The organism is Amycolatopsis sp. NPDC051758 (assembly GCF_044453095.1).
GTDB lineage: Bacteria > Actinomycetota > Actinomycetes > Mycobacteriales > Pseudonocardiaceae > Amycolatopsis.
Map to the genome: position 1 here is coordinate 55,128 of NZ_JBITCJ010000006.1, position 55,074 is coordinate 110,201.

The 55,074-nt window shown below is 71.1% G+C and carries 54 protein-coding genes (2 of these 54 running past the window's edge); 24 read left to right on the forward strand and 30 right to left on the reverse strand.

Features of this window, described 5'->3' with window-relative positions; genetic code table 11:
• The 3 genes in view from ACIA5G_RS27530 to ACIA5G_RS27540 are tightly spaced (at most 9 nt apart) and all read right to left on the reverse strand, a layout consistent with a single transcriptional unit that may run on beyond the window.
• Positions 1-1,824, reverse strand: the 5' portion of a protein-coding gene (locus ACIA5G_RS27530) for a [protein-PII] uridylyltransferase (protein ID WP_395928153.1). 492 nt of this gene lie to the left of the window's left edge; the window shows 1,824 of its 2,316 coding nt (coding positions 1-1,824); its start codon is at positions 1,822-1,824; its stop codon lies off the left edge, out of view.
• A 9-nt stretch (positions 1,825-1,833) separates the two neighbouring features.
• Positions 1,834-2,172 carry a P-II family nitrogen regulator gene (locus ACIA5G_RS27535; protein WP_395928155.1) on the reverse strand — a complete coding sequence of 113 codons (339 nt, stop codon included), beginning with the start codon at positions 2,170-2,172 and terminating at the stop codon, positions 1,834-1,836.
• Positions 2,169-3,557 carry an ammonium transporter gene (locus ACIA5G_RS27540; RefSeq protein WP_395928157.1) on the reverse strand — a complete coding sequence of 463 codons (1,389 nt, stop codon included), beginning with the start codon at positions 3,555-3,557 and terminating at the stop codon, positions 2,169-2,171. The genes ACIA5G_RS27535 and ACIA5G_RS27540 overlap by 4 nt, the downstream gene beginning before the upstream one ends.
• A gap of 173 nt (positions 3,558-3,730) precedes the next feature.
• Between ACIA5G_RS27540 and ACIA5G_RS27545 the strand changes: the two genes are divergently transcribed.
• On the forward strand, positions 3,731-4,582 hold the full coding sequence (locus tag ACIA5G_RS27545) for a putative RNA methyltransferase (RefSeq protein ID WP_395928159.1): 852 nt from the start codon (positions 3,731-3,733) through the stop codon (positions 4,580-4,582).
• Between the two features lie 34 nt (positions 4,583-4,616).
• Positions 4,617-5,408, forward strand: coding sequence for a (2Fe-2S)-binding protein (locus ACIA5G_RS27550; RefSeq protein ID WP_395928161.1), 792 nt, complete (start codon positions 4,617-4,619; stop codon positions 5,406-5,408).
• Positions 5,409-5,413: 5 nt separating this feature from the next.
• Here the strand turns inward: ACIA5G_RS27550 and ACIA5G_RS27555 are convergent, their stop codons facing one another.
• Entirely contained in the window at positions 5,414-6,271 is an 858-nt protein-coding gene (locus ACIA5G_RS27555; RefSeq protein ID WP_395928163.1) for a sigma-70 family RNA polymerase sigma factor, read from the reverse strand.
• 87 nt (positions 6,272-6,358) lie between these two features.
• The gene (locus ACIA5G_RS27560; protein WP_395928165.1) at positions 6,359-7,288 is read right to left on the reverse strand and encodes a LysR family transcriptional regulator; all 930 of its coding nucleotides are present in this window, start codon (positions 7,286-7,288) and stop codon (positions 6,359-6,361) included.
• A 70-nt stretch (positions 7,289-7,358) separates the two neighbouring features.
• Between ACIA5G_RS27560 and ACIA5G_RS27565 the strand changes: the two genes are divergently transcribed.
• Positions 7,359-8,219, forward strand: coding sequence for an SDR family NAD(P)-dependent oxidoreductase (locus tag ACIA5G_RS27565; protein ID WP_395928167.1), 861 nt, complete (start codon positions 7,359-7,361; stop codon positions 8,217-8,219).
• Here the strand turns inward: ACIA5G_RS27565 and ACIA5G_RS27570 are convergent.
• From ACIA5G_RS27570 to ACIA5G_RS27585, 4 genes are all read right to left on the reverse strand, one after another.
• Positions 8,216-8,629, reverse strand: coding sequence for a PPOX class F420-dependent oxidoreductase (locus ACIA5G_RS27570; RefSeq protein ID WP_395928169.1), 414 nt, complete (start codon positions 8,627-8,629; stop codon positions 8,216-8,218). The genes ACIA5G_RS27565 and ACIA5G_RS27570 overlap by 4 nt on opposite strands.
• Positions 8,630-8,696: 67 nt before the next feature.
• Positions 8,697-9,134 (reverse strand): VOC family protein, encoded by a 438-nt coding sequence (locus ACIA5G_RS27575; RefSeq protein WP_395928171.1) that lies wholly within the window; start codon positions 9,132-9,134, stop codon positions 8,697-8,699.
• Positions 9,131-10,429 (reverse strand): serine hydrolase, encoded by a 1,299-nt coding sequence (locus ACIA5G_RS27580; RefSeq protein ID WP_395928173.1) that lies wholly within the window; start codon positions 10,427-10,429, stop codon positions 9,131-9,133. The genes ACIA5G_RS27575 and ACIA5G_RS27580 overlap by 4 nt, the downstream gene beginning before the upstream one ends.
• A gap of 43 nt (positions 10,430-10,472) precedes the next feature.
• The gene (locus ACIA5G_RS27585) at positions 10,473-11,003 is read right to left on the reverse strand and encodes a DUF3887 domain-containing protein (protein ID WP_395928175.1); all 531 of its coding nucleotides are present in this window, start codon (positions 11,001-11,003) and stop codon (positions 10,473-10,475) included.
• A gap of 278 nt (positions 11,004-11,281) precedes the next feature.
• Here ACIA5G_RS27585 and ACIA5G_RS27590 point away from each other — a divergent pair, with 278 nt between their 5' ends.
• Genes ACIA5G_RS27590 through ACIA5G_RS27605 form a run of 4 tightly spaced genes read left to right on the forward strand, consistent with a single transcriptional unit; the run spans position 11,282 to position 14,031 of the window.
• Positions 11,282-12,568: an O-acetylhomoserine aminocarboxypropyltransferase/cysteine synthase family protein gene (locus ACIA5G_RS27590; protein WP_395928177.1), complete on the forward strand. Its 1,287-nt coding sequence runs from the start codon at positions 11,282-11,284 to the stop codon at positions 12,566-12,568.
• Positions 12,565-13,041 carry a CoA-binding protein gene (locus ACIA5G_RS27595; RefSeq protein WP_395928179.1) on the forward strand — a complete coding sequence of 159 codons (477 nt, stop codon included), beginning with the start codon at positions 12,565-12,567 and terminating at the stop codon, positions 13,039-13,041. The genes ACIA5G_RS27590 and ACIA5G_RS27595 overlap by 4 nt, the downstream gene beginning before the upstream one ends.
• A 35-nt stretch (positions 13,042-13,076) precedes the next feature.
• A complete protein-coding gene (locus ACIA5G_RS27600) occupies positions 13,077-13,832 on the forward strand; it encodes an MBL fold metallo-hydrolase (RefSeq protein WP_395928181.1) in 756 nt (251 codons plus the stop codon).
• A 25-nt stretch (positions 13,833-13,857) separates the two neighbouring features.
• A complete protein-coding gene (locus ACIA5G_RS27605) occupies positions 13,858-14,031 on the forward strand; it encodes a hypothetical protein (protein WP_020644432.1) in 174 nt (57 codons plus the stop codon).
• Between the two features lie 48 nt (positions 14,032-14,079).
• Here the strand turns inward: ACIA5G_RS27605 and alc are convergent, their stop codons facing one another.
• Both alc and allB read right to left on the reverse strand, forming a co-directional pair.
• Complete coding sequence (gene alc / locus ACIA5G_RS27610; RefSeq protein WP_395928183.1) at positions 14,080-15,093, reverse strand: allantoicase; 1,014 nt, start codon at positions 15,091-15,093, stop codon at positions 14,080-14,082.
• A gap of 1 nt (position 15,094) precedes the next feature.
• Entirely contained in the window at positions 15,095-16,423 is a 1,329-nt protein-coding gene (gene allB, locus ACIA5G_RS27615) for an allantoinase AllB (protein ID WP_395928185.1), read from the reverse strand.
• A 131-nt stretch (positions 16,424-16,554) separates the two neighbouring features.
• Here allB and ACIA5G_RS27620 point away from each other — a divergent pair, with 131 nt between their 5' ends.
• The 6 genes from ACIA5G_RS27620 to ACIA5G_RS27645 all read left to right on the forward strand — a co-directional run bounded on the left by ACIA5G_RS27620 (position 16,555) and on the right by ACIA5G_RS27645 (position 21,324).
• Complete coding sequence (locus tag ACIA5G_RS27620) at positions 16,555-17,076, forward strand: helix-turn-helix domain-containing protein (RefSeq protein ID WP_395928187.1); 522 nt, start codon at positions 16,555-16,557, stop codon at positions 17,074-17,076.
• 79 nt (positions 17,077-17,155) lie between these two features.
• The gene (gene uraD / locus ACIA5G_RS27625; RefSeq protein WP_395928189.1) at positions 17,156-17,635 is read left to right on the forward strand and encodes a 2-oxo-4-hydroxy-4-carboxy-5-ureidoimidazoline decarboxylase; all 480 of its coding nucleotides are present in this window, start codon (positions 17,156-17,158) and stop codon (positions 17,633-17,635) included.
• A complete protein-coding gene (gene uraH / locus ACIA5G_RS27630; RefSeq protein WP_395928191.1) occupies positions 17,632-17,949 on the forward strand; it encodes a hydroxyisourate hydrolase in 318 nt (105 codons plus the stop codon). The genes uraD and uraH overlap by 4 nt, the downstream gene beginning before the upstream one ends.
• Positions 17,950-17,952: 3 nt before the next feature.
• Positions 17,953-18,834 (forward strand): factor-independent urate hydroxylase, encoded by an 882-nt coding sequence (gene pucL, locus ACIA5G_RS27635; protein WP_395928193.1) that lies wholly within the window; start codon positions 17,953-17,955, stop codon positions 18,832-18,834.
• Positions 18,835-19,082: 248 nt separating this feature from the next.
• Positions 19,083-19,637 (forward strand): TetR/AcrR family transcriptional regulator, encoded by a 555-nt coding sequence (locus ACIA5G_RS27640; protein ID WP_395929243.1) that lies wholly within the window; start codon positions 19,083-19,085, stop codon positions 19,635-19,637.
• Between the two features lie 112 nt (positions 19,638-19,749).
• Entirely contained in the window at positions 19,750-21,324 is a 1,575-nt protein-coding gene (locus tag ACIA5G_RS27645; protein ID WP_395928195.1) for a glycoside hydrolase family 27 protein, read from the forward strand.
• Here the strand turns inward: ACIA5G_RS27645 and pucD are convergent.
• From pucD to ACIA5G_RS27665, 4 genes are read right to left on the reverse strand one after another with little or no spacing between them, the layout of a single operon-like run.
• Positions 21,317-23,572: a xanthine dehydrogenase subunit D gene (pucD, locus tag ACIA5G_RS27650; protein WP_395928197.1), complete on the reverse strand. Its 2,256-nt coding sequence runs from the start codon at positions 23,570-23,572 to the stop codon at positions 21,317-21,319. The two genes, ACIA5G_RS27645 and pucD, sit on opposite strands and share 8 nt — an antisense overlap.
• Positions 23,569-24,909 carry an 8-oxoguanine deaminase gene (locus ACIA5G_RS27655; RefSeq protein WP_395928199.1) on the reverse strand — a complete coding sequence of 447 codons (1,341 nt, stop codon included), beginning with the start codon at positions 24,907-24,909 and terminating at the stop codon, positions 23,569-23,571. Before ACIA5G_RS27655 ends, pucD begins: the two co-directional genes overlap by 4 nt.
• Complete coding sequence (locus tag ACIA5G_RS27660) at positions 24,906-25,373, reverse strand: (2Fe-2S)-binding protein (protein WP_395928201.1); 468 nt, start codon at positions 25,371-25,373, stop codon at positions 24,906-24,908. The genes ACIA5G_RS27655 and ACIA5G_RS27660 overlap by 4 nt, the downstream gene beginning before the upstream one ends.
• Complete coding sequence (locus ACIA5G_RS27665) at positions 25,364-26,227, reverse strand: FAD binding domain-containing protein (protein WP_395928203.1); 864 nt, start codon at positions 26,225-26,227, stop codon at positions 25,364-25,366. Before ACIA5G_RS27665 ends, ACIA5G_RS27660 begins: the two co-directional genes overlap by 10 nt.
• A 121-nt stretch (positions 26,228-26,348) precedes the next feature.
• Between ACIA5G_RS27665 and ACIA5G_RS27670 the strand changes: the two genes are divergently transcribed.
• Entirely contained in the window at positions 26,349-27,686 is a 1,338-nt protein-coding gene (locus tag ACIA5G_RS27670) for a PucR family transcriptional regulator (RefSeq protein WP_395928205.1), read from the forward strand.
• A gap of 63 nt (positions 27,687-27,749) precedes the next feature.
• Here the strand turns inward: ACIA5G_RS27670 and ACIA5G_RS27675 are convergent, their stop codons facing one another.
• Positions 27,750-28,076 (reverse strand): DoxX family protein, encoded by a 327-nt coding sequence (locus ACIA5G_RS27675; RefSeq protein ID WP_395928207.1) that lies wholly within the window; start codon positions 28,074-28,076, stop codon positions 27,750-27,752.
• Between the two features lie 56 nt (positions 28,077-28,132).
• On the opposite strand from ACIA5G_RS27675, the gene ACIA5G_RS27680 reads away from it, so the two are divergent.
• Complete coding sequence (locus tag ACIA5G_RS27680; RefSeq protein WP_395928209.1) at positions 28,133-29,299, forward strand: DUF2786 domain-containing protein; 1,167 nt, start codon at positions 28,133-28,135, stop codon at positions 29,297-29,299.
• 3 nt (positions 29,300-29,302) lie between these two features.
• On the opposite strand, the gene ACIA5G_RS27685 is transcribed toward ACIA5G_RS27680, so the two are convergent.
• On the reverse strand, positions 29,303-30,490 hold the full coding sequence (locus tag ACIA5G_RS27685; protein WP_395928211.1) for a DUF6986 family protein: 1,188 nt from the start codon (positions 30,488-30,490) through the stop codon (positions 29,303-29,305).
• Positions 30,490-32,067, reverse strand: coding sequence for a malate synthase A (gene aceB / locus ACIA5G_RS27690; RefSeq protein ID WP_395928213.1), 1,578 nt, complete (start codon positions 32,065-32,067; stop codon positions 30,490-30,492). Before aceB ends, ACIA5G_RS27685 begins: the two co-directional genes overlap by 1 nt.
• A 112-nt stretch (positions 32,068-32,179) precedes the next feature.
• On the opposite strand from aceB, the gene ACIA5G_RS27695 reads away from it, so the two are divergent.
• Positions 32,180-32,956 carry an IclR family transcriptional regulator gene (locus tag ACIA5G_RS27695; RefSeq protein WP_395928215.1) on the forward strand — a complete coding sequence of 259 codons (777 nt, stop codon included), beginning with the start codon at positions 32,180-32,182 and terminating at the stop codon, positions 32,954-32,956.
• On the opposite strand, the gene ACIA5G_RS27700 is transcribed toward ACIA5G_RS27695, so the two are convergent.
• Positions 32,953-33,453, reverse strand: a complete 501-nt coding sequence (locus ACIA5G_RS27700; RefSeq protein ID WP_395928218.1) for a GNAT family N-acetyltransferase — start codon at positions 33,451-33,453, stop codon at positions 32,953-32,955. The two genes, ACIA5G_RS27695 and ACIA5G_RS27700, sit on opposite strands and share 4 nt — an antisense overlap.
• A gap of 144 nt (positions 33,454-33,597) precedes the next feature.
• On the opposite strand from ACIA5G_RS27700, the gene ACIA5G_RS27705 reads away from it, so the two are divergent.
• Both ACIA5G_RS27705 and ACIA5G_RS27710 read left to right on the forward strand, forming a co-directional pair.
• Positions 33,598-34,104: a hypothetical protein gene (locus ACIA5G_RS27705; protein ID WP_395928220.1), complete on the forward strand. Its 507-nt coding sequence runs from the start codon at positions 33,598-33,600 to the stop codon at positions 34,102-34,104.
• 54 nt (positions 34,105-34,158) lie between these two features.
• Positions 34,159-34,857 (forward strand): hypothetical protein, encoded by a 699-nt coding sequence (locus tag ACIA5G_RS27710; RefSeq protein WP_395928222.1) that lies wholly within the window; start codon positions 34,159-34,161, stop codon positions 34,855-34,857.
• Position 34,858: 1 nt separating this feature from the next.
• Here ACIA5G_RS27710 and ftsY read toward each other — a convergent pair whose 3' ends face one another.
• On the reverse strand, positions 34,859-36,139 hold the full coding sequence (ftsY, locus tag ACIA5G_RS27715) for a signal recognition particle-docking protein FtsY (protein WP_395928224.1): 1,281 nt from the start codon (positions 36,137-36,139) through the stop codon (positions 34,859-34,861).
• 139 nt (positions 36,140-36,278) lie between these two features.
• Between ftsY and ACIA5G_RS27720 the strand changes: the two genes are divergently transcribed.
• The 3 genes from ACIA5G_RS27720 to ACIA5G_RS27730 all read left to right on the forward strand — a co-directional run bounded on the left by ACIA5G_RS27720 (position 36,279) and on the right by ACIA5G_RS27730 (position 39,660).
• Complete coding sequence (locus tag ACIA5G_RS27720) at positions 36,279-37,487, forward strand: anhydro-N-acetylmuramic acid kinase (RefSeq protein ID WP_395928226.1); 1,209 nt, start codon at positions 36,279-36,281, stop codon at positions 37,485-37,487.
• A gap of 20 nt (positions 37,488-37,507) precedes the next feature.
• Complete coding sequence (locus ACIA5G_RS27725) at positions 37,508-39,073, forward strand: sodium:solute symporter (protein WP_395928228.1); 1,566 nt, start codon at positions 37,508-37,510, stop codon at positions 39,071-39,073.
• Between the two features lie 86 nt (positions 39,074-39,159).
• On the forward strand, positions 39,160-39,660 hold the full coding sequence (locus ACIA5G_RS27730) for a DUF3455 domain-containing protein (protein WP_395928230.1): 501 nt from the start codon (positions 39,160-39,162) through the stop codon (positions 39,658-39,660).
• Between the two features lie 93 nt (positions 39,661-39,753).
• Here ACIA5G_RS27730 and smc read toward each other — a convergent pair whose 3' ends face one another.
• Together smc and ACIA5G_RS27740 are read right to left on the reverse strand one after the other, a co-directional pair.
• Complete coding sequence (gene smc / locus ACIA5G_RS27735) at positions 39,754-43,356, reverse strand: chromosome segregation protein SMC (protein WP_395928232.1); 3,603 nt, start codon at positions 43,354-43,356, stop codon at positions 39,754-39,756.
• Between the two features lie 170 nt (positions 43,357-43,526).
• Positions 43,527-43,814 carry an acylphosphatase gene (locus tag ACIA5G_RS27740; RefSeq protein WP_395928234.1) on the reverse strand — a complete coding sequence of 96 codons (288 nt, stop codon included), beginning with the start codon at positions 43,812-43,814 and terminating at the stop codon, positions 43,527-43,529.
• 175 nt (positions 43,815-43,989) lie between these two features.
• On the opposite strand from ACIA5G_RS27740, the gene ACIA5G_RS27745 reads away from it, so the two are divergent.
• Entirely contained in the window at positions 43,990-44,598 is a 609-nt protein-coding gene (locus tag ACIA5G_RS27745) for a hypothetical protein (protein WP_395928236.1), read from the forward strand.
• A gap of 89 nt (positions 44,599-44,687) precedes the next feature.
• On the opposite strand, the gene ACIA5G_RS27750 is transcribed toward ACIA5G_RS27745, so the two are convergent.
• From ACIA5G_RS27750 to ACIA5G_RS27785, 8 genes are read right to left on the reverse strand one after another with little or no spacing between them, the layout of a single operon-like run.
• Entirely contained in the window at positions 44,688-44,909 is a 222-nt protein-coding gene (locus ACIA5G_RS27750; protein WP_395928238.1) for a hypothetical protein, read from the reverse strand.
• A gap of 29 nt (positions 44,910-44,938) precedes the next feature.
• A complete protein-coding gene (locus ACIA5G_RS27755; RefSeq protein ID WP_395928240.1) occupies positions 44,939-45,634 on the reverse strand; it encodes a response regulator in 696 nt (231 codons plus the stop codon).
• Positions 45,631-48,162 carry a DUF4118 domain-containing protein gene (locus ACIA5G_RS27760; protein ID WP_395928242.1) on the reverse strand — a complete coding sequence of 844 codons (2,532 nt, stop codon included), beginning with the start codon at positions 48,160-48,162 and terminating at the stop codon, positions 45,631-45,633. Before ACIA5G_RS27760 ends, ACIA5G_RS27755 begins: the two co-directional genes overlap by 4 nt.
• Positions 48,163-48,166: 4 nt before the next feature.
• Positions 48,167-48,778: a potassium-transporting ATPase subunit C gene (locus ACIA5G_RS27765; RefSeq protein WP_395928244.1), complete on the reverse strand. Its 612-nt coding sequence runs from the start codon at positions 48,776-48,778 to the stop codon at positions 48,167-48,169.
• Positions 48,779-48,783: 5 nt separating this feature from the next.
• A complete protein-coding gene (gene kdpB / locus ACIA5G_RS27770) occupies positions 48,784-50,829 on the reverse strand; it encodes a potassium-transporting ATPase subunit KdpB (RefSeq protein ID WP_395928247.1) in 2,046 nt (681 codons plus the stop codon).
• Entirely contained in the window at positions 50,826-52,487 is a 1,662-nt protein-coding gene (kdpA, locus tag ACIA5G_RS27775; protein WP_395928249.1) for a potassium-transporting ATPase subunit KdpA, read from the reverse strand. The genes kdpB and kdpA overlap by 4 nt, the downstream gene beginning before the upstream one ends.
• Entirely contained in the window at positions 52,487-52,588 is a 102-nt protein-coding gene (gene kdpF / locus ACIA5G_RS27780; protein ID WP_247062298.1) for a K(+)-transporting ATPase subunit F, read from the reverse strand. The genes kdpA and kdpF overlap by 1 nt, the downstream gene beginning before the upstream one ends.
• Positions 52,585-52,785: a hypothetical protein gene (locus tag ACIA5G_RS27785; protein ID WP_395928252.1), complete on the reverse strand. Its 201-nt coding sequence runs from the start codon at positions 52,783-52,785 to the stop codon at positions 52,585-52,587. The genes kdpF and ACIA5G_RS27785 overlap by 4 nt, the downstream gene beginning before the upstream one ends.
• A gap of 207 nt (positions 52,786-52,992) precedes the next feature.
• On the opposite strand from ACIA5G_RS27785, the gene asnB reads away from it, so the two are divergent.
• Positions 52,993-54,834, forward strand: coding sequence for an asparagine synthase (glutamine-hydrolyzing) (gene asnB / locus ACIA5G_RS27790; protein WP_395928254.1), 1,842 nt, complete (start codon positions 52,993-52,995; stop codon positions 54,832-54,834).
• Between the two features lie 34 nt (positions 54,835-54,868).
• Positions 54,869-55,074: the 5' portion of a hypothetical protein gene (locus tag ACIA5G_RS27795; protein ID WP_395928256.1), read on the forward strand. 94 nt of this gene lie beyond the right edge of the window; only the first 206 of its 300 coding nucleotides appear in the window; it begins with the start codon at positions 54,869-54,871; its stop codon lies beyond the right edge, outside the window.

Sequence of the window (55,074 nt, forward strand, 5' to 3'; positions counted from 1 at the left end):
CGCCAGCAGCTCGGCGCGGGCCGGCACGGCCAGCAGCACCGTGACGACCTTGCCCTGCGAGCTGATCCGGATCTCGCCGTTGCCCGACGCCACTGCCTGCGCGACGAGCTCCCGCTGTTCGGAATCCATCGGCGACGGCGCGGTGAACCCCTTGCCGCGCAGCACTTCCTCGCAGCCGGTGACGAGCTCGGCGAGCAGCCGCGCCTTCCAGTCCGTCCAGACGCCGGGCCCGGTGGCCAGCGAGTCGGCCTGGGTGAGCGCGTGCAGCAGCTCGACCAGGACGAGGTCACTGTCCAGGGTCTTCACCACCCGCCCAACCGTGGCCGGCTCGCTGATGTCGCGCCGGGTCGCGGTGTGCGGCAGCAGGAGGTGGTGGCGGACCATCAACGACACCGTCGTGGCGTCGGCCGGGTCGAGGCCCAGCCGGGCCGCGACCTGGGCAGAGATCTTGGCGCCCAGCTCCGAGTGGTCGGCGTCGCGGCCCTTGCCGATGTCGTGCAGCAGCGCGCCGATCAGCAGCAGGTCCGGCCGCGAGACCGTGGTGGTCAGCTTGGCCGCCTCGACGCAGGTGCGCACGAGGTGCCGGTCGACCGTCCACTGGTGCACCGGTGAGCGCGGCGGCAGGTCGCGGACCGCACCCCACTCGGGGAACAGCCGTGACCAGAGCCCGGTCCGGTCGAGCGACTCGACCGCGTCGACCAGGCCCTCCCCCGCGCCCAGCAGCTCCACCAGCGCGTTCAGCGCGTCGGACGGCCACGGCGCCCGCAGCTCGGGAGCCGACTCGGCCAGCGCCTTGAGCGTGCCGAGCGCGATCGGCTTGCCGGTGCGCGCCGACGCGGCGGCGACCCGCAGCAGCAGCGCCGGGTCCTTCGCCGGGACGGCGTCGCGGGCCAGCGAGACCTCGTTCCCGTGCAGCACCACACCTTCGGCGAGCGGGGTGCGGGCCGGCCGCCGCCCGAACCGCGTCTTCGGTGGCTCCACAGTGGACCGCAGTGCGACGTCCAGCGCGTACGCGATCGTGCGTCCGGCGCCGGACAGCTTGCGGGCCAAGGTGAACCGGTCACCGAAGCCGAGTTCGGACGCCACGAGCTCGGCCTCCGGCGCGGACAGGACGTCCCGTTCGCGCCGGATCTCGCGCCGCAGCTCGGTCCGGACGTCGAGCAGGAGTTCCTTGGCCGTCAGCAGTTCCTCGCCCGGACGAGCGGTGAGCTGCGCGGCGGCCAGCGCTTCCAGGACGGCGAAGTCCCGCAATCCGCCCCGGCCGTGCTTGAGGTCGGGCTCGGCCGACTGCGCGATCTCCCCGCTGCGGGCCCAGCGCTGCCGGACCGAAGCGGTCATGTCGGGGATCTGCTTGCGCGCGGTGCGGCGCCACTGGTCGCGCGCCGCGGACACCAATCGGCCGGTCAGCTCGGCATCCCCGGCGATGTGCCGGGCGTCGAGCAGGCCCATCGCCGTCCGAAGGTCCTCCGAAGCGACCTTCAGCGCTTCACCGGGCGTCCGGACCGAGTGGTCGAGCCCGACTTTCGCGTCCCACAAGGGATACCAGAGCGCGTCCGCGATCTCGCCGACGCCGCTGTTGCCGTTGTGCACCAGCAGCAGGTCGAGATCGGAGAACGGCACCAGCTCCCGGCGGCCGAGCCCGCCCACGGCGACCAGCGCGACACCCGGTTCCGCGGTGTCGACGCCGGCCGCCGAGGCTCCCCTGCCCAGCCAGAACTCGTAGAGGTCGACCAGGGCCGCCCGCAGTGCGGACGCCCCCAGCCTCCCGTGCCTGCCCTCGAGCAAACGCTCGGTGGCCTTGACCAGTTCGCCCCCGTCGGCCATCCCGGACGCCTATAGAGCGTCCGTGCCGCGCTCGCCGGTCCGTACCCGGATGACCGTCTCGACCGGCGTCACCCACAACTTGCCGTCGCCGATCTTGCCGGTGTGCGCGGCCGTGGTGATGGCGTCGAGCACCTTCTCCACGTTGGTGTCGTCGGTGACGACCTCGATCTTCAGCTTGGCCACGAAGTCCACCGAGTACTCGGCACCGCGGTAGACCTCGGTGTGGCCCTTCTGGCGGCCGTACCCCTGGACCTCGCTGACCGTCATGCCCAGCACGCCCAGCTGCTCCAGCGACGAGCGGACGTCGTCGAGCGTGAACGGCTTCACAATCGCCGTGATGAGCTTCATGCCTTGCTCTCCTCGAGTTTCGCAGCCGGAGTGGACTTGACCGGGATGGTGGACGGCGAGCCGAGGCCGCCGCCGGACAACCCGGTGAAGTCGTACGCGCTCTCCGCGTGCTGGGCCTCGTCGATGCCGGTCGCCTCGTCTTCGGCGCTGACGCGGAAGCCGCCCAGCTTCTTGATGACGAAGCCGATGATGAAGGACAGCACGAACGAGTACACGAGCACCGCACCGGCGGCGATCGCCTGACGACCCAGCTGGGTGAACCCGCCGCCGTAGAACAGGCCGTCGGCGCCCAGCGAGTTGACGCTGGTGGTGCCGAAGAAGCCGATCAGCAGCGTGCCGACGATACCGCCGACCAGGTGGACGCCCACGACGTCGAGCGAGTCGTCGAAGCCGAACTTGAACTTGAGCGAGATGGCCAGCGCACAGAGGACACCGGCGATGAGGCCGATCGCGATGGCGCCGAGCGGGCTCACGAAACCACACGCCGGGGTGATGGCGACCAGGCCGGCGACCGCGCCGGAAGCCGCGCCGAGCGTGGTCGGCTTGCCGAACTTCAGCTGCTCGACGATCAGCCAGCCGAGGACGGCGGCCGCGGTGGCGACGGTGGTGTTCGTGAACGCGACGGCGGCGAGGTCGTTGGCGGCCAGCGCCGAACCGGCGTTGAAGCCGTACCAGCCGAACCACAGCAGGCTCGCGCCCAGCAGGACGAACGGCACGTTGTGCGGGCGGCCGGTGTCCTTCGGCCAGCCGCGGCGCTTGCCGAGCACGATCGCCAGCGCGAGACCCGCGGCGCCGGCGTTGATGTGGACCGCGGTGCCACCGGCGAAGTCGAGCGCCTTGAGGTTGTTGGCGATCCAGCCGCCGACGGAGTTCTCGCCGACGAAGCCGTTGAAGGAGAACACCCAGTGCGCGACCGGGAAGTAGACGATCGTCACCCAGACGACGACGAACAGCGTCCAGCCCCAGAACTTCGCGCGGTCGGCGATGGCGCCGGAGATCAGCGCCGGCGTGATGATCGCGAACATCAGCTGGAACATCACGAACGCAAGGATCGGCAGGCCGTCCGAGCCCGGCCAGGCGACCGCCGGGCTGGTGTCGGTGGCGGCGGTCGCGAACCCGGCGAGCTTGCCGAAGGTGTTCTCGAGACCGGCGAAGTGGAAGTTACCGAGCAACCCGCCGAAGGCGTCGTCGCCGAAGGACATCGTGAACCCGTACAGGGCCCACAGCACCCCCACGACGGCCAGCGCGATGAAGTTCATCATCAGCATGTTCAGGACGCTCTTCGCGCGGACCATGCCGCCGTAGAAGAAAGCCAGTCCCGGTGTCATGAGCATGACCAGCGCGGCGCTGGCCAATACCCATGCGGTGTCTCCTGCGTTCAGCACATCGTCCTCCCGTGCCCTGGGTTCATGCGAAGGCAGTTTTGGCGCGCGGTGTTTCACGGGACGGCTCGCAAGGTTTCACCCGCGTGAACTGTCCGCGCCCGGTTGTTACGGCCAGGTTTCCCGCGACCTGTGCTGGAGTGTCCGGTTGCGAAACGTCGTGGTCGAATATCCCCATGACCTCTGCCGACCGCGGGAATGACCCACTGCCACCCCGGGTCGTGGATGCGTTGCGATGTTCGGTGTGCGGTACCCCGATCGGGGCAGCCGGACGCACGCTGCGTTGCGAGAACGGCCACTCGTTCGATCTAGCGCGACAGGGTTACGTGAACTTGTTGCACGCGCGAATCCCGGCCGGCACGGCGGACACGGCCCCGATGGTCGCCGCGCGCGCGGACTTCCTGGCATCGGGCGCGTACCGGCCGCTCGCGGACGAGCTGGCGCGGGTCTGCGCGGACGCCGACGACCTGGTGATCGACGCAGGCGCCGGCACGGGCTATTACCTGGCCCACGTCCTGGACGAGGTGCCGTCCGCCCACGGCCTCGCGCTGGACGTCTCGGCGGTCGCCCTGCGCCGCGCGGCCCGCGCCCACGCCCGGCTCGGCGCGGCGGTGTGGAACCTGTGGGAGCCGTGGCCGGTGGGCGACGGGGTGGCGTCGGCGGTGCTGAACGTCTTCGCGCCGCGCAACGGGCCGGAGTTCCACCGCGTCCTGCGCCCCGGCGGCCTGCTGGTGGTCGCGGCGCCCGCGCCGGACCACCTCGGCGAGCTGGGTGACCTGGTGCTGGCGGTCGACGGCCGCAAGGAGGAGCGCCTGGACGGCACCCTCGGCGAGTACTTCGCCCGCACGGCCCGCACCCCGGTCCGGCACCAGGTGGAGCTGACGGCCGCCCAGGTCCGCCAGGCGGTCGAGATGGGCCCGGCAGCCCACCACCTGGACCGCGGCGGCCGGCGGGAGCGCCTGGACGCGCTGAGTGAGTCCCAGGTCGTGACGCTGTCGTTCACGGTCTCCACCTACCGGCGGCTGTGAGGCTGTCCTGCGGGGTTCTGGAAGGCTGGAGGTCGTGAAGCCCGACTGGACGGTCTCAGCGACCCGGCTCGCGGACCCCGAGTGGGTCCGGGCCCGCATCGGCGGCGCGGCAAAGCTGTACGGCTGCGCGCGGCCGGAGGTGCTGGGCACGATCTGGTGGTACTCGCTGTCGTCGGTGCTGGTGGCTCCGGCGGTGGAAAGCCTGGCCGCGGCGGTGTCGGCCGGGCTGGTGGAGCTGTCGGCCGCCTCCGAGAGTCTCTCCGCGGCGAGGCCGACGCAGGCCGATACCGCGGCGGCACCGGCCGACCTCGCCACGGCCGACCGTTCAGCGGCTGCGGCACCAGCCGGTCCCCCAGCAGCCACTCCTTCGGCCAGTCTGGTGCTGGCCGACCCCGCCCTGGACGCCATGGAACTCGACCTCGTCGCCGATGGCCGGTTCCTCGGCGCCCGGTCCACCCGCCGCCTCTCCGGCGGGCCGGCCGAGCTGGGCGCCGCCTTGGCCGGGACGCTCGGCGCCGCCATCACGACGATCGCCGCCGTCACCGGGGCTCGCGAGCGCGCGCTGGGTGCGATCGCCACCGACTCGATCGGCAACCGGCTGCTGTGGACGCCGGATCCGGAGCGGGCCCTGGCCCTGGCCGAACCGCTGGTGGCCGCGATCGGGCTCGACCTGCCGAAGCCTCGCTTCGTGCACGTCGGACGCACGCCTGCCGTGCGCCGCGCTTCGTGCTGCCTGATCTACGAAGTCGGCAATCCGAAGTGCGTGAGCTGCCCCCGCCAGACCCCGGCGGAGCGCGAAGCACGCCTCCGCGCCGCGCTGGGCTGACCGCGTCAGTCGAGGACGGACAGCTCCAACCCCAGCAGCCGCTCCGGGTCGGCGATGACCTCGATGCCGGTGATCCGGTCGCCGTCGACCTGGAACGACAGGACGACCGCCAGCCGTCCCTCGCGTACCAGGAGGAGGCCCGGCGTGCCGTCGACCAGGGCGAGTTCGCTGGCGCGGGCCCGTTCGGAAGCCAGCACCGCGCCCATGCGCACACTCTCGACACCACGCAGCACAACCGGCGCCGGGCTCGGGCCGACGAACCGGTCGGCGTGCAGCACCACGTCCGGATCGAGCAGCGCGAGCAGCGCTTCGAAATCGCCCCCGCGAGACGCAGCCAGGAACGCTTCCACGACCTTGCGCCGCCGGGGCAGATCCGCGTCGGCCGTGGCGCCGCCCTTGACCCGGCGGCGGGCCCGGCTCGCGAGCTGCCGGGTCGCCGCCGGGGTCTTGTCGATCATCGGCGCGATGTCGTCGAACGGCACGGCGAACATGTCGTGCAGCACAAACGCGACCCGCTCGGCCGGCCCCAGCGAGTCGAGCACCACCAGCAGCGCCAGCCCGACGGTGTCGGCCAGCTCCGCCTCCTGCTCGGGATCCCGGCGGTCCTCACCCGGTTCGGGCTGCCCGTCCAGAGGCTCCTCACGGTGGTTGCGGCGCGTGCGAAGCATCGACAGGCACACCCGGGCGACGACGGTCGTCAGCCAGGCGCCGACGTTCTCGATCTCCGTCATGTCGGTGCGGTCGAACCGCAGCCAAGCCTCCTGAAGGGCGTCGTCGGCTTCACTCGCCGAACCGAGCATCCGGTAGGCGACCGCTCGCAGCCGGGGCCGCTCCTGCTCGAACCGCTCGGTCAGCTCATCCACCGTGTCCTGTTCCTTCCACCGGGTTCGTAGGAGTAGACCCTGCTGCGAACGCCGATGTGACAGGAACCCGCAACTCCGCGGGTGATCTCAGTCATCCCGGCGGTTCGGCAGGGTGGCGGCCGCCCGGCGCAGAGCCTCGGCCAGCAGCGCCGCGGGCTCGGGCAGCGGTCCCGGCAGCCGCGCCAGCACCACGCGCCGCCGTTCTGCGGGCCCGCCGCGCACGGTCACCACCCGCACCCCCGGCGGAACGGCCTCGGCCAGCGACGCGGGCAACGTGGTCAGCCCGCACCCGGCGGCCACCAGGCTGAGCTTGGCCAGCCAGTCGCGTGCGGTGTGGGCGATCTCGGGCCGTTCGTCGAGCCCGGGCCACACGCCCATCAGGTTGTCCTCCCCCGCCGACGGTCCCGCGATCCAGCGCTGCCCCCGCAGATCGGCGACGTCGACCGCGTCCGCCCCGGCCAGCGGGTGCCCGGCGGGCACGGCGAGGCAGAGGCTGCGCTCGGCGAGCGTCCGCAGGCGCAACGCCGGTGTCTCGGCGTCCGGCGGCCGGAACGGCGGGATCGAGCCGAGCACGGCCAGGTCGACCGTGCCCGCGCGCAGCGCCCGGACGAGCACCGGCGTTGTGCCTTCCCGGCTGACGACGGTGACCGCCGGGTGCGTCCGCCGCAGCTCGGCGACGGCCCGCGGCACCAGCACCGTGCCCGCGCTGGGAAACCAGCCCAGCCGCACGGTCCCGGCGTCGGCGGGCAGCCCGGCCAGCTCGCGCCCGGCGGCGTCGATCTCGTCGAGCACCGCGATCGCCCGCCGCAGCACGACGGTCCCGGCCGCGGTCAGGCGCACGCCGTCCGGACGCCGCTCCAGCACGGGTGTCCGGGCCACGCGCTCGAGCGAGGCGATCTGACGCGACACCGCGGACTGCGTGTAGCCCAGCGCCACGGCGGCCGCGGTGAGCGTGCCGCGTTCGGCGACCTCGCGGAACACCCGCAAGGCCACGAGGGAGACGTCACCGAAGTCCATGACGAATACGCATACCAGCCCTGCCGATTTCTCGCTGGGCGCATGGCCCGGACGGACCTAGCGTGAAGGTATGACACGCACTGCTTTGGTGACCGGGGCCAACCAGGGCCTCGGCTTCGCCCTCGCCCAGGGCCTCGCCGCCCGCCTCGCTCCCGAGGACGTCGTCCTCCTCACCGGCCGCGACGCCGGACGCGTGGCGGCCGCCGCCACCCGGGTCGCCGACGACCCGGCGACCCGCAGCCGGGTCGAAGGCCACGTCCTCGACGTCTCCGACGCCGACGCCGTCGCCCGCTTCGGCGACCGTCTCGGCGCGGTGGACATCGTGCTCTCCAACGCCGTCGGGCCGCTCCAACCCGACCGGCCACAGGCCGAACAGGCCGACGTCTTCCTCGACGTCGCGAACGGCGGCACCCACGCCGTGCTCCGCTCGTTCGGCCCGATCCTCCGGCCGGGCGGCCGGCTGATCATCGTCGCCAGCTCGCTCGGCACCCTCGGCCACCTGCCCGAGGCCCTGCGGCCCCGGTTCGACGGCGTCTCGCTCGCCGACGTCGAGAAGGCCGTCGAGGACTGGCGTTCGGCGATCCACGCCGGCACCGCACAGGAGCAGGGCTGGCCGGAGTGGATCAACGTGCCGTCCAAGGTCGCGCAGGTCGCGGCCATGCGCGCGGTGGCGGCCGAGCGCCGGGACCGGGACCTCGCCGAGGGCACCCTGGTGGCCGCCGTCTGCCCGGGCATGGTCGACACCCGCGCATCACGTCCGTGGTTCACCGAATACAGCCACGCCCAGCCCCCGGACCAGGCCGCACGGGCGGTGCTCGACCTGGTGCTCGGCGACTTCGACCCGCAGACCTACGGTGAGCTCGTCCGCTTCGGCAGCGTGCGGCCGTGGCACGCCGGCAACCCGAGCCTCCACAAGGAACTGATCAACTAACCATGCACCGCCCTCCTCGGCTCGTACCAGGTCTCACCCGCGGGCTCGCCCGCCATGTTCCAGCTCCACGAGATCTCCGGAGTGATCCGCGAGTACAGCCCTGGTCCGACCAGGCCGATCCGTTCCACGGGGTCGTCCGCGACGCCGTACACCCGGATCGCCCGCGCGATGAACGGCTGTAGCGACACCAAGTCGTCGACGAGTACAGCGACCTTCCGGCGGCCGGCGACGACGTTGCGGAACTTGCGCGTCGCCTTCACCGCCGCGCCGACACCGCCGACCCAGAATTGCGAGCCGTCGTACTCGAACGCGAGCGGGACGAGGTCCGGTTGCTCACCCGCGCCGAGCGTGGCGACACGAGCAAGCGGCTGCGAACGCAGGTATTCGATCTCTTCGGCCGTGAACGACATGACCGCTCCTTCCTGAGCCGGATCGGATCCACCCACCACACGAACGCGCAGCGGCCGGATCGACAGCTCAGAGCACGCAGAACTCGTTTCCCTCCGGATCGGCCATCATGACGTGGTCCGGGCGGCCGTCGAGCTCGTACTCCTGCACGACCGTCGCACCCGCTGCGGTAAGCCGGGCGACCGCTTCGACAACACGCTCCCAGCGCGTGTCCCACGGAACCTCCCGGCCACCACCGGCCTGGACGTCGAGGTGGAGACGGTTCTTCGCGACCTTCCCCTCGGGCACCTTGAGGAAGCTGAGGTTCGGCAGAACACCCTCCGGGTCGCTGAGGTACGCGCCGTCGTCCCATTCCTGCTCGGGCACACCGTGGTGCTCGAACCAGGCTTCCCAACTGGCGAACCCGGCGGGCGGCGGCCGCTCGATGTAGCCGAGGGCCACCGCCCAGAACCTTGCCAGCGCGCGGGGACCCGCGCAGTCGATCGTCAGGCTCCACCGCACCGTCACGGACGAAGCGTAGCCGCGAGGAGCGCCACCGCGCCCTTCGCGACGGCGATTCCCCGCGCCGCGACGTGGTTTTCGTTCAACGGTGCGGCCGGGTCCGACACCATGACACTGGTGACGAACGAGCGGCCGTCCGCGGTGCGCGCCAGGTAGTTCAGGGTCAGCACGCCGGGTTCGCTGCCACCCTTGAACCAGACCTGCGGGAACTTCGCCCGGTCGAGTCCCAGCCCGCCGTCGCTCAGCGACAGCGCGTGCCCGATCTCCGGCTGGTTCTCCTTCTGCAGCCCGGAAAACGCACGGCAGATGTCGTCCGGTGAACCGAACCACTCGATGTCGTCGATCTTCTCGGGCGCCGGCCAGGCGGCGAGCCCGGTGAGCGGGAGCCGTTCCAGCCCGGCGACCGCCGCAGGACGCGCCCAGCGGGGCAACGCCAGGTAGGCGTCGGCGCGGGCCGGGTACTGCGCGGCCTTGAGCTCGAACATCGCCTTGGTGGTCAGGAACGGGATGTTCGCCGACGGCCGCTGGTTGCCGAACGCCAGGAGCTGCCGTTGCACGGCATCCCGGCCGAGCCGGTGGATCAGGTGGTCCGTGGCGGTGTTGTCACTGATCGAGATCATCTTGTCGGCGTATTCCGACAGCGGCAGCTTCGTCCCGGCGGGCTGGTTCTGCAGCACCCCGGACGGCAGGCTCTTCCAATCGTCGCGGATCGCCAGCTGCTCGGTCCAGGACGCCTTGTGCTCGGCGACCGCCTTGCCGAGCGCACCCAGCACGTAGAGCTTGAACGCCGAACCCAGTGGCCGCTGCACGTCGTCACGCACGCCGTGCACGTCACGGCAGCGCCCGTCCGGAAGGATCTCGGACGCGCCGAACGACACACGAGCGCCGAGCGCCGCGAGCTGGGTGTCGACCTCCGGCCACGACGACGGCACCGGGTCGTCCGGGGTGGAGCGGAGCCCGTCGATCAGCCCGGCCTGGTCCACGTGGAGGTCCAGCAGGTAGTCGTCGGTCGGGCCGTGGACCGCGGCCTCGACGTGATCCGGCGCCTCGGTGACGAGGCGTTTCACCTCGAGCCGGCCGAGCCCGGTGAGCGCGGCGTTGACGCCCGCCGGGCCCCCGGCCGCGGTCAGCAGGACCTCGGCGATGTGTGCCCGCACTTCGGTGTCGGACACCGGGACACGCCCGGTCGCGTCCACCACCCACTCGAGCTGTTGGCTCGCTGTGGGCACTTCGGCGGCCTCGGCGGCCGGAGCCACCAGCGGCGCCAGGACCGCAACCACACTCGCTATCGCTGTTCTCATTGCTCCCCCTGCAGTTTCATCGTTCCCCTTCGTCAGTTCCCGGCTACTCTTCGCCCGACCGGATCCACAACCCGGCCACCTGCCCGTCGCCGCGGTAGGTCACCAGCACGGTCCGCTCACCAGCCTCGAAGGCCAGCGGCATGTGGACGATGGTGTAGTCGCCCGTGGACCGCGCATACGGCTCCCCCATCCGCTCGTAACGACCTACCGACCCGGCCACCTGGGCCCAGGCGAGCCGCAGCTCGTCCTCCCCGACCGCTTCGCGCATGCGGTCGTCGAAGTCCCGGCGCACTTCGTGCCACCGGCAGCCGACGAGCTCTGCCACGAGCCCCTCGGCACGGTGGATGGCGTCGGGCAGCTTCAGCTCCACCATGGACACCCCCGTCGCCGGATCGACCGGCCGGCCGAACCGCTGGAAGGCGGCCTGCCGGCTGGTGCCCAGCAGGTCGCCGATCTCCTGCCACGTGTGCCCGGCCGTCCTCGCCGCGTCCACGGTCTCCCGCAGTTTCGCCTCGGCGGCGCGGACCTTCTGCAGTGCCTCGCCGACCTCGGCCAGCGGCCCGTGCTTGGGCATGCTGTCAAGAATGTATTGACGACCCGGAGTTGTCAAGTCCGCATTTACGCGATCGCGATCCCGGCGGGCGGCGCTCCGGCAAGTCGCATCACAATAGCGGCGAATTCGGCCGGATCCGCGCCGAGATGGCAGCGGCTTGCCACAGGCAGCACAGTTCATACGTTCGAGTGTAGCGCACGGAATGGTATTCCGTGCTACGGTCGACAGCACGAAATGGCCACGCCCACGAACCGGGAGGCATGGCCACCCGGAGGGGAGGACGGTTACGGTGAGAACCGATGAGTGAACGCACCTGGGGCTTCCGCACCCGCGCACTGCACGCGGGCGGCACACCCGATCCGGCGACGGGCGCGCGCGCCGTGCCGATCTATCAGACGACGAGCTTCGTCTTCGAAGACGCGGCCGACGCGGCGAACCTGTTCGCCCTGCAGAAGTACGGGAACATCTACAGCCGTATCGGAAATCCGACCGTGGCGGCGTTCGAGGAGCGGATCGCCAGCCTCGAAGGCGCCATCGGCGGGGTCGCCACCGCGAGCGGGCAGGCCGCGGAGTTCCTCACCTTCAGCGCGCTCACGGAGGCGGGCGACCACATCGTGTCCGCGAGCGGTCTCTACGGCGGCACGGTCACCCAGCTCACCGGCACCCTCAGGCGCTTCGGCGTGGAGACGACGTTCGTCAGCGGCGGCATCGACGACTACGCGGCGGCGATCACCGACCGGACCCGGCTGCTCTACACCGAGGTGATCGGCAACCCGGGTGGCGGCATCGCCGACCTCGCGGCGCTGGCGGACCTGGCGCACTCCCACGACATCCCGCTGGTGGTCGACGCGACGCTGGCGACGCCGTACCTGTGCCGCCCGATGGAGCACGGCGCCGACATCGTGCTGCACTCGGCGACGAAGTTCCTGGGCGGCCACGGGACGACGCTCGGCGGGATCGTCGTCGAGTCCGGGAAGTTCGACTGGGGCAACGGGAAGTTCCCCCGGATGACCGAGACCGTCGACAGCTACGGCGGCCTCAGGTACTGGGAGAACTTCGGCGAGTACGCGTTCTGCACCCGGCTGCGCGCCGAGCAGCTGCGGGACATCGGCGCCGTCCTCTCACCCCACTCGGCTTTCCTGCTGCTGCAAGGGGTCGAGACACTTCCGCAACGGATGGACGCTCACGTCGCCAACGCCCGGGCGGTCGCCGAGTACCTCGAAGCGGACCCGCGCGTGGCGTGGGTTTCGTATGCCGGACTTTCTTCACACCCGCACCACGACCTGGCGAAGAAGTACCTGCCGGCCGGGCCGGGCGCGGTGTTCTCGTTCGGCATCACCGGTGGGCGGGGCGCGGGCGAGAAGTTCGTCGAATCGGTGGAGCTGCTGTCACACCTGGCCAACGTCGGGGACGCGCGGACGCTCGTCATCCACCCGGCCTCGACGACACACGCGCAGCTGTCGGAGGAGCAGCTCGCCGCCGCGGGGGTCGGGCCCGACCTGATCCGGCTGTCGATCGGCCTGGAGGACGTCGACGACATCCTCTGGGATCTCGACCAGGCATTGGGGAAGGCGGTGGCCGGATGACGTATGCGGTCGGAGCGGTCGAGCGGCGCGCGATCCTGAACCGGACGAAGTCGGTGACGCTGGTGGGCGCGTCCGCCAACCCGGCGCGGCCGAGTTACTTCGTCGCCACCTACCTGCTCTCGTCGACGCGCTACGAGGTCAACTTCGTCAACCCGCGGCTGGACACGCTGTTCGGGAAGCCGGTGTACGCCTCCCTCAAGGACGTGCCGGGTGAGCCGGACCTGGTCAGCGTGTTCCGGAAGCACGACGATCTGCCCCAGGTGGCCGAAGAGGTGGTCGACGCCGGCGCGCGGACGCTGTGGCTGCAACTCGGGCTGTGGCACGAGCCGGCGGCCGACCGGGCGCGGGAGGCCGGGCTGGACGTCGTGATGAACCGGTGCGTGAAGATCGAACACGCGCGATTCGCGGGCGGGCTGCACCTGGCCGGGTTCAACACCGGCGTGATCAGTTCGAGGAGGCAGTCGGCACCCTAGGGAAGACAACGTCCGTTCCCGCTGTTGGCCCCGGCATGACCGAGAAACTGGGAATCACGCTGTCCGGTGGTCCGACCGCGCTCCTGGAACTGGGTGGCGTCCGGCTGCTCACCGACCCGACGTTCGATCCTCCTGGTGACCACTCGATCGGCGAGCGTGTGCTGGTCAAGACCGAGGACTCGGTGCTGACCGAGGACGCCGTCGGCGTGGTGGACGCCGTGCTGCTCTCCCACGACCAGCACCCCGACAACCTCGACGACCGGGGTCGCGCGTACCTGGCGACCGTGCCGCTGACGCTGATCACGCCCAGCGGGGCCGGGCGGCTGGGTGGGACCGCCCGCGGCCTGGCGCCGTGGGAGGAGACGCAGGTCGGGCCGCTCACGGTGACCGCGGTACCGGCGCTGCACGGGCCGGAGGGCGCCGAACAGCTGACCGGGGAGGTCACCGGGTTCGTGTTGAGCGGCGACGGGTTGCCCACGGTGTACGTGAGCGGGGACAACGCGTCGGTCGGGCTGGTGCGGGAGATCGCGTCGCGGTTCCGCGTCGACGTCGCGGTGCTCTTCGCCGGCGGTGCCCGGACGAAGCTCTTCGACGGGGCTCCCCTGACGCTGACCAGCGAGAACGCCGTCGAGGCGGCGAAGGAGCTCGGTTCGGCCAAGGTCGTGCCGCTGCACTTCCGGGGCTGGCAGCACTTCCACGAGGGTCCGGACGTGCTGCGGAAGGAGTTCGAGGCGGCCGGGTTGGCCGACCGGCTCGTGCTGCTCGAACCCGGGGAGCGCGCGGAGGTCTGACGCGGGCGCGTGAGAGGCTGGCGGCATGGCCAAACCGACCCCGCTGCAGTTCCGGAACATCCTCGTCGCCGTCCTGGCGGCGGCGGGCTTCGTCTGGAGCATCGTGGCCGGCCTGCCGTGGTGGGTGAGCGCGATCGTCGGCTGCGCGTGTGTCCTGTCGCTGGCCTCGGCCTACCTCAACCGTCCCGACGCGGGCTGACCCGAAGGCTGCTCGTGGGCCGCCGGTGAGACCGACGGCCCACGAACTTCAGCGCGTCTTGGCGAACCGGGCCTTCAGGTTGGTGCGGCCCGCTTCGGTGAGGCGGCCGAACAGGCGCAGCCTCGCCAGCCCGCCGTCCGGGTAGATGTCGAGGCGGGCCTCGGTGATCTCCGGGGCGTCCTTCAGGGCGAACCGGTGGCGGGTGTCCGGCTGCAGGCGGGTCTTCGGCAGCAGGTCGACCCACTCGCCGTAGGTGTCGCGGCCGCTGACGGACGCCCAGCCGGGCGCGTTGCCCTTGAGGTTGCTCGTGTCCAGCTCGGCGAACCGGGCGATCCCGGCGCCGGCCAGGCGGAGGGTCACCCAGTCGTTGCCGTCGTCGCGGCGGCGGGCCGTCTCCCAGCCTTCGGCCTGGTGCGCGGCCAGCCCGGGCGAGAGCATGTTGTTCGGCGATGAATAGAACTTGTTGCTGCACCCGGTGACCAGGGCGCCGTTCTCCAGGGCCGCCAGGTCGAGCGCGTCCAGGTCGAGCAGGTCCGGGTCCGGGACCGGGGCGCCGTGCACCCGCAGGCGGGCAACACCGCCGTCCGGGTGCTGGGTGAGGCGGACGTGGGTGTACCGACGGGAGCCGTTGACCGCGTAGAAGTTCTCCGTGTGGCCTGCCGCCGGGGCGCGGTCGACCAGGACGTCCCAGTCCGCCGACGCCAGCTCCGCCGCGCTCGGGTAACCCGGCACCGACGCCGCCTCGACGGAGACGAAAGGCGGGTAGTTGCCCTTGAAGAACGCCGTGTCGACGATGACGCCGGTGACCGTGCCCGCCAGCCCGAGGCGCAGGATCGCCTGGTCGTCGCCCGGTTCGCGGTGGCGGCGGGTCTCCCAGCCGTCGTAGACCTGGCCCTTCGGCCCGAACGTCTCGGCGCGGTGCGCCGGGATCCACGGGTTGACCAGGTTCTCCTTCTCGGCGAACAGTTCGTCGCTCGCCCACATCACCGTCCCGCCGAAGCGGCGCGAGGCGAGGTCGGGCAGTTCTGTCCATTCAGGACGGTCAGACAAAGCGGCCTCCATTTCAGCAGTTCCCCCGGGTCAGCAACGTGCCACGAGGCTCGTCGCCGATGATCTCGTTGCCCCGCAACCAGGTGGAGCGCACGACGCCGGCGAGCGGGCGCCGGTCGTAGGCGCTGACCGGGTTACGGTGCTTCAGTTTTGCGACGTCGACCACAAACGCCTCGTCGGGCGCGAACACGCAGAAGTCGGCGTCGTGGCCCACCGCCAGGTGGCCCTTGCGGCGCATCCCGGCCTGCGCGGCCGGGCGTTCGGCCATCCAGCGGACGACGTCGGTGAGCGCGAACCCGCGCTGCCGCGCCTGCGTCCAGATCGCCGGGAGCCCCAGCTGCAGGCTCGAGATCCCGCCCCAGGCCTCCCCGAAGTCGCCGCTGTCGAAGCGTTTCAGCTCCGGCGTGCACGGCGAATGGTCGCTGACGATGCAGTCGATCACGCCGTCGGCCAGCCCCCGCCAGAGCTCCTCGCGGTTGGCCGCCTCGCGGATCGGCGGGCAGCACTTGAACTGCGTTGCGCCGTCGCGGATCTCCTCGGCGATGAAGCTGAGGTAGTGCGGGCACGTCTCCGCCGTCAACGCCACACCCTCGCTGCGCGCCGAAGCGACCAGTGGCAGCGCCTCCGAAGAGGACAGGTGCAGGATGTGCGCCCGCGCCGAGTTCCGGCGGGCCGCCTCGATCACGTGCGAGATCGCGAGGTTCTCCGCCAGGCGCGGCCGGGACCGCAGGAAGTCGACATAACGACCGCCGTGCGGCTCGGGTGCCTCGTCGATCTCGTGCGCGTCCTCGGCGTGGACGATCATCAGCGCGTCGAGCGAACTCAGCTCCCGCAACGCTTCGTCGAGGCCGGCCGGGTCGAGCGGCGGGAACTCGTCGACGCCGGAATGCAGCAGGAAACACTTGAAGCCGAACACGCCGGCTTCGTGCAGACCGCGCAGGTCCGAGACGTTGCCGGGGATCGCGCCACCCCAGAACCCGACGTCGACGTGCACACGCCCGGTTGCCGCCTTGCGCTTGACCTCCAGCGCCGCGACGTCGACGGTCGGCGGCAGGCTGTTGAGCGGCATGTCCACGATCGTGGTCACCCCGCCCGCGGCGGCCGCGCGGGTCGCCGTCTCGAAGCCCTCCCACTCGGCGCGGCCGGGATCGTTGACGTGGACGTGGGTGTCGACCAGTCCGGGCAACAGCACAACGTCGTCACCGAGCTCGAGCACACGATCGCCGCTCAGCGAGGCACCGCCGGGTTCGACCGCGACGATCCGCCCGCCGTCGACACCGAGGGTCGCCGGGACCTCGCCCTCGGCCGTCACGGCCCGGGCTGCGCGCACCACAAGATCCATCCGAAAACCCTTCTCCGGGAGGATTGAACCACCGCCGATTTCACAGTACGGAAAGACGGTTTCGCACAACGACAGTAACCACGGCCCGCGCCGCTCGTCAACGACGGACGCGGCGCGTTACGGTCATCCTCGTGCGGCTTGAAGCGGAGTTCACGAGCGAACCGTTCCACGGCGAGGGGTCGCCACCCGAGCACGCGCTCGCCGCGCGCGACGCGGCCGCGGAAGCGGGGCTGGACACCGACTTCGGGCCGCTCGGCACGCTCGCCCGCGGTGACGCGAAGAGCCTTCTCGAGGCCCTGCCGGCGATCACGCAGGCCGCCCTCGACGGTGGCGCCACCCAGGTCACGCTGCAGGTGCGCCGAGCCGCCGACGAAGGGAACGAGGCGGTTCCCGATGCGACGGTCGAGCAGCAGGCCGCCGGCAGCACTCCGGTCGTCGAACTGAACGACGCGCTCGCTCGGCTGATCGCCGACGTCGAGCGCGAACTGGGTGCCCGGCTGGCGGAGCTCGACCGCCCTGGCAAGCAGCGTGCGGTGCGGCTTTTGCGCGAACGCGGCGCCTTCGGCCTGCGGAAATCCGTCTCGTCAGTGGCCGACGCGCTGGGGGTCACGCGGTTCACCGTTTACAACTACCTCAACCGGGAAGCCGACTGACCAGCGCTTTCAACAAAATGTTGACGGAACTCCGGCACCGACGTACGGTCAGCGGGACGCCACTCACGAGGAGTTCCCCGTGCCGCTCACCCTCACCGACTTCAACACCGCCGACGCCGGCGACGTACGTCCGGCGCTGACGGCCTGCCTTGCCGTCCCCCGTTGGGTGGACACGATTCTCGAGCGTCGGCCGTACGTTGACCTGGACGCGCTGAAGGCCGCCGCCGAGCTGCCGTTGAGCAGCGACGAGATCCGGCAGGCGATGGCCGCCCATCCCCGGATCGGGGAGAAACCGACCCAACCGGGCGCCGAAGGCGAGTGGTCACGATCGGAACAGTCCGGTGTGGACAACGCCGGCGCGTTCGCCGCCGCGAATGCGGAGTACGAAGCCAAGTTCGGGCACGTCTACCTCGTCTGTGCCAGTGGCCGCAGCGGTGAAGAGCTCCTGAAGGTCCTCCGCGAGAGGCTGGACAACGACCCGGCCACCGAACTCGCCGTCGCCGGGCGCGAACTGCTGAAGATCGCCGAACTCCGACTCGCGAAAGCGGTGACCGCGTGAGCCTCGTGACCACCCACGTCCTCGACACGGCGACCGGCCGCCCCGCAACGGGAATCTCTGTGCGTTTCGAGACCGGCGAAGGGAAGCCGATCGCCGACGGCCGGACCGACGACGACGGCCGCATCCGCGATCTCGGCCCCGAGACCCTGGACGCCGGCGTCTACCGGCTCGTCTTCGACACCGGCGCCTACCTGGGCCCGGACGCCTTCTTTCCGGAGGTGGCCCTCACCTTCCGGATCTCCGACGGCACCGCGCACCACCACGTGCCGCTCCTGCTCAGCCCGTTCGCCTATTCGACCTACCGAGGGAGCTGAACCGTGGCCATCACCCTGGGCCCCAACCAGTACGGCAAGGCGGAGGTCCGCCTGGTGACGGTGCGCCGCGACGGCCCCGTGCACCACCTGAAGGACCTCACCGTGTCGACGTCGCTGCGCGGCGAGCTGGCCGAGACGCACCTGACCGGCGACAACGCCGGGGTGCTCGCCACCGACACGCAGAAGAACACTGTGTACGCCTTCGCGAAGGAGGCGCCGGTCGGCGAGATCGAGGACTTCGGCCTGCGCCTGGCGCGCCACTTCACCGGCACGCAGGAAAACATCTCCGGCGCCCGGATCAAGGTCGACGAGCACGGCTGGGACCGGATCACCGTCGGCGGCGAGCCGCACGACCACGCGTTCAGCCGCTCCGGCGACGAACGCCGCACGACGGTCGTCACGATCCAGGGCGACCGCGCGTGGGTGGTGTCCGGCATCGACGGCCTGACCTTGCTCAAGTCGACCGGTTCGGAGTTCCACGGCTTCCCGCGCGACGAGTACACGACGCTCGCCGAGACCGACGACCGGATCCTCGCCACCGCCGTCACCGCGCGGTGGCGCTACCAGGGTGAAGGCATCAACTGGGCGGAGAGCCACCGCGAGGTCCGGCGGCTGATGCTGGAGACGTTCGCGACGAAGCACAGCCTTTCGCTGCAGCAGACGCTGTACGCGATGGGCCAGGCGGTGCTCGAACAGCGGCCGGAGGTCGCCGAGGTGCGGCTGTCGCTGCCGAACAAGCACCACTTCCTGGTGGACCTGAACCCGTTCGGGCTGAAGAACGACAACGAGGTGTTCTACGCGGCGGACCGCCCGTATGGGCTGATCGAGGGCACGATCCTGCGCGACGACGCCGAGGACCCGGGCCCGGCCTGGGACATCCACTGACGGCGCCCTAGCCACCCGACCCCTGCGCGGCGCCCGCCTCGGGCAACCTCACCCCAGCGCAGCCCCCGCCCTCTCCGGGGGACCGGCCCCGCATCCAGTGTATCGGGGGTGGCCGACGAAACCCGGAAAAACCGGTGGTCAGCGCCGGTTTGTCCACATCACGGCCGGGGTGTGGACAAGCCGGACTCGGTAGAACGCTCTAGCAAGCGCGTATCCTCGGGACCGTGGCAGGGACCAAGGAACGCATCATGGCCGCCGGTGCCGAGTTGTTTCGGCGCAACGGGTACACCGGGACCGGGCTCAAACAGATCGTCACCGAGGCCAACGCGCCCTTCGGGTCGCTCTACCACTTCTTTCCTGGTGGGAAGGAGCAGCTCGGCACCGAGGTCGTCCGGGAGTCCGGGCTCGCCTACATCCAGCTCTTCGACCTCTTCATCGCGCCCGCGCCCGACCTGATCAGCGGGATCGAAGCCTTCTTCGCCGCCGGGATCGCGACGCTCGAAGCGACCGACTACGTCGAAGGCTGCCCGATCGCGACCGTGGCCCTCGAGGTCGCCAGCACCAACGAGCCGCTGCGGGAAGCCACCGCTGAGGTCTTCACCGCGTGGATCGACGCCGGTACCGAGAAGTTCGCCAAGTTCGGGCTCAGCCGGGAGGCTGCCCGGACGCTCACGATCTCCGTCGTCAACAGCCTCGAAGGCGCCTTTGTGCTCTGCCGGGCACTGCGGGACACCGAGGCCATGGCCGTCGCGGGCGCGACCAGCGTGGACGTCGCCAAGCGACTCCAAAGCGAGCAACTTTAGTCGGGAATCCAACAAGAATACTCAACATGGCGCTTGACCACGCAGCATCGGACATCGAAGCTACGCAGTGGTCTAGTCCTCCTGCCTACACCGTCGTCCGGTTGGAGCCGCCATGCGCCGAGTCCTCGCCGTCCTCGCCACCGCCGTTGCCGCTGCCGCCCTCACCACCCCACCTGCCGATGCCCTGGAGAACGGGCTCGCGAGAACCCCGCCGATGGGCTGGAACACCTGGAACACCTTCGAGTGCAACATCAACGAGACGCTGGTCAAACAGACCACCGACCTGATGGTCAGCTCCGGGATGCGCGACCGCGGGTACACCTACGTCAACCTCGACGACTGCTGGATGACCAAGACCCGCGACTCCGCGGGCAAGCTCGTTGCCGACCCCGCGAAGTTCCCCAGCGGCCTCAAAGCGCTCGGTGACTACATCCACGCGCGCGGGATGAAGTTCGGCATCTACGAGAGCGCCGGCAGCGAAACCTGCCAGCACTACCCCGGCAGCCTCGGCCACGAGCAGACCGACGCCAACAGCTTCGCGAGCTGGGGTGTCGACTACCTCAAGTACGACAACTGCGGCAGCCCGGGCGGCGAGACCCAGCAGGACTACGTCCGCCGCTACTCCGCCATGCGCGACGCGCTCAAGGCCACCGGCCGCCCGATCGCCTACAGCATTTGCGAATGGGGCAACTTCAGCCCGTCCACCTGGGCGCCGGACGTCGGCAACCTGTGGCGCACCACCGGGGACATCACCAACAACTGGGGCAGCATCGACTCGATCTACCGCCAGAACGTCGGGCTCGCACAAGCAGCGAAACCCGGCGCGTGGAACGACCCGGACATGCTCGAAGTCGGCGACGGCATGGACTTCCAGGAGGACCGCGCCCACTTCACGCTCTGGGCCGCGATGGCCGCGCCGCTGATCGCCGGCGCCGACCTGCGCAGCGCCAGCGTTGCCACCTTCTCGACCTACCTGAACGGCGACGTCATCGCGGTCGACCAGGACCCGCTCGGCAAGCAGGCCACGCGCATCGCGACCGGCAACGGCCTGGACGTCCTCGCGAAGCCGCTCCAAGGCGGGGACGTCGCCGTCGTGCTGTTCAACGAGAACAGCACCACGAAAACCGTCTCGACGACGGCCGCCGCGGCCGGGCTGCCCGCCGCGTCGAACTACCGGCTGACCAACCTGTGGTCGAAGGAGCTGACCACAACCACCGGCACGATCAGCGCGAACGTCCCTTCGCACAGCACCGTGATCTACCGCGTGAAGGCCAACGCGTCCGGCTCCAGCATCAACACCGCCCATCCGCTGCAGGGCGCGTCGTCGTCCCGCTGCATCGACATCAACGGCAACGTCACCACGCCCGGCACCAAGGTCGACATCTGGGACTGCGACGGCGGCGCGAACCAGTCCTGGACCTTCACCGGCGCCGGTGAGCTCAAAGCCAACGGCCTGTGCCTGGACGCCGACGGCGGCAGCAGCGCCGCCGGGACCAAGCTCATCGTCTGGACCTGCCACGGCGGCGCGAACCAGAAGTTCAAGCTCGCGCCGGACGGCTCGATCACCCAGGCCGGGCTCTGCGTCGACGTCACCGGCGGCGACAAGCCCGCCGGCAACGTCAACGGCACTCAGCTCGAGCTCTGGGGGTGCAACGACGACGCCAACCAGAACTGGCAGCTCAAGTAGCGGTCAAGTGCTCCGGCCGCACCGGGACGCGGGTGAGCGCGAGCCCGGTCGCGGCGCGGATCGCCGCCACGATCGCCGGGGTCGACGAGATCGTCGGGGGCTCGCCGACGCCGCGCAGGCCGTACGGCGCGTGCGGGTCCGGGCGTTCCAGGACGTCGATGCTCATCGGCGGCATGTCCAGGACCGTCGGGATCAGGTAGTCGGTGAAGGAGGGGTTCCGGATCTTCCCGCCGGAGGTCTGGATCTCCTCCATCACGGCCAGCCCGAGGCCCTGCGCCGAGCCGCCCTGGATCTGGCCCAGCACGGCTTGCGGGTTCAGCGCCTTGCCGACGTCCTGGGCGCAGTCCAGCGCGACCACCTTGACCAGGCCCAGCTCGGTGTCGACGTCGACAACGGCGCGGTGCGCGGCGAACGCGTACTGCACGTGCGCGGTGCCCTGCCCGGTTTCCGGATCCAGCGCGGAAGTCGGCCGGTGCCGCCATTCCGCCGTCTCGTCGTAGACGTCGTCGGCGAGGACGTCCACCAGGTCGGCGACCACCTGGCCGTCGGCCGCGACGAGCTTGCCGCCGACCACGCGCACCTTCGTGTCGAACCGGGAAAGCAGCCGCGCTCGCACCGCCACGCACGCGGCCTGCACCGCGCCGCCGGTCACGTATGACTGCCTTGACGCCGACGTCGAGCCGCCGTTGCCGATCGAGGTGTCCATCGGCAGCACGGTCACCTGCTCGACACCCAGCTCGGTCCGGACGATCTGCTGCATGATCGTCACCAGGCCCTGGCCGACCTCGCAGGCCGCGGTGTGCACGGTCGCCGCCGGCTCGCCGCCGACCAGCTGCAGGCGCACCCGCGCCGTCGAGTAGTCGTCGAAGCCTTCGGAGAAGCAGACGTTCTTGATGCCGACGGCGTACCCGACGCCGCGGACGACGCCTTCGCCGTGCGTCGTGTTCGACACCCCGCCCGGCATGTGCCGCAGGTCGAACGGCCGGTCCGGCGGCATCGGCTTGGCGCGCACCAGGTCGAGCAACTCCGCGACCGGCGCGGCGGAGTCGACCACCTGGCCGGTCGGCATCAGGTCGCCTTCGGTCATCGCGTTGCGGACGCGGATCTCGACCGGATCCAGGCCGCAGGCAGCAGCGAGCTTGTCCATCTGCGACTCGTAACCGAACGCCGCCTGCACCGCGCCGAAGCCGCGCATCGCGCCGCACGGCGGGTTGTTCGTGTAGACGCCCCAGCAGTCCACCGAGACGCTGTCCACTGTGTACGGTCCGACGCCGAGCGTGGCGGCGTTCGCGACCACCGCGCCGGTCGAGGACGCGTACGCGCCGCCGTCCAGGTACAACCGCGTCCGGACGTACACCAGACGCCCGTCGCGAGTGGCGCCGTGCTCGTAGTACATCTTCGCCGGGTGGCGGTGGACGTGACCGTAGAAGGACTCTTCGCGGTTGTAGACCATCTTCACCGGCTTGCCGGTGTGCAGTGCCAGCAGGCACGCGTGCACCTGCATCGACAGGTCCTCGCGCCCGCCGAACGCTCCCCCGACACCGCCGAGCGTCAGCCGCACCTTCTCGACCGGCAACCCCAGAGCGGCGACGATCTGCTGCTGGTCGACGTGCAACCACTGCGTCGCGACGTACAGGTCGACGCCGCCTTCGGTGTCCGGCACGGCGAGCCCGGACTCCGGGCCGAGGAACGCCTGGTCCTGCATGCCGACCTCGTAGACGCCCGAGACGACGACTTCCGCGGCAGCATCCTGCGGCCCGCGGCGGATCTTCACGTGCCGGACGACGTTCCCACCAGAGTGCAGCGAAGGACCTTCGCCCGCGACAGCCGCTTCGGAGTCCGTCACGGGAGAGAGTTCTTCGTAGGAAACGACGATCCGCTTCATCGCGCGGCGCGCGGTCTCCGGGTGGTCGGCGGCGACCAGCGCAACCGGCTCACCCTGGTACCGGACCACATCCGAAGCGAGCACCGGCTGGTCGGAGTGCTCCAGGCCGTACCGGTTGACGCCCGGGACGTCCTCATGGGTCAGCACCGCGTAGACCCCGGGCACCTTCAGGGCTTCGGTGATGTCGATGCCGGTGATCCGCGCGTACGGGTGCGGGCTGCGCAGGGTCACGCCCCACACCATGTCCTCGTGCCACAGGTCCGAGGAGTACGCGAACTCGCCGCGCACCTTCACCGTGCCGTCGGGGCGACGAGGCGAGGTCCCGACCCCGTTGACCGTCTGCGTCGTGACGGAAACAGTCATCGGTCCTCCCGCAGTCTTGCGCTCGCGGACGCCAGCTCCGCGGCGATCCCGGACTCGTCGGCTTCCCGCAAGGTGCCGTCCTCGACCACGGCCTTCCCGCCGACGAACAGCCGTCGCACCGGTGGTGTCGTGCCCAGGACCAGCGCCGCGACCGGGTCGGTGATGCCCGCGTGGTTCAGCCCGGTCAGGTCCCAGATCGCGAGGTCGGCGAGTTTGCCCGGCTCGATCGAGCCGAGGTCGTCGGCCCGGCCGAGGCAGCGCGCGCCGCCCATCGTGCCCATCCAGAGCGCTTCCCGCGTGGTCAGCCCGCGGGGCCCGCCGCGCTGGCGGGCCTGCAGCAACGCCTGGTGCAGCTCTTCGCCGAGCCCGCCGGACTCGTTGGACGCGGCGCCGTCGGCGCCGAGGCCGACCGCCACACCGGCGTCGAGGAGGTCGCGAACCGGGGCGATGCCCGCGCCGATGCGGCCGTTGGACGTCGGGCAGTGCGCCGAGCCGGTGCCGGTCGCGCCGAACCGGCGGATCGCCTCGGGCGCGAGGTGGATGGTGTGGGCGAGCCAGACGTCTTCGGCGAGCCAGCCCAGCTTGTCGGCGTACTCGGCGGGTGTGCAGCCGACTTCGGCGAGGCATTGCTGCTCCTCGTCGAGCGTCTCGGCGAGGTGGGTGTGGAGCCGGACGTCCTTACGACGGGCCAGTTCGGCCGCGCCGGACATCAGCCGCTCGGTGACCGAGAACGGTGAGCAGGGGCCCACGGCGATCTGCAGGTGTGCCTCGGCCGAGGCGTCGTGGAAACGGTCGATCGCGGCTTCCGTGCCGGTCAGCGCGTCCTCGGTGGTCTCGACGAGGTTGTCCGGCGGCAGGCCGCCGTCGGACTCGCCGCGGTCCATCGACCCGCGCACGACGTGCAGTCGGACGCCGATCCGCTGCCGGGCCGCGGCCAGCGCCGCGACCTGGTCACCGCCGTCACGCGGGAAGACGTAGTGGTGGTCGGCGACGGTGGTGCAGCCGGTCAGCGCCAGCCGCGCCATCCCGGCGGTGCCGGCGGCGTGCGTGATCTCCGCGTCCAGCCGGCCCCAGACCGGGTAGAGCGCGACCAGCCACTCGAAGAGCGTGTGGTCGGCGGCCATCCCGCGGGTCGCCCATTGGTAGAGGTGGTGGTGGGTGTTGATCAGGCCGGGCGTGACCAGGCAGCCCGAGGCGTCGACACGCTCGTCGAACTCACCCGTGTAGACGCCTTCGCCGACTTCCGCGATCCGGTCGTTCTCGACAACGACGTACCCGTTGGCGTACTCCTCGCCGCTGACGGTGGCGATCGCCCCGCCGGTGATGAGCGTCCTCACGCGACACCACCCTTCGCCGCCACGCGCACCGCGTCGAGGATCTTCTCGTAGCCGGTGCAGCGGCACAGGTTGCCCGCGAGGGCCTCGCGAATCTCCTCGTCACTCGGATCGGGGACGCGGTTCAGCAGGTCGTGCGCGGCGACGATTAGGCCCGGCGTGCAGAAGCCGCACTGCACGGCGCCCTGGTCCACAAAGGACTGCTGGATCGGGTCGAGGGTGTCGCCGTCGGCCAGGCCTTCGACGGTGCGCACCACGCGGCCCTCGGCCTGCCCGGCCGCGACCAGGCAGGCGCACACCGGGAGATCGTCGAGGTAGACCGTGCACGAGCCGCATTCACCCTGCTCACAGGCGTTCTTCGAGCCCGGCAGGCCGAGGCGCTCCCGCAGCACGTAGAGCAGGCTCTCGCCCTCCCAGACGTCGTCCGCCTGCCGCTCTTCGCCGTTGATCGTGACATTCAGGCGCATGCGCGCTCCCCCGTCCGGTGTTCGTCCCAGGCCCAGGTCAACGTACGCCGTGCGAGCACCGACAGCGCGTGCTTGCGGTAGGCGGCGCTGCCGCGGACGTCGTCGATCGGCGAAGCAGCTTCGGCTGCCAACTCGCCGAAGCGCCGCTTCAGTGAGTCCGGCAGTGGCTCCGACGAGCCCCACGGCAGCTCCGCGTTGAGGAACTCCTCGGCTTCACGAGCGCGGCGTGGCGTGGGCGCGGCCGACCCGACCGCGGCACCGGCCACACCGTCGCGCAGGGCCAGCGCGAACGAGCAGACCGCGATGACCATCGCGTTGCGCGTCCCGACCTTGGCGAACTGCTGCGGCCCGGCGTGCGCGGGCAGGTGGATCGCGGTGATCAGCTCGTCCGGCTCGAGCGCGTGGCGCTTCACGCCGACGTAGAACTCCTCCGCGCGCAGCGTCCGGCTCCCCCGGACGGAGGTGACCTCGACCTGGGCGTCCAGGGCCAGCAGCACGGGGTGGGTGTCACCGGCCGGTGACGCCGCGCCGAGGTTGCCGCCGACCGTGCCGCGGTTGCGGATCTGCGGTGACCCGACCGTGCGCGAGGCCATGGCCAGCGCCGGGACGGATTCACCCACTTCGGCGATGACGCGGCTGTACGGGACGCCGGCGCCGAGCCGGACCGTTCCGTCCGATGTGGACCACTCCGCCAGCTCCGGGACCGTGGTCAGGTCCAGCAGGGCCTCGGGGCGCCGGTGGTCGAAGTTCAGCTCGACCATGACGTCGGTGCCGCCCGCGATGGGCACGGCATCGGGACGCTCGGCCTTGAGGGCCAAAGCCTCCGCTAGCGTCGCAGGACGCAGGAACTCCACGCTTGCTCCTTCGTGAGGGCGATAGACCAGTAGACGCCCAACGGGCCGCGGGCGGCAACGGCACGGGCCATGAACCGCACCCGAGCGGACGGCCGGGTGTTTGTGCTTTCCTACAAGCCTGATGACGACCGTGAAAACTCTGCTGGGCCTGCCGGGGCTGCGGCTGCGCCCGCGGGCCGGGGCCGACCTGCTCGACCGGCCGGTGACGCGCATCTACGTCACGGAGCTGTCCGACCCCGGACGGTACCTGTCGGCCGGTGAGCTGGTGCTTTCCGGCCTGCTCTGGTGGCGCGAGCCGGGGGACGCCGAGCCGTTCGTGGCCGCGCTGGCGCGGTCGGGCGCGGCGGCGCTGGCCGCGTCCGGCGCCGACTCGGACGGCATCCCGGACGACGTGGTCGACGCCTGCGAGCGGCACCGGATCCCGCTCCTCGAAGTGCCCGCCGACCTGTCGTTCTCCGTGATCACCGAGCAGGTGGTGCTGGCGCTGGCGGCCGCGTCCGACAGCTCGCGCAAACGTTTGCACGCCGCCGCGGACGCACCCATGGAGACGCTCCTCGAGCGCGCTTCGACGGAGCTCGGCCTGCCCTGCTGGGTGCTGTCGGCCCTCGGCCGGGTGGTCGCCGGGACGACCCCGCTGCCGATGCCCGTCGAGGAGGTCGTCCGCCGGTACGCGGGCAAGGAGCCCGGGCCGCTGACGTTGCTGCCGGTGGAGGGCAAGCACGCCGTGCCGTGGCTGATCGCCGTCGGCGGGACGGTGAGCACCGCGCAGGCCGAGCTGGCCGAGGAGCTCGCCGGGCTCGTCGGCGTCACGCGGGCGCGGATGGCTCCCCCCGACGCCGAGCTGCCCGGCGAGGTGCGCGTTGTCGCGTTGCGGACCGAAGGCAGCGACGAGAGCCGGGACGTCCTGCGAGAGCTGCTGCCCGACGGGCGGCTGCTCGAGTCCACCGGAGAGACGTCGTACGCGGCGACCACGCAGTGGCCTGCCGCCGCCGGCACCGAACTGTCCACTGTGGAACCTCTGCTCCGGGCCAAGCGGATCCTCTGCGGCGTCAGCGATCCCGGGCCGCGGGCCGAGGCGTGGGAGACCGCGCGGTACACCCTGGAGGTGGCGGCCCGGCGCCCGGGGCGCGTCGCGGTGGTGCCGGCGGGTGAAGCGGGTGTGCACCAGCTGCTGCTGGCCGGGGCGCCGGACGGGTTGCGCGCGGCCGTGCGGCGGCGGGTCCTCGGCCCGCTGCTGGAGTACGACGCCGAGCAGCACACGGACCTGGTGCACACGGTGCGGGTGTTCCTCGAGTGCTCGGGCTCGCCGACGCGGGCGGCGAAGGCGCTGCACGTCCACGTCAACACGCTGCGCTACCGCATCGGCCGGGCGGGCGAGCTGCTCGGCGCGGACCTCACCGAGTTCACCGACCAGCTCGACGTCTACCTCGCGCTGCGCGCCGGCGACCAGGCCGGCTGATGAACGGCGTGGATCCGGAGATCACGTCGGCCCGGCAGGCGGCGAACGACGCCCGCGCCTGCGTTAGAGCAAGGTCGCGGCAGCCAGCCCGAGGAAGAGCAGCGGGACGGCGCCGGTGGTGAACTTGCGCGCCCGGACGTGCGCGACGATCGCCCCGACGTAGAACAGGACCAGGCCGATCGCGGCGGCGACACCCAGGGCGGGAACTCCGGCAAGGCCCAGCGTGAGACCGGCCGCGCCGGCGAGCTTCACCGTCCCGAGCATCGGCAGCCAGCTCGGCGGAACGTCGACGGCGGCCGAAGTGGCGAGCACAAAACGGGCCTTGAGCAGGTCGGCGACGCCGATTCCGGCGTTCAGGACGATCACGGTGATGATGACGGCGGTGTGCATGCCTTCCCGACGGGGCGGCCGCCGGGAAGGTGACCGGGCTGCGGCACACTCGCCCCGTGAGCAAGCAGAAGCGACGCGTTCCGGCCGAAGAGACCGCGAGGCCGCGGACCGCCGAGGAGTTCGGCGACGCGCTGCTGGCCGCCGCCTACGAGGTCGCGCGCGGAGTCCGCGGCGCGGCCGGGAAGAGCGCGAAGCGGCTGGCGACGGGCCTCGAACTGCCGGCCGAGGCGGCCGAAGGCGCCCACCGGGCCGGACAGCACCTGATCGCCCGGGTCTGCCTGGGCGGCTGGCTGCCCGAGGACCTCGACCAAGCCGCCCGGCGGCGCGTCGACGAGTTCGCCCGGTCCTTCGTGCTCGACACGTCGGCCGCGTATGCAGAGCAGTTCACGGACTGGCGCGACCAGCTCGACGAGGTGGGTGCCGTCCGCTGGTGGACGGAGTCCGAGCCGCACCTGACTCAGTGGGCGGCGAAGCACATCCTGACTTCGGCCGAGGCGCTGACCTCCGTCATCGAAGCCCTGGGCTTCCTGCTGACCTTGCCGGCGCTGACCCCGCCGGGAACCGCGGCACCGGCCCGCCACACCGTGGACGAGAAGAAGCTGAGCCGCGTCCGCGCGCTGCTGGCGAAAGCCGAATCGAGCTCGTTCCCGGAGGAGGCCGAAGCCCTTTCGGCGAAGGCGCAGGAGCTCATGACGCGGCACGCCCTCGACCGGGTGCTGGTCGAAGCCGGGCCCGAGCTGCCCGCGTCCCGCCGGATCTGGCTCGACACCCCTTACGTCGACGCGAAGTCGCTGCTGGTCCACGTGGTCGCGAAGGCGAACCGCTGCCGGGCCGTCTACGACTCGCGCTGGGACTTCGTCACCGTCGTCGGCGACGAGGACGACCTGGACGCCGTCGCGCTGCTGACCACGTCCCTGCTCGTCCAGGCCACCCGGGCGATGATCGCCGACCCGGCCGGCCGGGACCGGGCGTTCCGGAAGTCGTTCCTCGTCTCCTACGCGACCCGCGTCGGCGAGCGGCTCGACCAGGCCGCCGAAGCGACGATCGCGGAGTCGCCGGACCCGGACCGGCTGCTGCCGGTGCTGGCGTCGCACGACCTGGCGGTGGAGTCGGCCTTCACCACGCTCTTCCCCGCGGTGGTCAGCAAATCGGTGACCGTGCGCAGCCACGAGGGCTGGCACGCCGGCCGGTCCGCCGCCGACCGCGCCCGGCTCGGTGAGTGACCCTCACGCGAGCCGCAGCGCGTACTTCTCCAGCTCCGGCCGCCCGAACGGCAGCTCCGTCTCGTCCAGGGCACCGCAGTCCAGGCCGCGCAGCAGGTACACCGCGAGCGCCTGGGCCGTCGCCGGTTCGTCGAGGACTCCCCCGGCCTGCTTCTCCGCGTACGCCCGCAACCGCTCCACCGCCGCCGAGAACCCTTCGCGGTAGAACGTGTACGTCGCCGCGAAGCGGGTCGGCAGCTGGTGCGGGTGCAGGTCCCAGCCCTGGTAGAAGCCGCGCTCCAGCGAACGCCGCACCAGGCGCAGGTGCTCGGCCCACGCCTCCGGGAGCGCGTCGCCGATGGGCAGGCGGTTGGTCGAGCCGTCCGAAAGGCGGACACCGGTGCCGGCCGCCGAAACCTGCATCAGCTGCTTGGCCAGGTCCGCCGCCGGGTGCTCCATGCTCTGGTACGCCGCCGCGATGCCCAGCCCGGCGCTGTAGTCGTACGTGCCGTAGTGCAGACCCGAACAGCGGCCGTCCGCGGCGTGCACGATCCGCGCCACCGACAGCGTCCCATCGATGTCCACAATGGACTGAGCGGTCTCGATCTGGACCTCGAAGCGCAGGACACCCGGCTCGAGCCCGTACGCCGATTCCAGGCGTGCCAGCACTTCTGCCGCCACCGACACCTGCTCGACCGCCGTCACCTTCGGCAGCGTGACGACGAACCCGGGCGGCAGCGGCCCGTTGTCCAGCAGCCCGGTGAGGAACAGGTCCAGGGTGCGGATCCCGCGCCGGCGCGTCGCCGCTTCGAAGCTCTTGAAGCGGATGCCGCAGAACGGCGTCCCGCCGGTGGTCGCCAGGGTCTGCCCGGCCGCCAGCGCGGCGGCGTCCTCGACGTCGTCCGGGACCCGGCCGTAACCGTCCTCGAAGTCGATCCGCAGGTCCTCGATCGGCTCGGTGAGCAGCTTCGCCCGCACCCGTTCGTAGACGTCGGCGTCGACGCCGAGCAGGTTCTCGTGCTCGATGAAGACGCGCATCGCCTGCTTGCCCCAGTCGGCGACCAGGCGCGTCCGGTACAACGAAGCCGGGACGTAGACGGTGTGCACCGGCTGCCGCCCCGGCCGCTCCCCCGGGTACGCCGCCGCGACGCGCGCGTCGGCCGAAGCCAGGCGCGCGTCGGCGGCGTCGTAAACGTCCTGGGAAAGCCGCACTACTTGATCCGCTCGTAAGCGGGCAGCGTCAGGAAGTCCGGGAACTCGTCGGCCAGCGCGACCTGCTCGAACAGCTCCACGGCCGGCTCCAGCAGCTCCGGCTTGAGCTCGCCGGCCAGCTCGCCGCGAACCTCGGCCAGCACCCCGCGCACCAGCTCCGACGTCACGACGTCGCCGGTGTCCAAAGTGGTCCCGTTCTTGACCCACTGCCAGATCTGCGAACGCGAGATCTCCGCGGTCGCCGCGTCCTCCATCAGGTTGTGGATGGCCGCCGCGCCGGTGCCGCCCAGCCAGGACGCGATGTAGCGGACGCCGACGTCGACCGCCGCGCGCAGGCCGCCCGCCGTCGCGCCACCCGGCGTCGAGGCGACGTCCAGCAGCTGCTCGGCGGTGACGCTCACCTCGTCCCGCGTGCGCTCGAGCTGGTTCGGCCGGTCGCCGAGGACCTTGTCGAACTCCTCCTTGCAGAGCTCGACCATGCCCGGGTGCGCGACCCAGGAGCCGTCGAAGCCGTCGCCGGCCTCCCGGGACTTGTCCGCGTGCACCTTGTCGAAGGCGCCCTTGTTGACCTCGGGGTCCTTGCTCGGGATGAACGCGGCCATGCCGCCGATCGCGAAGGCGCCGCGCTTGTGGCAGGTGCGCACCAGCAGCTCGGTGTAGGCGCGCATGAACGGCGCGGTCATGGTGACGGCGTTGCGGTCCGGCAGCACGAACTTCTCACCCGCGTCGCGGAAGTACTTGATCACGCTGAACAGGTAGTCCCAGCGGCCGGCGTTGAGGCCGGACGCGTGCTCGCGCAGCTCGTAGAGGATCTCTTCCATCTCGAACGCGGCGGGGATGGTCTCGATCAGCACGGTCGCGCGGACGGTGCCGTGGTCGATGCCGAGCGTCTTCTCCGCGTGGGTGAAGACGTCGTTCCAGAGCCGCGCTTCGAGGTGGCTCTCCATCTTCGGGAGGTAGTAGTACGGGCCCTTGCCGTGTTTGAGCAGCTCAGCCGCGTTGTGGAAGAAGTGCAGGCCGAAGTCGACGAGCGCGCCGACCGCCTGGCGGCCCCCGAAGGACAGGCCGCGCTCGGGCAGGTGCCAGCCGCGCGGGCGGACCACGATCGTGGCGTGCTCGACGCCGTCCTTCAGCGCGTAGCTCTTGCCGCCGCTCTCCAGCGTGATCGACTCGCGGGTGGCGTCGTAGAGGTTGACCTGGCCGGACACGACGTTCGCCCAGTGCGGGGTGTTGGCGTCCTCGAGGTCGGCCAGCCACACCTTGGCGCCGGAGTTGAGCGCGTTGATCGTCATCTTGCGGTCGGTCGGCCCGGTGATCTCGACACGCCGGTCTCGCAACGCCTCGGGCGCGCCGGCGACCTTCCAGTCGCCGTCGCGGATCTCCTTCGTCTCCGGCAGGAAGTCGAGCTTGCCGGTGGTTCGGGCCTCCTCGCGACGCTTGCTCCGCGCCTGGAGCAGCTCGTCACGACGGCCGGCGAAGGCGTCGTGCAGGCCGGCGAGGAAGTCGAGCGCCGCCGGCGTGAGGATCTCGTCGCCGCGCTCGACCGGGTCGCCCAGCACCTGGACTTCAGAAGACATGTGGAACACCTCGAGGGTTCGGATCTTTGGATAACGGCCCTACGGTTTTCTACCAGCCGGACTATAGTTTCTGCATAGCGGAAGCTCAACGCAGACGTAAGGAGGACCACCGGTGGCAGCGGAGAAGAACGGGCGCGATGGCGGCGTCCAGTCCCTGCAGCGTGCCTTCGAGCTGCTGGAACACCTCGCGGACACCGGCGGTGAAGCCAGCCTGTCCGAGCTCGCGACACTGTCCGGGCTGCCGATGCCGACGATCCACCGGCTCATCCGCACCCTGGTCGACCTGGGGTACGTCCGGCAGAACACCAACCGCCGGTACGCGCTGGGCGCGCGGCTGATCCGGCTCGGCGAGAACGCGAGCATGCAGTTCGGCGCCTGGGCGCGCCCGCTGCTGGCGGAACTGGTCGAAGAGGTCGGCGAGACGGCGAACCTGGCGGTCCTGGAGCGCGACGAAGTCGTCTACGTGGCCCAGGTGCCCTCGAAGCACTCGATGCGGATGTTCACCGAGGTCGGCCGGCGGCTGCTGCCGCACGGCACCGGCGTCGGCAAGGCGATGCTGGCGCACCTGCCGGCCGAAGACGTGCGTGAGCTGCTGGGCCGCACGGGCATGCCGGCCTACACCGAGCACACGTTCACCGACGCGGACGCGCTCGCCGTCGAGCTGGCTCGGATCGCTTCGCAGGGTTACGCGCTGGACGAGGCCGAGCAGGAGCTGGGGGTGCGTTGTGTCGCGGTGGCGGTGCCGGGCGCGCCGGTGCCCGCGGCGGTTTCGGTGTCGGGCCCGTCGGGCCGGCTGACCGCCGAGGCGGTGGCGCACATCGCCCCGGCGGTGCAGCGGGTGGCGGACGCGCTGGGCGCCAGCCTTTCGCAGGCCACCGTCACGGTCTAGGCCAGCTCACCGGCCAGGAGGTCCATGAGCAGGCCGTCGTGCCAGGTGCCGTCCGGGGCGCGCTCGTAGTCGCGCATGACGCCGACCGGGCGGAACCCCACCTTCGTGTAGACCGCGATCGCGGTCTCGTTCGCCGCCGCCGGGTCGATCGTCAGGCGGTGGTGGCCCTGGTCGAAGAGGTGACGGGCCAGCGTGCGGAGCGCGTCGGTGCCGAGACCGCGGCCGTGGAAGTCCGGGTGCACGGAGATGTCGATCCCGGCGTGGTGGTACTGCGGCTCCAATTCCTCGCAGCTCTGGATGATCCCGACGACCTCGCCGTCGAGTTCGATCACGTAGCTGGTGTAGCCGGCTTCGACGTCGTACAGGCCGTCGACCTCGTGGTCCGGGTCGCCCCACCAGCGGGCGACTTCCGGGGTGGCCAGGATTTCGCGCACCCGGGCGCGATCTTTTGCCGAAATGGTACGCAAAAGTACGCGCGCACCGGGGATGATGGGCATGCTTCGGTCCTCTCTCGTAGTGAATGACGGCTTTGGGACGTCTGGTACGAGGAGGCGAACGAGCGGACGTGCGTCAACCGGGCATCACGGGATTCTGCGCCGGCGTACACCCGCCCGTCACCCGATTTTCGCGGAGGGACGGCCATGGACCGGCACACCGGTGGCGCACTCGCCTGGCTCGCCCAGGGCGCCGCCTCGAACCTGCTCGACCGGCTCGTCGACCGCGCGCTCGACGGGCCGCCCCTGCCGCCCGCGTGGCCACCGCGCCCGGGCGGGTCGGCGCCGGGGACCGTCGAAATCTCCGTGCGGCACCAGCTGACGATCCGGACCCGCACGCCGGTGATCCTGACGCTGCAGGAAGACGGCAGCCGCACGGGCAAGGTGTTCTCGATCGTCCTCGGCCACACGACCCGCGTGAACCTGCCGGGCGGCGACTACTTCGGCGCGGCGATGATCGTCGATCCGCTGGCGCGCAAGCGATCCGGCCAGACCCTGCAGGGCATCGGCTGGTCCCGGCTGACGGTCACGGCCCGCCGGACGTCACCGCTGGTGATCCCGGCCCACCACCCGACGGCGCCGGTGATCCTGCAGCTGGGCCTGCGCAAGCCGGACGGGACGCCGTTGTTCCGGCTGCCGCCGTCACGGCTGTAGCTGTATCAAGCGAGTGGTCTCGTGGCTCTTGCCGGCAAAGGGAAGGGGCACGACTTGGAACCGGTCACCGGATCGCTCATCCGGCTGGGCCAGGCGGTGGTCGGCGCGGTGGTCGGCCGGCTCGCCGAACGCGCTGTCGACCGGGTCTTGGACGGGCCGCGCCGGACCATCCAGCCACCACTCCCGGTGCACCGGCACTGGCTCGCCGCGGCGGACGCGACCAGCGATCTCGACGTCTTCGTGGCACCCGTTGCGGGCCGATCGGCCCGGCAACCGGTGATCCTGGCCTTCCAGTCGGCACCACACCGGGGCGACGGCGCGCCGAGAGGACTGGCGCTGCCGATGGTGCTCGGCGAGACGGCACACCTGCGGCTCCCGCGCGGCGACTACCTGATCTCCGCGCTGATCGTCGACCTGCCCGCCGCCTTCGGCGGTGCGCCGGTCCTGCGCGGAATCGGCCAGGTCAGGCACTGGCTCGCCGGCAACCACCTGGACCGGCTCCGGATCACGACGTCCGCCCCCACCGGGGCGCTCGCCGAACAGCTCGGCCTCGGGCGATCGGACTCCCTCGCACTCCCGGGACGGCCCACGAGGTCGCCGGCCGCGCCGGCCACCACGGCGTCCGGCATGGTCATCCCGGACACGGCTCTGGAGAGGCCCGAACACCGCTATCCGGATGACCTGGACGCCGAAGCCACGACGGAGTCCGGACTCGTCATCCCGGACACCGCCAAGGAGAAACCGCGCTGGTAGCTCAGCCGAGCAGGGCGTCCACGAACGCGCCCGGCTCGAACGGCGCCAGGTCGTCCGGGCCTTCACCGAGGCCGACCAGCTTCACCGGGACGCCCAGCTCGCGCTGGACCTGGAACACGATGCCGCCCTTGGCCGTGCCGTCCAGCTTGGTCAGGACGATGCCCGTGACGTCGATGACCTCGGCGAACACGCGGGCCTGCATCAAGCCGTTCTGGCCCGTGGTCGCGTCGAGGACCAGCAGGACCTCGTCGACCTTCGCCTGCTTCTCGACGACTCGCTTGACCTTGCCCAGCTCGTCCATCAGGCCGGTCTTCGTGTGCAGGCGGCCCGCCGTGTCGATCAGGACCGCGTCGACGCCGGTGTCCACGCCGCGCTTGACCGCGTCGAACGCCACCGCGGCCGGGTCGGCGCCTTCCTTGCCGCGGACGACCTCCGCGCCCACGCGCTCGGCCCACGTCTGCAGCTGGTCGGCCGCCGCCGCGCGGAACGTGTCCGCCGCGCCCAGCACGACCGTCTTGTCCTGGGCCACCAGGACGCGGGCGAGCTTGCCCGTGGTGGTCGTCTTGCCGGTGCCGTTGACGCCGGCCACCAGCACCACCGCGGGCTGCTTCCGGCCGTCGACGATGTGCGGCAGCGCCCGCACCGCGCGCTCGCTGTCGGTGGACAGCTCCGCCGTCAGCACCTCGTGCAGCACTTCGCGGGCCTCGTCCGGGTTCCGCACCGCACGGCGGGAAAGCTCGTCGCGCAGCCGCTCGACGACGTGGTTCGTGGTGGCCGCGCCCAGGTCGGCCATCAGCAGCGTGTCTTCGACGTCCTGCCAGGAGTCCTCGTCGAGGTCACCGGCGCCGAGCAGGCCGAGCAGGCTGGTCCCGAGCACCGACCGGGACTTCGACAGCCGGCCGCGCAGCCGCTCCAGGCGGCCGGTCGCCGGGTCGATCTCCTCGGTGACGGGCTCGGCTTCTTCTTCCGCCTCGGGCAGCTTGACGTCGCGCACCGTGCGCTGGGGCGAGTCGCGCGGCACCGCCGCGTCGTCGCCCACCGCGGGCTGGCCGTCGGTCTCCGGCCGGTCCTCGACGGGGTGCTCGACCTCGGCGGCGGTGCCCCCGGGCGCGAGCGCGATGCCGCCGCTGGCCGCGTAACTGCCGCCCTTCGGTTTCTCCTCGACCTCACGCCGGGCGTCCAGGCTGATCCGGCGCTTGCGCGCGACCAGCAGGCCGGTCACCAGGAGGGCGACCAGCACAACAACGGCGAGGACTACGAACAGGAACCAGGTGCTCGACACGGCCCCATCCTTTCATCCGCACCGCACCATCCCGGACACCCCGTCCGCCCAGGCAATTCGTAACGATGTAGATCCCGATTGGGCCAAGACTTCACCACGTGGGTTGCGTCACCCGGGGGCCTGCACTAAACCCCTCCGGATGGGGATTCGCACCAGCCACGGCTTCCGGGTGATCGGCCTGATTTCGGGCACCTCGCTCGACGGCATCGACGTCGCCGCCGCCGACCTGCACGCCGAGGACGACACCGTGGTGCTGACCCCGCTCGGCGAGCTCGACATCGCCTACCCGGAACCGCTGCGCGAAGGCCTGCTCGCCGCACTCCCGCCGAACCCGTGCACCGCCGGGGAGTTGACACGGCTCGACACCGGCGTCGGCCAGGCGTTCGCCGACGCGGCCCTGCGCGGGGCCGTCGAGCTCGCCGGTGGCACCGCGGACCTGGTCGCGTCGCTGGGCCAGACGGTGTTCCACTGGGTCGAGGACGGCACCGTCCACGGCACGCTGCAGCTCGGCCAGCCGGCCTGGATCGCCGAACGCACCGGGCTGCCGGTGCTCGCCGACCTCCGGGCCCGCGACGTCGCCGCGGGTGGCCACGGCGCGCCGCTGGCGAGCACGCTCGACCAGCTGTGGCTGCGCAGCCTGGCCGAGGACACCGCCCGGCCGGTCGCCGCGCTCAACCTCGGCGGCATCGCGAACATCACCGTCGTCGCCGCGGGCGCGCCGGCGATCGCCTACGACACCGGGCCGGCCAACGCCCTGCTCGACCTGGCCGCCTACCGCGTCACCGGGCGGCGCAGCGACGTCGACGGACGGCTTGCGCTCGGCGGCTCGGTGCGCTCGGACCTGCTCCTGCGGCTGCTCGCCGACCCGTACTTCGCCGCCGCGCCGCCGAAGTCCACCGGCAAGGAACACTTCAACGCGCCCTTCCTGGACGCCGCTCTGGCCGGCCTGCCGCCGCTCGACCCCGGCGACCTGCTGGCGACGCTGACCGAGCTCACCGCGGTGACCGTCGCCGACCAGTGCCTCCGCCACGGCGTCACGACGGTCATCGCCTCCGGCGGCGGTGTTGCGAACCCGGCCTTGATGGCGGCGCTGGCCCGGAACCTGCCGACGGCAGTGCTCAAGACGAGCGACGACCTCGGCCTGCCCGGCGCCGGCAAGGAGGCGTACCTGACCGCGCTGCTCGGCTGGCTGACCTGGTGCGGCGTACCCGGTACGGTGCCGTCGGCGACCGGTGCCCGCGGGGCGCGCCTGCTGGGCGCGCTCGTGCCGGGTGCCGGGCCACTGATCCTTCCCGCCCCGCTGGGGGGCGCCGTGACGCGGTTGCGAGTCGCGGAGAAGGCCGGATGAACAGACAGTAGGAGAAGTCCATGCGCGGTGTCGACCTCGCCATCATCGTGGTCTACCTGGCGGCGATGCCGCTGATAGGCGTGCTCGTCGGCCGGAAGCAACGGTCGGCGGCCGACTACTTCGTCGGCGAGCGCAGCCTGCCGTGGGGCGCGGTGATGCTGTCCGTGGTGGCCACGGAGACCTCGACGCTCACCGTGATCAGCACGCCGGGCCTGGTGTTCGGCAACGCGTTCCTGTTCCTGCAGCTGGCCTTCGGCTACATCATCGGCCGGGTCATCGCCGCGTTCGTGCTGCTGCCGCGGTACTTCCGCGGCAACCTCGTGAGCGCGTACGCGTTCCTGGGCAAGCGGTTCGGCTCGGGCCTGCAGGGCACGGCGTCGGTGACGTTCGTGATCACCCGGCTGCTCGCCGAAGGGGTGCGCCTGTTCGCCGGCGCGATCCCGATCAAGGTGATCCTCGGGCACTACAACATCCACCTGGACTACTGGGTGATCGTCGTCATCCTGACCGCGCTGACGCTGATCTACGCCTACATCGGCGGGATCAAGGCGGTCGTCTGGGTCGACGTCATCCAGCTGACGCTGTACCTCGGCGGTGCCGCGGTGGCGGCGATCGTGCTGCTGAACAAGCTGCCCGGCGACTGGATGACCCAGGCGTCCGACGACGGCAAGTTCATGCTCGTCGACTTCACGAAGAACCTGCTGACCAGCCCGTACGCGTTCATCACGGCGGTGCTCGGCGGCGCGGCGCTGTCGATGGCCTCGCACGGCGCGGACCAGCTGATCGCGCAGCGGCTGATGGCGACGCGCAGCCTGCGTGACGGCCAGAAGGCGCTGATCGGCAGCGGCATCATCGTCACCATCCAGTTCGCGCTGTTCCTGCTGGTCGGGGCGATGCTGTGGGTGTTCAACGGCCGTAAGTCGGTGGCGCAGCTCGGCCTGCAGAGCCCGGACGACGTGTTCTCCCGGTTCATCATCGACGACCTGCCGGTCGGGGTGTCGGGCCTGCTCATCGCGGGTGTGCTGGCCTCGACCATGGGTGCGCTGGCCTCGGCGCTCAACGCGCTTTCGACGTCGACCGTGGCCGACCTCTACCAGCGGTTCACCAAGCGCTCGCCGGAGGATTCGAAGCTGCTCCAGCACGGTCGCATGTGGACGCTGATCTGGGCCGTGGTGTTCGCGGTGTTCGCGTCGCTGTTCTCCACCACGAAGAACTCGGTGATCGAGCTCGGCCTGGCGATCACCGGGTACACCTACGGCGCGCTGCTCGGGTCGTTCCTGCTCGGCCTGCTGATCAAGAAGGCGCGGCAGGTGGACGCGATCATCGCGTTCGTCACCACGGTCGTGGTGATGGCGTTCGTCATCCTCGGCGTGAAGTTCAGCGCGAAGACCGGTGGCCTGATCGGGATCGACTTCAGCAAGGCGGCCGGGGACCGGGTGGCGCTCGCGTACCCGTGGTACACGCTCCTCGGTGTGGTGATCACGCTGGTCGTGGGCGGGTTGCTCTCGCTGCGTCACCGGACTCCGGACCCGAAGGCGGCCGAGGCCGACGCGGTTCCGCCGGCGGAAGAGGTTCCCGCCGCCTGATCCTTCTGAACCGTTTCCGGCGGGCGCCCGTGTCGGTGTTCGGGAGCCCGCCGAGAAGCGGCGGGAGGATTTCGAAGGTGGACTTCATGAAGCGGATGACGGTGGCGCTCGCGATCGGCGCCCTGCTGCTCGGCGGCGCGGCGACGGCTTCGGCCACGCCGGCGGGCGCGAAGGTGCCGGACGCCATCAAGGTCCCGGCCGGAAACGTGGCGCTGGCGAGTTACCCGGCCGAGGGTGTGCAGATCTACGGCTGCACCGCCGGCGCGTGGACGCTGATCCAGCCCGCGGCGGTGCTGTCCAAGCACGGCAAGCCGGTGGCGCTGCACAGCAAGGGTCCGGTGTGGACGTCCATCGTGGACGGCAGCACGGTCGGCGCGACGGCGGTGGCGACCTCCCCGCGGGAGGGCGCGATCCCCGCGGTGCTGCTCAAGGCGAACCTCAACACCGGTGACGGGATCTTCGGCAAGGTCACCTACGTCCAGCGGCTGAACACGCGGGGTGGGCTCGCGCCGGCCGGGACCTGCACGGATGGCGCACAGACGGCGGTCCGCTACACGGCCGACTACGCCTTCTGGGTGGCCGGCTAGCCAGTCCCTGGACGAGCGCGCGCCGCGTGAAGACGAGATGTGACAAGAAAGGGCGGCCGCACCAGCGAGTGCGGCCGCCCTTTTGGTGTCAGCTCAGCCGACCGCGACGGGTTCGTCGTCGGCGGTGCGCAGGCGCTGCGAGATCACCTTCGTGATGCCGTCACCCTGCATGCTCACGCCGTAGAGCGCGTCGGCGATCTCCATCGTCGGCTTCTGGTGGGTGATGATGATCAGCTGCGAGGAGTCGCGCAGCTGCTCCAGCAGCCCGATCAGCCGGCGCATGTTCGTGTCGTCGAGCGCGGCCTCGACCTCGTCCATGACGTAGAAGGGTGACGGCCGGGCGCGGAAGATCGCGACCAGCATGCCGACCGCGACCAGCGACTTCTCGCCACCGGACAGCAGCGAAAGCCGCTTGACCTTCTTGCCCGGCGGGCGGGCTTCGACGTCGACGCCGGTGCTCAGCAGGTCGTCCGGCTCGGTGAGGACCATCCGGCCCTCGCCGCCGGGGAACAGCACGCTGAACACCGTCTCGAACTCGCGGGCGACGTCCGCGTACGCGCCGGCGAAGACCTCGAGGATCTTCTCGTCGACCTGCTTGATGACCGCTTCGAGGTCCTTGCGGGTGTCCTTGAGGTCCTCGAGCTGCGTGGAGAGGAACTTGTAGCGCTCCTCCAGCGCCGCGAACTCCTCGAGCGCGAGCGGGTTCACCTTGCCCAGCAGGGAAAGGTCCTTCTCGGCGCGCTTGGCGCGGCGGGCCTGGGTGTCGCGGTCGTAGGGCATCGGCGGCGGCGGGGTGACGTCCTCGCCGCGGTCCTTGGCCGCTTCGTACTCGGCCAGCTCGCCCGCGCTCGGCGGGACCGGGACGTCCGGGCCGTACTCCTGGACGAGGTCGGTGAGGCCGATGCCGAAGTCCTCGGCGATCTTGGCTTCGAGGGTCTCCAGCCGCAGCCGCTGCTCGGCGCGCAGCACCTCGTCGCGGTGCACGGCGTCGGTCAGCTTCTCCAGCTCGCCGGTGAGCTCGCGGACCTTGGCGCGGACGCCGGTCAGCGCGGTCTCGCGGGTCTGGCGGCGGGCCTGGACCTGGTCACGCTCGGCGGCCGCGCGCTGGACGGAGTGCTCGATGCGCTCCAGCGCGATCTCACCGCCGTTGACCACGGCGTTGGCGATCTCGGCGCCGCGCTTGCGGGCGGTGGCGGCGCGCTCGGCGCGTTCACGGGCCTGCTGCTCGGCGTGCGCGGCGCGGCGGAGGCCTTCGGCCCGGCCCGCGATGCTGCGCGCCCGCTCCTCGGCGGTGCGCTGCGCGAGCCGCGCCTCCATCTCCTCCTGCCGGACGACGGCCAGCTCTTCGGCGGCCGCGTCGCGCTCGGCGGTGTCCGGGTCGTCCTCGACCGGCTGCTCGGCGACGGCGGCGAGCCGCTCCTCCAGCTCGGCGAGCTGGGCCAGGGCCTGCACGCGGCTCTGCTCGACCTTCGCGCGCTGCCCGGTGAGCCGCTCGACCTCGGCCTGAGCCTGGCGGGCCGCCTGCTGCAGCCGGCTGAGCCGTTCCGACGAACGGGCCTTGCGGACCTTGGCGTCGCCGAGGGCGTCCTTGGCCTGGGAAACCTCTTCACGACGCGCCTGCTGCTCGGCGCGGGCGCCTTCCAGCTCGGCCGCGTACCGCTCCAGCGAACGCTCGGCCGTCCGGAGCCGCTCCCCCGCCTCGTCGACGGCGGCCTGGACCTCGATCACGCTCTCGCGCTTGCCGGAGCCGCCGATCGCCCAGCGGGCGCCGAAGACGTCTCCCTCGGCGGTGACCGCGCGGACGTCCGGGTGCACCGCCACCAGGTGCCGCGCCGAGTCGAGGTCGCGGACCAGGGCGAGCTTGTCGAGGGCCTGCTCGACGGCGGGCCGCAGCTGCGCCGGCGCCGTGACGACCTCACGCGCCCAGCGCGCGCCTTCCGGCAGTGACGGCCACGAGTAGGTGTCCACAGTGGACTCGGGCCCGCCGAGCAGGATGCCCGCACGGCCGGAGTCGGTGTCCTTCAGGTACTTCAGCGCGCGCAGGGCGTCTTCGCCGCCGGTGACGGCGATCGCGTCGGCCACCGGGCCCAGCGCCGCGGCCAGCGCGACCTCGTGCCCCGGCTCGACGGTCAGCAGCGCCGCGACCGAGCCGAGCAGGCCCGGCAGCTCGTGGGACGCGCCGAGCAGCGCGCCCGCGCCGTCCTTGCGCCGCAGCCCCATCGACAGCGCCTCGACGCGCGCCTTCTCGGACGCGATCTCGCGCTCGGCGGTGCGTTCGGCCTTGACCAGCTCTTCGACGCGCGCCTTGGCCGCGTTGTTGGCCTCGACCGCGCGGTCGTGACGGTCCATCAGGCCGGAGTCGTCGGACTCCTCGACGCCGCCCTCCGCCTTGGCCACTTCGAGCTCTTCGACGGCCATTTCGGCACGCTCGGCGGACTCTTCGATGGAGACGCTGAGCCGGTCGATCTCGTCGGTGGTGGCGCCGTTCTTGCTGCGCAGCGCCTCGACCTGGCCGGTCAGCTTGGCCATGCCCTCACGGCGGTCGGCGATGGCGCGGACGGCGGCCCAGTGCGCGCGCTCGGCGGCCTGGACGCGCTGTTCGAGGTCTTCGCGCCGCAGCACGGTCTCGGCGAGCAGCTCCCGGGCCGCCATGACGGCCTCGTTGAGCTCCTCTTCCTGCTCGGCGACGCGCTCGGCCTCTTCGAGGAGCTCTTCGGGGTCGCGGCCGCCGGTGTGCGCGGCGACGTCGGCCGAGAGGTGCCGCTGGCGCTCGATCGCGAGCCGGACGGTGCCGCGCAGGCGCTCGGCCAGCGCCGACAGCTTGTACCAGGTCTCCTGGGCGGTCTGGAGCAGCGGAGCGTCCTCGGCGAGCGACGACTCCAGCTCGGTCTCTTCGGCGGAGACGATCTCGAGGGTCTGCTCGACCTCGGCGCGGCGCTGGCGGGCGGTCTTCTCGTCGGCCTCGTCGCGCTCGATCGTGCCCCGCTGGGTGACCAGGTCGTCGGCCAGCAGGCGCAGGCGGGAGTCGCGCAGCTCGGACTGGACCGACTGGGCCTTGCGGGCGATCTCGGCCTGTTTGCCCAGCGGCTTGAGCTGGCGGCGCAGCTCGGTGGTGAGGTCGCCGAGGCGGTCGAGGTTGCCCTGCATGTTGGCCAGCTTGCGCAGGGTCTGTTCCTTGCGCTTGCGGTGCTTGAGGACGCCGGCGGCCTCTTCGATGAAAGCGCGGCGCTCTTCGGGCTTGGACTCGAGGATCGCCGAGAGCTGGCCCTGCCCGACGATGACGTGCATCTCGCGGCCGATGCCGGAGTCCGACAGCAGCTCCTGGACGTCCATCAGGCGGCAGCGGTCGCCGTTGATCTCGTACTCGCTCGCGCCGTCGCGGAACATCCGGCGGGTGATCGACACCTCGGCGTACTCGATGGGGAGCGCGCCGTCGGCGTTGTCGATGGTGAGGGTGACCTCGGCGCGGCCGAGCGGGGCGCGGCCCGCGGTGCCGGCGAAGATGACGTCCTCCATCTTGCCGCCGCGCAGGTCCTTGGCGCCCTGGGTGCCCATGACCCAGCGCAGCGCGTCCAGCACGTTGGACTTGCCCGAACCGTTCGGCCCGACCACGCAGGTGATGCCCGGCTCGAAGCGCAGCGTGGTGGCCGAAGCGAAGGACTTGAAGCCCTTGAGCGTCAGGCTTTTCAGGTGCACTGGGTGCTGACCCCTCTGGCTGCCGGTACTGGCGATTCAATCGTCCCAGGCTACCCGGGGGTTCCCGGGCACCGCCGGACGCGCCCCCTCATCGGCGCGCCTTAGCACAGCGCGCGCTTGCTCAGCAACCTCCTGCGTCCCACGCGCCCCGGATGTACCAAGGCCGGGAGCTACCGCTCGACGAAGCCGCTGAGCCCGCCTTTCGGCTCGGACCAGCGCTCGACGACGGTCTCCACACTTCCGGGTGATTCTCCTGACCGCAGCGCGGCCAACAGCCGCTGACAGTGGTATCGACTACCCTCCGCTATGACCTCAACACGGCCGTCGGCGAGGTTGCTCGCGCTCCCGACCAGCCCGAGTTCGAGCGCGCGGCTGCGCGTCCACCAGCGGAAACCGACACCCTGGACGCGACCGCGAACCCACGCCGTCACCCGGGTGTGCGTTTCTTCCCCACCCACGCCATTCCTCCCGTTCGGGTCAACTGACCGCGCACAGTAACTGATCAAGCCCACTACCTGGGCGAATACCCGCACGCCGGTGATAACCTCGCCGCCGAGGTCGCTCCCCCGCCGCGGGCGCCGTGCCCCGATCACCCGGCCTCGACCGCTCTCCCCGAAATCCCAAGGAGCCTGTATGCCCCGCCCCGACGGGTCGGATTCGAGCTCTCGGATCACCAGGATCGACACCGCGCCGCCCAAGAGCAGCAAACCGAACCGCACCGGCTACGTCGTGCTCGGGGTCGCCGGCCTGGTGGTCGCGACCGCGTTCGCCGCCGTCGCCGAGCTCGCCGGACCGGACCCCGCCGGCACCGCGGGCGGCACCGGGGGCACCGGCGGCCAGGGCACGTCGCAGGCCGGCCTGCAGACCGTGCCGAGCACCCCGGCGAGCGGCCCCTCGACGGTCGGCGGTGTACCGACCACGGAGTCGTCCCCGACGTCGTCGAGCGCCCCGACGACGGTGGTGTCCGTGAGCCCGGACGGCAAGACCACCACGACGGTGGTCACCCAGGCCCCGCCGCCCCCGCCGCCCCCGCGCGACGACACGGGCAACCCGCCCCCGGTCACGACGACGAAGACAACACCCACCACGACGACCAAGACCCCGCCGCCGCCGACCACGACGACGGACGACCCACCGCCGACCACGACGACGACCGGCGGAGGCGGCGGGACCAGCACCGCAGGCTCGCCCACCACAACGGGCACGTCCAGGTCGACGGGGAGCCCGACGCACGCGCAGTGACACGGATACACCGAAGGCCACCGCCGCGGCGGTGGCCTTCGGTGTATCCGGACGAGGGCAACGCTGCCCCGGCCCGAGTGCGGGGTGCCTCAGCGCCTGAGGCGGTTCACGTGGGCGTACAGGGCCCAGAAGTAGCCGGCCAGCAGCAGCCCGGCCGACGCCGACGCGAGCCGCACCCACTCGACGGCGCCGCCGTCGAAGGCCATCAGGATCCAGGCGAGCGCGCCGAACGACCACCCCACTGCCAGGAGCAGCGAGAGTCCGGGCGGGATGCGCACCCCGCCGGGCAGCCAGATCGTCGGTCGCTTCACCCCCATGAGGTACCCACACCGGAGCCGGTTCAGACCTCGAAGCGGTAACCCATGCCCGGCTCGGTGAGCAGGTGCCGGGGCCGGGAGGGTTCCGGCTCCAGCTTGCGCCGCAGCTGCGCCAGGTAGACCCGCAGGTAGTGGGACTCCGTCTCGTACGACGGCCCCCACACCTCGTGCAGCAGCTGCCGCTGCGCCACCAGCCGGCCGCGGTTGCGGACCAGCAGCTCCAGCACGCCCCACTCGGTCTTGGTCAGGTGGACCTCGTGACCGTCGCGGCGGACCTTCTTCGCCGCCAGATCGATGCTGAACGACTCGGTCTCCACCACCGCCTCGACACCGTCGGCGCCGGCCACCGCCGAGCGGCGGACCGCCGCGCGCAGCCGGGCCAGCAGCTCGTCCATGCCGAACGGCTTGGTGACGTAGTCGTCCGCGCCGGCGTCGAGGGCCTGGACCTTGTCGGCCGAGTCGCCGCGGGCGGACAGCACGATGATCGGCACCGTCGTCCAGCCGCGCAGACCGGCGATGACCTCGGTGCCGTCCAGGTCCGGCAGGCCGAGGTCCAGCACGACGACGTCGGGCTTGGTCTCGGCGACGGCCTTGAGCGCGGCCGTGCCGTCGTGCGCGGTGATCACCTTGTACCCGCGGGCGTTGAGGTTGATCCGCAGCGCCCGCACGATCTGCGGCTCGTCGTCCACCACCAGCACGGTGGCCCCGATGTCGCTCATCGCACCCCCTCTTCCACTTCCGACCGGACGCTGTGCACGGGCAGGGAGACGACCACCGTCAGCCCGCCGCCCGGGGTGTCCTCGGCGCGGATCGTGCCGCCCATCGCCTCGGTGAACCCCTTGGCCACCGACAGCCCCAGCCCGACCCCCGGTGTGGTGTCCCGGTCGCCGCCGAGCCGCTGGAACGGCGCGAACGCCGAGTCGGCCGCGCCCTTGCGCAGGCCCTTGCCGTGGTCGACGATCCTCAGCTCGACCTGGCCGGAGTGCGTGCTCGCTCGTGCGGACACCGGCGCCCCGCCGTGGCGCAGGGCGTTGTCCAGCACGTTCGCCACCACCCGCTCCAGCAGGCCGGGGTCGGCGAGCACCGACGGGAGCTGGTCGTCGACGGCGACCTGCACCTCGTCCGAAGCGTCCACATTGGACAACGCATGGGCGACGACCTCGTCGTAGCCCACCGGGCGCAGGAGCGGCTTCACCGCGCCGGTGGCCAGCCGGGACGAATCGAGCAGGTTGTCGATCAGGCCGGCGAGCCGGTCGGCGGACAGCTCGATGGCCTCCATCAGCTCGGCGGTGTCCTCTTCGGACAGGTGGAGGTCGGGGGCGCGCAGGCTGCCGATCGACGCCTTGATCGACGTCAGCGGTGTGCGCAGGTCGTGCCCGACGGCCGAAAGGAGCGTCGTGCGCAGCTCGGTGGCTTCGGCCTTGCGCTCGGCGGCGGCCGCGGCGGCGGCCGTCCGCTGCTGGCGCAGGGCCAGCAGCGCCTGCCCGGCCACGGCTTCCAGGACCCGCCGGTCGGCCGCCGGCAGCGCCCGCCCGCGCAGGGTCAGGTGCACGTCGGCGGTGACGGCGATGTCGACGTCGGCCTCGTCCGGGTCGGTGCACGGGTGCTCCCCCGCCGTCGCCACCCCGCGCCACTCGCCTTCCTGCTTCTCCAGCAGCGTCACCGACGTCAGCGCGAAGTTCTCCCGGACCTTCTCCAGCAGCCGCTCGATCGGGTTCGCGTGGGTCAGCACGGTCCGGGCGTACGACGCGAGCAGCGCCGCCTCGGTCCGCGCCCGCGCCGCCTGCGTGGCCCGGCGCGCCGCCTGGTCGACGACCAGCGCGACCAGCACGGCGACCACGACCATCGCGATCAGCGTCACGAGGTTCTGCGGGGTGTGCACGTTCAGCGTGTACAGCGGCGGTGTGAAGAAGAAGTTGAGCAGCCCGGCGCCGAGCACGGCCGCGACCAGCGCCGGCCCGAGGCCGCCGACCAACGCCACGACCACGGTGGCCAGCACGTAGGAGATGACGTCGGTGGCGAAGTCGAGCCCGGCCGGGATGAAGAACCCGACGGCGGTGACCAGCACCGGCAGCACCACGCTGAGCACCCAGCCCGCGACCAGCCGCGAGAACCCCAGCGGGCTCGCGCCGAGCCGCGCCCGCAGCCGTCCCCCGGCCTCGGCGTGGGTGACCATGTGCACGTCGATCGGCCCCGACTGGCTGACCACCGAGGCGCCGATGCCCTCGTCGAACAGCCGCGCCACGCGCGAGCGCCGCGAGGTGCCGATCACCAGCTGGGTCGCGTTGACGCCGCGGGCGAAGTCCAGCAGGGCGGTCGGCACGTCGTCACCGACGACGGTGTGGAAGGTGGCGCCGACCTCTTCGGCCAGGGTCCGGCAGCGGGCGATCGCCGTGGGCCCGAGCCCGGACAGGCCGTCACCACGCAGGATGTGCACCACCTGCAGCTCGGCGCCGGCGCGGGTGGCGATCCGGCTGGCACGGCGGATGAGCGTCTCGCTCTCCGGCCCGCCGGTGATGGAGACGACGACGCGTTCGCGCGCCTCCCAGGTGTCGGTGATCCGCTGCTCGGCGCGGTAGCGCTGCAGTGCGACGTCGACCTGGTCGGCCACCCAGAGCAGGGCGAGCTCGCGCAACGCCGTGAGGTTGCCGGGACGGAAGTAGTTGCCGAGCGCGGCGTCGATCCGCTCGGCCGGGTAGACGTTGCCGTGGGCGAGCCGCCGCCGCAGCGCCTCGGGCGTGATGTCGACGAGCTCGAGCTGCTCGGCGCGGCGGACGACCTCGTCCGGCACGGTCTCCTGCTGGGTGACGCCGGTGATCCGCTCGACCACGTCGTTGAGGCTCTGCAGGTGCTGCACGTTGACCGTGGAGAGCACGTCGATGCCGGCTTCGAGGAGCTCCTCGACGTCCTGCCAGCGCTTGGTGTTGCGCGAACCCGGCACGTTGGTGTGCGCGAGCTCGTCGACGATGGCGACCTCGGGGGCGCGCTTGAGGATGGCGTCGACGTCCATCTCGTCGAACTCGCGGCCGCGGTGCCCGGCGTGCCGCCGCGGGACGACCTCGAGGCCGTCGAGCAGCACCGCGGTCTTCTCGCGGCCGTGCGTCTCCACCAGCCCGACCACGACGTCGGTGCCGCGGTCGAGACGGCGCCGCGCTTCGCCGAGCATGGCGAAGGTCTTGCCGACGCCCGGAGCCGCGCCGAGGTAGATCCTCAGCTCCCCTCGGCGCGGCTTCTTCGTACTGGTCACGCTGTCAGTGTGCCCCTCCGGCCGCACCTTGCACGGCCAAGTTGAGCTGGAGCACATTCACGCCGGCGACGCCGATCCCGGCCCCCGTCGTGTTCTGCTCGACCAGCTGCTTCACCCGGTCCACCGGGAGCCCCGTGTTCCGGGCCACGCGGGCGATCTGGAGGTCCGCATAGGCCACGCTGATCGACGGGTCGAGGCCGGAGCCCGACGCCGTCACCGCGTCCGGCGGTACCTGATCGGGGGACACGCCTTCGCGCTTGGCGATGGCGTCCTTGCGCTCGCCGATGGTCTTCACGAGGTCCTCGTTGTAGGGGCCCTTGTTGGACGCGCCGGACGTCGACGGGTCCCCGGGGCCGAGCGCGTCCTTCGAAAGCGCCGAGGGCCGGTTGTGGAACCACGGGTCGTGCGCCGGGTCGGCGGGCACCGGGTCGACGCCGATCAGCGACGACCCGACGGCCTGGCCGTTCTGCGTGACGACCGAACCCTCGGCGTTGCCCTCCAGCCCGGGGATGCGGGCGATCGCCCACACCGCCAGGGGGTAGAGCACCCCGAGCAGGACGGTCATCACGATCAGCACGCGCAGCCCGGCCCAGGTCTGCTTGACAAGAGTGTTCACGACATTCACCCGATTCCAGGGATGAGGCGCACCAGCAGGTCGATCAGCCAGATCCCGAGGAAGGGGCTGACGATGCCGCCGAGGCCGTAGACGAGCAGGTTGCGGCGCAGCAGGGCCGAGGCCGACGACGGCTTGTACCGCACGCCGCGCAGGGCCAGCGGGATGAGCACGACGATGATCAGCGCGTTGAAGATGACCGCGGAGAGGATCGCCGACTTCGGCGTGGCCAGGTGCATGATGTTCAGCGCGCCGAGCTGGGCGAAGATGCCGGTGAACATGGCCGGCAGGATCGCGAAGTACTTCGCGAGGTCGTTGGCGACGCTGAACGTCGTCAGCGCGCCACGCGTGATCAGCAGCTGCTTGCCGATCTCGACGATCTCGATCAGCTTGGTCGGGTCACTGTCGAGGTCGACCATGTTGCCGGCCTCCTTCGCGGCCGACGTGCCGGTGTTCATCGCGACGCCGACGTCGGACTGCGCGAGCGCGGGCGCGTCGTTGGTGCCGTCGCCGGTCATCGCGACCAGCCGGCCGCCTTCCTGCTCCTTCTTGATGAGCGCCATCTTGTCTTCGGGCTTGGCCTCGGCGAGGTAGTCGTCAACACCCGCGTCCGCGGCGATGGCCTTGGCGGTGAGCGGGTTGTCGCCGGTGATCATCACCGTCTTGATGCCCATGGCGCGTAATTCCTTGAAGCGCTCCTTCATACCCGGCTTGACGACGTCGGAGAGCCGGATCACACCGCGCACCACGGTGTCCTCGGCGACGACCAGCGGCGTGCCGCCCTGGGCGCTGATCTCGTCGACCACGCGCTCGGTCTCGTCGGGGAACTCACCGCCGTTGTCGCGCACCCACGCGCGAACCGCCGAAGCGGCACCCTTGCGGATCCGCCGGCCACCGACGTCGAGCCCGCTCATCCGGGTTTGCGCGGTGAAGGGGACGAACTCGCCGCGTTCGTCCTGGCCCGCGTGGGCCTCGGTCAGCTCGACGACGCTGCGTCCTTCGGGCGTCTCGTCGGCGAGGCTGGCCAGCCGGGCGGCCCGCGCGAGTTCGTCCATCGTGGACGTGCCCACGGGGATCAGCTCGGTCGCGCGGCGGTTGCCGAAGGTGATGGTGCCGGTCTTGTCGAGCAGCAGCGTCGAGACGTCGCCGGCGGCCTCCACCGCGCGGCCTGACGTCGCCAGGACGTTGCGCTGCACCAGGCGATCCATGCCCGCGATGCCGATGGCGCTCAGCAGCGCGCCGATGGTCGTCGGGATCAGGCAGACCAGCAGCGCGGTCAGCACGATCACGGACTGTTCACTGCCGGAGTAGCGGGCCATCGGCTGCAGCGCCACGACGGCGAGCAGGAAGATGATCGTCAACGTCGAGAGCAGGATCGTCAGCGCGATCTCGTTCGGCGTCTTCTGCCGCGATGCGCCTTCCACCAACGCGATCATGCGGTCCACAAAGGACTCGCCCGGTTTGGTCGTGATCTTCACGACGACCCGGTCGCTCAGCACGGTCGTGCCGCCGGTGACCGCGCTCCGGTCGCCGCCGGACTCGCGGATGACCGGGGCCGACTCGCCGGTGATGGCCGACTCGTCGACGGTCGCGATGCCCTCGACGACGTCACCGTCACCCGGGATCACCTGGCCGGCCTCGACGACGACGAGGTCGCCGATCTTCAGCTCGACGCCGGGCACCTGCTCCTCGCCGGTTTCGGTGAGGCGGCGGGCGACGGTCTCCTTCTTCGACTTCCGCAGGGATTCCGCCTGCGCCTTGCCGCGTCCTTCGGCGACGGCCTCGGCGAGGTTCGCGAAGAGGACCGTGAACCACAGCCAGACGGCGATCAGGATGGTGAACACACTCGGGTCGGTGATCGCGAAGACCGTGGTGAGCGCGGAGCCCACCCACACCACGAACATCACCGGGTTGCCGAGCTGGTGCTTCGGGTTGAGCTTCCGGAAGGCGTCGGGCAGCGACGTCCAGAGCTGGCGCGGGCTGAACACCCCGGCGCCGACGCGCCCGGCGGTTTCCGGTGCGGTCACCTGAGGTCGTTCTTCGGTGACGGTCATGCGAGTGCCTCCGCGATGGGCCCGAGCGCGAGCGCCGGGATGAACGTGAGGGCCGCGACGAGCACCACCGTGCCGGTGAGCATGGTGGCGAACAGCGGTCCTGTGGTGGGCAGGGTGCCCGCGGTTTCGGGCACCTTGCGCTGCGCGGCCAGCGAACCGGCCAGGCAGAGCACGGCGAGGATCGGCACGAACCGGCCGATCGCCATGGCGACGCCGAACGACGACTGGAACCAGTCGCTCGTTGCGGTCAGGCCGCCGAACGCACTGCCGTTGTTGTTGCCGGTGGACGCGTAGCCGTAGAGGATTTCCGACAGGCCGTGCGCGCCGCTGTTGCCCAGCGCGCCCGCCGTGCCCGGCAGCAGCAGCGCGATCCCGGAGCCGAGGAGCACCACGGTCGGCATGGCCAGCATGGCGATCGCCGCGCAGGTCACCTCGCGCTTGCCGAGCTTCTTGCCCAGGTACTCCGGCGTGCGCCCGACCATCAGGCCGGCCAGGAACATGGCGATGATCGCCATGACCAGGATCCCGTAGAGGCCGGTGCCGACACCGCCGGGCGAGATCTCGCCGTAGAGCATGTTCAGCAGCGGTCCTCCGCCGCCGAGGCCCGAGAGACTGTCGTGGGCGCCGTTGATCGCGCCGGTCGACGTGCCCGTGGTGGTGTCGGCGAAGATCGACGTCAAGCCGATGCCGAACCGCTGTTCCTTGCCTTCCATGCTCGCGCCGGCGGCCAGTGCGGCCGGGTTGTTCGCGTTCGCCTCGGAAAACCAGATGATCGCCAGCGACGCGGCCCACAGCAGGCTCATCACGCCGAGCAGGACGTACCCCTGCTTGGGCTTGCCGACGAGCTTGCCGAACGCGCGGGTCAGGCTGACCGGGATCACCAGGATCAGGAACAGCTCGATCAGGTTGGTCCAGGCGGTGGGGTTCTCGAAGGGGTGCGCGGAGTTGGCGTTGAGGATGCCGCCGCCGTTGGTGCCGAGCTCCTTGATCGCCTCCTGGCTCGCCGCCGGGGCCAGCGCGATGGTGCTCTGGCTGCCGTCCGGGTTGGTCACGGCGACGCCCGCCTTGAGGCTCTGCACGACGCCGAGCGCGACCAGCACGATCGCGAACACGAACGCCATCGGCAGCAGCACACGGATCGTGCCGCGCGTGAGGTCCACCCAGAAGTTGCCGAGCCGGTCGGTCTTCGCCCGGACGAAGCCGCGGGTCACCGCGATCGCCACGGCGAGGCCGACGCCGGCCGACAGGAAGTTCTGCACGGTCAGCCCGGCCATCTGCACGAAGTGGCCCATCGTCGTCTCGGGGACGTAGGACTGCCAGTTCGTGTTGGTGACGAACGAGACCGCCGTGTTGAAGGCGACACCCGGGCTCACCGAGCCGCGGCCCAGGTTCCACGGCAGGAGCGGCTGGAGCCGCTGCAGCAGGTAGAGCAGGACGATCGAGACGAACGAGAAGCCGAGCACACCCGCGGCGTAGGTCGGCCACCGCTGCTCGGAGTCCGGGTTGACGCGGAAGAGCTTGTAAAGCCCCTTCTCGACTTTCAGGTGCTTCTCGGTGGAGAAGACGCGCGCCAGGTAGTCGCCGAGCGGTTTGTAGACCGCGGCGAGGGCGGCGAGGAGGAGGCCGAGCTGGATCAGCCCGGCCGTCGTGTCGGACATCAGAATTTCTCCGGCCTGATCAAGGCGACGAACAGGTAGACGAGCAGGCCCAGCGCCAGCAGTCCGCCGACGACGTTGGCCACGGTCCCGGCGCCGCTCACAGCTTCTCCAGCCCGCGCAGCGCCAGCGCGAGCACCACAAAAACGCCGATCAGCAGGACGGCGTAGAGCAAGTCGGCCACTAGGCACCTCTCAAGACAGGTCACCGGTCCGGTGACCAGGGACGACGCCACTGTGCGGCCGCCGAGGGCCCGGGTGGAGGCCGGCTGACGGCGCGTTAACGCCGTCCTGACCCGCATTTACGCCGTCTTTATGGCGGGTGGCGCCGGTCACGCAAGCGTTTGCCCTCCACCCGCGTCCCGCCGTGGGTGGGTAAGTGACCAACAGCACAACGCGTAATCGAATGAGTGCGGAACGTGCAATTCGGGCAGACAAGATCTTCGCCCCGTGTTACACCTGTGTTACCGATAGTTGTACTAGCTAAGTAAATGCTTGGAGGGGTCCATATGTGCGGTATCGCCGGCTGGGTTTCCTACGACGCCGACCTCACGCGCCGACAGGACGTCGTGGACGCCATGACGGGGACCATGGCCTGCCGTGGCCCGGACGACGTCGGCACCTGGGTGCGCACGCACGTCGCGCTCGGCCACCGGCGGCTGGCCATCATCGACCTGCCCGGCGGCCGGCAGCCGATGTCGGTCCACACGCCGAACGGCGACGTCGCGATGGTCTACAGCGGTGAGGCCTACAACTTCACCGAGCTCAAGGAAGAGCTGACGAAGCTCGGCCACCAGTGGGAGACCGACAGCGACACCGAGGTCGTGCTGCACGGTTACCTGCAGTGGGGCGACGCGGTGGTCGACCACCTCAACGGCATGTACGCCTTCGCAATCTGGGACGAGCGCGACGACCGGCTCGTGATGATCCGCGACCGGATGGGCATCAAGCCGTTCTACTACTACCCCACGGCCGACGGTGTGCTGTTCGGCTCGGAGCCGAAGGCGATCCTCGAGAACCCGCTCGCCCGCAAGGTGGTCGACACCGACGGCCTGCGTGAGCTGATGGCGTTCACCAAGCGGCCCGGCTGGTCGCTGTGGAAGGGCATGGAGGAGGTCCAGCCCGGCACGATCGTCACCGTGTCGCGCGAGGGCGTCCGCACCCGCACGTACTGGAAGCTCGACGCGAAGCAGCACACGGACGACCAGGAGACCACGGTCGAGCGCGTCCGCGAGCTGATGACCGACATCGTGCACCGCCAGCTCGTCGCCGACGTGCCCCGCTGCGTGCTCCTGTCGGGCGGCCTCGACTCCAGCGCCGTCACCGGCCTCGCCGCGGCCCGCCTCGCCGAGCAGGGTGAGCAGCTGCGGACGTTCTCCGTCGACTTCTTCGGCCAGGAAGAGAACTTCAAGCCGGACGAGATGCGCGACACGGCGGACTCGCCGTTCATCCGCGACGTCGCGAACCTGGTCGGGTCCGCGCACAAGGACGTCATGCTCAACCCGGCCGAGCTGAGCGACCCGGCGGTGCGGCGCGCGGTGCTGAAGGCCCGCGACATCCCGGCCGGGCTCGGCGACATGGACACGTCGTTGTACCTGCTGTTCAAGGCGATCCGCGGTGAGTCGACGGTGGCCCTGTCGGGCGAGTCGGCCGACGAGGTGTTCGGCGGTTACCGCTGGTTCCACGACGAGAAGGCGGTCAACGCGGACACGTTCCCGTGGCTGGCGTTCCGGACGTCGATGATGGACGACCGCGCGTCGCTGTACACCACGGAGCTGCGGCAGAAGCTTGACCTGGAGTCCTACGTCGCGGACCAGTACGCCACCGCGGTTTCCTCGGTCGAGCACCTGGACGGTGAGTCCGAGCGCGAGGCGCGGATGCGGACGATCTGCAACCTCCACCTGACGCGCTTCGTGCGGATGCTGCTCGACCGCAAGGACCGCGCGTCGATGGCGGTGGGCCTGGAGGTGCGGGTGCCGTTCTGCGACCACCGGCTGGTCGAGTACGTGTACAACACGCCGTGGTCGCTGAAGACGTTCGACGGCCGCGAGAAGAGCCTGCTGCGGCACGCGACGTCTCATGTGCTGCCGGAGTCGGTGGCCCAGCGGGTCAAGAGCCCGTACCCGTCGACGCAGGACCCCGGCTACGCGGCGGCGCTGCAGCAGCAGACCAAGGAGGTCCTGGCGGACCCGGGCCACGCGGTGTTCGGCCTGGTCGACAAGGCCTGGGCGCACCGGGTGTCCGAAGTGGACCCGGCCACGATGAACCCGGCGGCGCGGGTGGGGCTGGACCGGCTGCTCGACCTGTACCACTGGATCGAGATGTACTCCCCGGAGCTCGAAATCTCTTGACCTCCAGTGCCCTTGAGGTTGGACGCTGGGTGGCATGAAGGTGCTGCTGTTCGGCCGCAACCCGGCCACGGTCTCGAGGGTGACGGCGGCGCTGTCCGCGGCGGGTCTCGCCGCGGACGGCGTCGCTTCGGAGGAAGGGGTGCTTTCCCGGCTGGGCGCTTACGAGGCGCTGGTGCTCGGCGCGGGAGTGGTGGGCCCGCTCCGGGAGCGCGTCACGGCGGCGGCGCTGCGGCACGGGGT

What these genes read in the sequence shown, in the direction of transcription:
- ACIA5G_RS27535 (WP_395928155.1), bottom strand. Translation starts at nt 2,172, where the DNA reads ATGAAGCTCATCACGGCGATTGTGAAGCCGTTCACGCTCGACGACGTC.
- ACIA5G_RS27545 (WP_395928159.1), top strand. Translation starts at nt 3,731, where the DNA reads ATGACCTCTGCCGACCGCGGGAATGACCCACTGCCACCCCGGGTCGTG.
- ACIA5G_RS27560 (WP_395928165.1), bottom strand. Translation starts at nt 7,288, where the DNA reads ATGGACTTCGGTGACGTCTCCCTCGTGGCCTTGCGGGTGTTCCGCGAG.
- ACIA5G_RS27565 (WP_395928167.1), top strand. Translation starts at nt 7,359, where the DNA reads ATGACACGCACTGCTTTGGTGACCGGGGCCAACCAGGGCCTCGGCTTC.
- ACIA5G_RS27570 (WP_395928169.1), bottom strand. Translation starts at nt 8,629, where the DNA reads ATGTCGTTCACGGCCGAAGAGATCGAATACCTGCGTTCGCAGCCGCTT.
- ACIA5G_RS27580 (WP_395928173.1), bottom strand. Translation starts at nt 10,429, where the DNA reads ATGAGAACAGCGATAGCGAGTGTGGTTGCGGTCCTGGCGCCGCTGGTG.
- ACIA5G_RS27585 (WP_395928175.1), bottom strand. Translation starts at nt 11,003, where the DNA reads ATGCCCAAGCACGGGCCGCTGGCCGAGGTCGGCGAGGCACTGCAGAAG.
- ACIA5G_RS27590 (WP_395928177.1), top strand. Translation starts at nt 11,282, where the DNA reads ATGAGTGAACGCACCTGGGGCTTCCGCACCCGCGCACTGCACGCGGGC.
- ACIA5G_RS27595 (WP_395928179.1), top strand. Translation starts at nt 12,565, where the DNA reads ATGACGTATGCGGTCGGAGCGGTCGAGCGGCGCGCGATCCTGAACCGG.
- ACIA5G_RS27600 (WP_395928181.1), top strand. Translation starts at nt 13,077, where the DNA reads ATGACCGAGAAACTGGGAATCACGCTGTCCGGTGGTCCGACCGCGCTC.
- ACIA5G_RS27605 (WP_020644432.1), top strand. Translation starts at nt 13,858, where the DNA reads ATGGCCAAACCGACCCCGCTGCAGTTCCGGAACATCCTCGTCGCCGTC.
- alc (WP_395928183.1), bottom strand. Translation starts at nt 15,093, where the DNA reads ATGGAGGCCGCTTTGTCTGACCGTCCTGAATGGACAGAACTGCCCGAC.
- allB (WP_395928185.1), bottom strand. Translation starts at nt 16,423, where the DNA reads ATGGATCTTGTGGTGCGCGCAGCCCGGGCCGTGACGGCCGAGGGCGAG.
- ACIA5G_RS27640 (WP_395929243.1), top strand. Translation starts at nt 19,083, where the DNA reads ATGGCCGCCGGTGCCGAGTTGTTTCGGCGCAACGGGTACACCGGGACC.
- ACIA5G_RS27645 (WP_395928195.1), top strand. Translation starts at nt 19,750, where the DNA reads ATGCGCCGAGTCCTCGCCGTCCTCGCCACCGCCGTTGCCGCTGCCGCC.
- pucD (WP_395928197.1), bottom strand. Translation starts at nt 23,572, where the DNA reads ATGACTGTTTCCGTCACGACGCAGACGGTCAACGGGGTCGGGACCTCG.
- ACIA5G_RS27660 (WP_395928201.1), bottom strand. Translation starts at nt 25,373, where the DNA reads ATGCGCCTGAATGTCACGATCAACGGCGAAGAGCGGCAGGCGGACGAC.
- ACIA5G_RS27670 (WP_395928205.1), top strand. Translation starts at nt 26,349, where the DNA reads ATGACGACCGTGAAAACTCTGCTGGGCCTGCCGGGGCTGCGGCTGCGC.
- ACIA5G_RS27675 (WP_395928207.1), bottom strand. Translation starts at nt 28,076, where the DNA reads ATGCACACCGCCGTCATCATCACCGTGATCGTCCTGAACGCCGGAATC.
- aceB (WP_395928213.1), bottom strand. Translation starts at nt 32,067, where the DNA reads ATGTCTTCTGAAGTCCAGGTGCTGGGCGACCCGGTCGAGCGCGGCGAC.
- ACIA5G_RS27700 (WP_395928218.1), bottom strand. Translation starts at nt 33,453, where the DNA reads ATGCCCATCATCCCCGGTGCGCGCGTACTTTTGCGTACCATTTCGGCA.
- ACIA5G_RS27705 (WP_395928220.1), top strand. Translation starts at nt 33,598, where the DNA reads ATGGACCGGCACACCGGTGGCGCACTCGCCTGGCTCGCCCAGGGCGCC.
- ACIA5G_RS27720 (WP_395928226.1), top strand. Translation starts at nt 36,279, where the DNA reads ATGGGGATTCGCACCAGCCACGGCTTCCGGGTGATCGGCCTGATTTCG.
- ACIA5G_RS27725 (WP_395928228.1), top strand. Translation starts at nt 37,508, where the DNA reads ATGCGCGGTGTCGACCTCGCCATCATCGTGGTCTACCTGGCGGCGATG.
- ACIA5G_RS27730 (WP_395928230.1), top strand. Translation starts at nt 39,160, where the DNA reads ATGAAGCGGATGACGGTGGCGCTCGCGATCGGCGCCCTGCTGCTCGGC.
- ACIA5G_RS27745 (WP_395928236.1), top strand. Translation starts at nt 43,990, where the DNA reads ATGCCCCGCCCCGACGGGTCGGATTCGAGCTCTCGGATCACCAGGATC.
- ACIA5G_RS27755 (WP_395928240.1), bottom strand. Translation starts at nt 45,634, where the DNA reads ATGAGCGACATCGGGGCCACCGTGCTGGTGGTGGACGACGAGCCGCAG.
- kdpB (WP_395928247.1), bottom strand. Translation starts at nt 50,829, where the DNA reads ATGACCGTCACCGAAGAACGACCTCAGGTGACCGCACCGGAAACCGCC.
- kdpA (WP_395928249.1), bottom strand. Translation starts at nt 52,487, where the DNA reads ATGTCCGACACGACGGCCGGGCTGATCCAGCTCGGCCTCCTCCTCGCC.
- ACIA5G_RS27785 (WP_395928252.1), bottom strand. Translation starts at nt 52,785, where the DNA reads ATGCGGGTCAGGACGGCGTTAACGCGCCGTCAGCCGGCCTCCACCCGG.
- asnB (WP_395928254.1), top strand. Translation starts at nt 52,993, where the DNA reads ATGTGCGGTATCGCCGGCTGGGTTTCCTACGACGCCGACCTCACGCGC.